Below are 57,671 nucleotides of genomic sequence, written 5' to 3'. Positions count from 1 at the left end.
AAAGTGATAGTCAGATACGATAAATACATCAGGTCCGTTATCATGCTTTAAAGACTGTGTCAGATTGTATATATACTGACTATTAGGTAGTATTTGAAGATTTACTTTTGTAAACGGGTTTAGCTGTTCGAAACGTTTGATGATTTTCCGTATAATTTCTATCTCATATGAATTAGAAAACCAACCTAGAGTAATCGTCTGTTTTTGCGTATCGTTTGGAATTGTTACTCTATTTCCTTTTCCAGGAATTTTCTCGATTAAGCCTTCCTCAACAAGCTCTGCCAATGCCTTTCTTATGGAAACTCTACTTAATTCATACACTTTACTTAATGTATTTTCGGGAAGTATGAATTCACCTGGCTTAATCTTTCCTGAGATAATTTCATCTTTTAATTCATGCATAAACTTATTGTAGCGATTTTCAAAAACACTTTTTCTTTTTAGCAATTCCCACAACTCCCTACTAATGATTGCCCTACTTTTAATTAGAATAGCATATTTTGCAATGAAAACTTGAAGGACTATTTTAACTCAACCATTTATCTAGAAAAGCGTAGGCGATTTGGCGAATTTCAGGAGGAAAATCATGTCCAGCGTTCCCTAGCAACGATGTAAATCGTTCCCCTTCTTCCATCCATTCATATAAGGAGTTAAGTTCAACTAATCCTTTTGCTGCAGGTTCCCAACGAGGAAATATACGATCATTTTGCCCCATCCATAGAAACAAGGGGGTTGGAGCAACTAGTGCAGCTATTTCGGTGAACTCAAACGGTACGATCCCGTCATTAATATAATCACTAATTTTAGGGATATGGCTGAACCACTCTCTCCTACCCCAGCGATGCTTCTCTGGGTCTTGTGCGAAAAGTGAGAACCCACAGCTACAAACAACAGCCTTAACTCTACTGTCGACCCCCGCTAGAAAGAAGCTATTATAACCACCTAACGAATGCCCAATGGCACCGATTTTAGTTTTATCTACGATATTTAGTTCTTCCAATAAGCTTATCCCTTGTTGATGATCCACAATCATTTTAGCAACCGCCGACCACTTTGGATGACTTTTATAAAATGCTGCTGTTTGAAATGGCTCCTCGTTCTGTAATACTCGTTCGCCTGCGGTTATGGTATCTGGAGCTAAAACCACAAATCCTCGTTTTACAAGCTCCAGTCCGTATTGTCTATTCTTCCTACCTGCAGTTGTACTTATGTCTTCTTTTCCATTTTCGCTAGTTGGATGGAGAGCAATTACTGCCCGAAACTGCTTACTTTTGGCTGAGGACAATAAATGAAGTACATCACTTTCTGTTTCTAAATTTTCTTCTACAAGTACTTTTGGGACTAAAAGGTTTGCAGGTACCCAGTCCTCGTAAACTGTTGAATAGCAAATGTTGATCAGGTAATAATCGGTATGGATTTCCCACGTGTTAATCTTCATACTCGGTTTAACTAGAGGAGGAAGGTCACCTATACAATCTAACCAATTCCGGCGTATCGTAGATCTTTTTTCATGCCATTCGTCCATATTATTTACATTATGTAATAAAGGTAGAGCTCCATCCTTCTCTAAAGCTTTTAATGTATACATTGTCTCCCCCCTAATCTTCACCAATTTGAATACTGCATAAATGACTTCCGCTACCATAGTAGATTCGACTATTTTTATGTACAACACCACTACTAGCACTCATCGGCAGGGTATGAACTACTTTCGGTTCTACACACTGTTTCACCTGGATCTCCATACTGAGCAATGTATGACTAAGGAGACAATAGAGCGTATTAGTTGGCAAATCATAAGCAAAACCATTTCGAACAATGTGGCCCCAGCTGGATAAATCCTTCCGGAAAAGTATTTGTTCGGTAGATGGGTCGCATACAAAGTAAATGCTTTGTTCCGTAAGACAATGTGTACGGTCATATTCGTCAACAAAGATTTGAGCAATTTCACGTGCGCCTTCTATTGGAACAAAACTATTTTTTACCCTCCGAGTCTCCCAATCTAATACATATAAGTGAGCTTCTTTTTCTCGTGATCCTGCTCCACCCGGTGTTTCAATACTCGTTCCACCAACGATATCACCAGATCTCAATTCACCAAGGCTAATCGTACTTTGGTTTTCCACTACTTTTTCATGTGTCAGCAGATAGTTTTCCTCTGATTCAATACGGTAGATACCTAAAGACCCACCGACCATTCCATATCCGGGAAATCCACCCCAGACAATATGTTTATGATCCTTTAAACCAATGGCGCAGCGTGGCCTATGAATACTTTCTTCCTGCAACACCAATTTGGGATTTTCACTCTTTTTAAATTTCTTTTTCATATCAAATACATATAGCTTTCCACCTGCGTATGCTGCTCCTATAAGTACATCTCCAGTGGAAGCATAGGCTGCAATATTACCCCCGCCACCTTTTTCAATAATCTCTCCGCCAAAATTAGTCGTCTTGTTCGTGGAAATATTAAATTGAAAAAATTGTAGCGGATGCATAGATGTTCCATATATATGATCATCTGGTCCAAGATAAATTGTAGATAATTTCGCTCCATCCGATGCATAGCTAAATTGTATTTTTTTTGTCTCTGCTGTTTCTCTATGAACAAGTTCAATAAATCCTTCAGACAGGCTGTATCTCTCTATATGATATCTTCCCTCTTGATACCGATGAATCCTTTGAAATGCTGTACCAGTATAAAATGAGGGCGATAGTTTTTCTACATCGATAGTTTCGAAGTCCCCATTAGAGAATTTCATCCATTGCGGAGAACTAGAAGCTCCCAAATGGCCGTATACAAATCCATCTTCACCTAAATAGATATAACCAGTTCCCTTTTCCCTTTGTTGTTCTGCTATAAGGTCTTTCTTTAGACCTTTTTCTAGATGAAAAGCAACTATATTTTTCTTTTCCGTTCCAATCCCTATATACGCCCACCCTGTATGATCCACCGCTACACTTCCCGGGTACTTTTCGGTAAAGTCCATACTGCCATAGTCCATAATCTCTTTTGAGTGAGGCGAATAAAAAAGCAAATGACAGTGAGGATACGAAGTGAAATAGATATTTCCAGATATATCCTCCGAAAAGCTAAAACCTACAATTTCTTCCCCGTTTTCAATCACCTTATAATAAATAAATTGCTCTAAAAAAGGGTCCAATACCATGAACATATTTGCAGCACCAGTATAAAATAATCCATTGCTGCTAAACGAGGAATACGGATATTCATCGTTGTTTTCGGGAAAGAAAACTTGTTTTATATAATCGTTTTCAAGATTGACAATAATAACGAACCCTTTGGCCGCAATAACAAACCGATAATCACCTTCTGCATTCATACATATTGTAGCTGTTCTTTCTTCCTCTGCTGAAACGGGAATACCATAGTCTGTAAACAGATTTTTGTGCATTGTGACCCTCCTTCCACAATAATTTATTTACTATAATAGAAAGCAACCTTTTCTATTGCGACGATCATATCTTCTATATCTTGGTCGGTATAGAATTCATTTATATTTAATCGAATGGCCGTTTCTAAAATATTCTCAGCGTTCGGACAGCTTCCTATAGAATAATCATAAGATCCAAGATCAAATGGATAATGGCTATTCATATACGCCTGTTTGTTTTGAAATAGTGGCTGTGCATATAACACCTTCGGAATATAACCAGGCTGGTTTGGAATTCCTTCTGCTGCTAAAGCTTCCGATAATTCCTCTCTTGAACAGGAAAACTGTTCCAAATTTAAGGTGAGCATATAAAACCAGTAGCTACACCAGCCTTCTTCGGTAATTTTCATCGGATTGATCCCTTTAATAGTACTGAGCCCTTGCCTTAATCTTTCCCCTAACTCGTTGCGTCTTGTACAGATCCAGTTAAGCTTTTTTAGCTGAGCAATCCCAACGGCACCCTGTAGCTCTGTCATACGATAATTCGGCGCTAAGTATTCTAAATCCTTCACCACTGCTTCTTCTTGTCTTCGATAATTTTTATCTGCAAATGCATGAGTAGTAAAATAATCTGATTCTTCACTTGAGTTTACGATCACGATTCCTCCATCACCAGTAGAAATATGCTTAAAATCATTTGTACTAAAACAACCGTAATCCCCAATTGTCCCCGTTAGTCGTCCTTTGTAAGTCGTTAAATAACTTTGAGCACAATCCTCTATAACCTTAAGGTTATATTTTTTTGCAAGTTCCATAATTGGATCCATATCGCAAGGATTACCCGCTAGATGAACAACGATTATTGCCTTCGTCTTAGCGGTAATTTTTTCTTCGATTGATTTAGCAGTTAACGTATAACTATGGGGATCCAAATCAGCAAAAATTGGAATAGCATTTTGATAGAGAATTCCTACCACTGTCCCTTGGTCTGTAATAGGACTTGTAATAACTTCATCTCCAACCGTAACACCAGCTGCTCCAAGTGCGACATGTAGTGCTGCAGTCCCAGACGAAGTAGCAACACTATATTTAACCTTATAAAGATCATTAAAATCCTGTAAAAACTGCTTTACTTTATTGCCAAAGTGATAGAATAATGTATTTTGCTCAATGGCCTCTAATAATTCTTTTGCCTCTTCTAATCCAAAGCGTTGTCCTGTGCCAAAAGCGGTCGTTTTCACCTTAGTGCCGCCATTTATTGCTAGTAGATTTTCTCCCATTTTAAGTCCCCCATATTAGGATCTTTTCATTTTAACTTCCTTACAGCTAATACCAAATCTCTTGACTATTGCATCGTCTGCATCGTTTTCGGCAACTGGAATTAGTATCACAAAATCACTCTCTTCATCCAGGGCAGTTAACTTTATAGTTCCAGAATAACTAATACCATCAATTGTTACCCTACGACGTGCGCGTTCCCAATCATTGATTTGTTTACTAGTCCAGAAGGTAAACCCCTGACCTTTAGCAGTCGTTATTAACTGAACAATGGCTTCTCTTACTTTTGGTTGGTGGTAAATATGGTATTGATGGAACAGAAAATGCGCTACTCCATTCACGCGCTTCACTCCATCTAAGAACGGCTGAATGACACTCACATCTGATAATGTATTGTGATTTAAATCCTGAGTTAAGAAACCAATTTCTAAAACGTCATATAATCTATTTTTTTCATCTGCCCAAGCAATCGGGAAATAGGGGTGACATGTGCCAAATAAAAAACCAATATTCCCTTTTTTACTTGGACCTCTCGACTGATCCACTTGTATTCCATTGTTTTCACACCAAGTGTATAACTCTCCCCAACCCTCAAAACGAGTATAGTGATTTTTATTAGATATAGTATGGTCTGTATTCGTCGCTTTTTCTACCCATGCTAATTGCGTTTGAAAAGCTTCCTCGGACCAAACTCCCTCATCCTGTTCTAGTGCATTATAATGGAGGGCAATTTCATGACCATCCTTTTTTATCTGGTCATATATCGAGGTACTGTAACCGGGCGCAATCATGCACCAGGTAGTCTGAACATTTTCCACCTTCAAAGTTTCTAAAGTGATTTGCGCTGATTCATCCACATTTAAATCACTGTCATGGGAAATCATCGCAACATGTTGTACGTCAGCTGGCCAATAATCTAAGAATGGAAGAGTTAAGCCTTTGTCTAGCACTATTTTTAAAAGATGTTCCATTATTACTTCTTTCCATAAGTCAGCATATGGATGTGGGAAATATGGCATTCCTGTCTCTGTATATGCCCTATCCAAAACCCAATCCAGTTCAAAACCGTCCTCCGCCTTTAAAATTCCCTCATCTAAATTTGCCGAACCATCCGGAGCTGGTGCTCCATCCTCCACAACAGGCTTCGTTCCCTGTTGCAGCCCAACTATCGTTTGAGGAATCCCAATAGACCAGCGTTCAATTGTTCCAGAACCATATTTAATCTGTTGTAATGCCGATGCTCCTTGCCATGTTTTTGCCTCATCAGCTACGGAACCCAATTCCGTTACGTCTACATCGTTTTTCTGCGTCCAAGGCTCAGCACATAGAAAACGTAAAGGTGTCTGGTGGTTTAAGAAGGCAGATAAATCCGCATATCCCTTTTGAGGCACAAACATATTGGAAAAACCTAATTTGCTTTGAATAGCGTTCAATCCACCGTAGGAAATCACTGTCCCTCCAGCGTTTGCATATGCTAATATTTTGGTGCTCGCCTCTTCACTATCACTTGAATGACTGACGATTAGTACATCAAATGAATCATACTCATCCATCACTTTTACTTTTTTATACGGAAGCCTTAGATGATCAAGAATTTCAAATAAATAGCTTCCAAAAATATTCTGTCCTTCTAACCAATTTAACTCCGCCTCTTTGTCATCAAAAAGAATTCCAATTTTCGCTACTTTCATGTTCTCAGCACCTCTATGAAGTAGTTTAGATACATGTATTTTACATGTATCTAAACTGTTTTCTTAAATCATATTATAGTTTCATATAATAAGCAACGAATTGTTTGAAATTTTAAATAATATAACCGAAATCATTATTACTATTTCAATAATAAAACCGAACAATTATATTATTTGTCATTCAATTATCGGTTTATATTATGTGGATTTTGTTGATTGAAGCGCAAGGCGACGACTCCAGTGGGAACAGCAAATGTTTTCTGCACCGAAAGTGAAGCGACAGGTGCACGAGCTGACAGCCCCGCAAGAACGTTTAAGAGGGACAAAGGCTAAGCCCGCCACCACGCGATCGCAACGCCTTCGTAACCAACATCCTGTTGGCCCGAGGAGATTGAAGCCGTGCCCACGGAAAGCGTCCGCCTGGAGTGGAAATCAACTTGTTCGGATTTCACAACTCAGTTCTCTTTTATGAAATTGATTCAATAAAAACAATAATAGTGAACTGTTTTATTTTTAAAGTATTTTACTTATTGTTTCCACCCTTATTATTGATCCAGATGGACACCGTATTACTTTGAACAGTTACCCCATTTAATGTAACGTTCACTGTAATATTTGCTCTTCCACTTTTTTGTGCCGTCAAAACTCCATTGTTTATAGAAACCATCTTTGAATTACTAACTGTATATTCAATAGTACTTCCTGCTAGCTCATAGGTGCTTCTATTATTCTCTAAAATAGCTTTAAGATGAAGCTGCGTAGTGTCTCCAACTGTAAGACGTTGTTCATCAACTGACAGCTCAGCACTCTTAATAGTTTGAAGCAAACTACTATCCTCGTATTTATATAAGTTGATACCTTTTGATAAATAGAAGGCTCCGTAATCATCTTGGGCTAAATGTTCTACACCACTTGCAAGGAATTCATGCTCGTTACTAGCTACATCAAACTTGAAAAACTTATTACCAATTATCCCGTAAATGTTCCCATCAGTCCCAATTTCAAGAGAAGCATTCCTCCAGCTACTTGACGCTTTAGGGTCTATTTCCTTGCTATGAATTACGTTATTTGTAGCAGGGTCAAATGCAAACAATGTACCATCTGACATCCCCCAAATGTTTCCGTCTGGGCCAGGTACAAGTGCAGTTAATGCTCTTTTCCCTGTTACTGGGACCATTTCAAAGGATTTTTCTTGTTTCTCAATATCCCATACAAATAATTTAGCTTCCGTTGTTGTAGGTGTAGAACCTTGCCCTCCAGCTACAGTAGTTCCGCCGTATACCTTTCCATTTGCATAGGCTAAAGAAACAATACTTTGGTCTTTCATTAAATTCCAATAAATTTCCGGCTCATTTTCTGTTCCTGGTTCATATATTGTAAATGCGCCACCTAAATTCCCGTTTTTCGGTACTGTTCCTATGAACAACTTGTTATAATCATCCACTCCAAGCATCGCGAATGGTCTATCTTGCTGTGTATAACCTGGGATGCTATCATTTTTTTCCAAGCTGAATAATAGATCAGGATTTAAATTATTTGAATCCGTTCGATTCCATGCTTTAAATGGATCATATTCATACATTTTGGCATTAGGATAAATTCCTAAATACATTTTATTGTTTAAATTAGCTATTCCCTCACTTTGCCCAATACCATCAAATCGAATATTTTCATGTGAAGTAGGGATAAATGCACTCATATTACCAGGTAGATAACCGGTACTATATATTTTCCCATCTGGTCCTTTCGCTAATTCATGAATTAAAACAGACTCAGAAGGTAAATCTAAATTTGTTAACGTAAGGTTTCCATTTACTAAGTTATATTTGTAAAGCTGACCACCATTACCAGAAAGACCTACAAGTGTATAGCCTGGAAATTCTTCCTCATTTAATTGGATGAATTTATAACTAATAGCGCTTCCTTTTAGATCTACATTTAGTGATTGGAAGGTATTCGTATCCAAGTTATACTCATGTAATATTCCCATATGAGTATAGTAAATTTTATTGGCAACAGGAGATTTTTCCGATATCCCTCTTGATGATTCAGGAATATCATATGTCTTCTCACCTGTATCACCGTTCGTAGCCTCTACCAAATTTCCAGTTTTCGTATCATAAATAAACATTTCATATTTCGATTCTTTTTGTGCAAATAATTTTCCGTCTATAAAATTCATGTCATAGACAGAAATAATATCCGAATATTGTGCAGGAAGCACATTTCTCTTTTCACCAGAAGTAATATCATACTCTATTAAATGTGCTTGACTACCAACACCAGCATAGACTTTTTGATTTTCTTCATCTAATGCAACACTTCTAACCCATGACTGTCCTTCAGCCATCCTACCGAAATCCGTAAACTTTTCAGTGGCAGGATCATATTCATAAACACTTCCTGATCCATAGGTACCTCCATAAATTTTTCCATCACTTGCTGTAGCAAATGGATAAAGCACAGCATCTGTATCTTTAACCGGATGCCCAAGATTGATTAATTCATCGGTTTGAGGTAAATAACGATAAAGAAAACCCTTATTATATGCACCCAAATAAACAGAACCATCTGAAGCAACCTTTATACCCCACGCCCCAGACGTATCCTCTAACGTATAGCTTTTTATTAACTTTTCAGTAGCAACATCCACAATAGCAAATTTAGAAGGGATGCCCGCCACAACTGTGTACAAAACATCATTTCCCTGAGAGTCTTTCCCAATATCCCCCAACATGACGGTTGTCTTCGTAACTTGTATCCCTAAATCCTCGGCAACTTCTTCAATTGGGTTTATAGGCTTTACCTCCATTAAACTAGCATCATCAAAATAGAAGGTTCCTATATTTGCTTTACCTGAATAAAACAATATAGCTGTCGATGCTGCTGTTTCAGGCGCAATAGCCGTGATACTTATATCTGACCATGAAGTTGCTCCACTTAATGACTTATTAAAACCAGTAATATATACACCCTCCTGGTCAAAAAAACGGATGTATATTTCTCCAGATCCATTCGAACCCGTTTTGATTTTTGCAGAAGCGGTATATTCTCTACCAGGTGTAACGGGAACTGTATCACTTATTAAACCAAGGTTTTCATTTTTACTTGTATCTTTAATTTCTAAACTTTTCGTACCCGTATAAAATTCACTTTCTACAGTCGTAATGCTGGAAGTGCCAAAGTTCTGTGTCCAACCTGGTATTCCCCCACCGCCTGTAGAATCCTCAAAGCCGGGATTCTGTATAACCAAACCTTCCGCTGAAACTGAATGCATACTAGGAAATGAGAGGGTCACTATTAAAACCAAACTTAATAGAAAAACAAAATTTAAAAAAATCTTCATTTTCTTCCTCCTTGAATAGTAGATTGAAGAGCTCTTTCCGATAGATTATACAAACCTCCTCCATTACAGTTAGTTTCTATACATGTATATAACATGTATTTAATAACAAATGTAAATTAAATAGACAGAAAAATCAACCTATTTTTTAATTCATCGTATTTTTATATGTAATTCATCAACTTATACAAGATTTTTGTCGGAAAAAATAGAAATTACCAATTTTTTATATTTTTTTATAGAATAAAAGTCCTCTGAATTTATTTATCTGCTATAATTATTTATAGATAGATATAATGTAAAATAAAGTAAAAAAGTTAGTTGCTATCAAATATGGAATTGAAAGGAAGATTTTATGAAGAAAAAAACATGGATTATTGCTATTATTTCTTTTTTTGTTGTAGCTGGAGGGGCATCTGCCTTTTTTCTACTAGACAAATCACCTAAAGAACAATATTTTTATTCGGAGGTTAAGACTATTCAACATATCCAAAAACTTGTCGAAACACGCTATGAAAATGAGACTGAATGGGCAAAATTTGGAACAACTAAAGTTCTCGATAGCACATATGATTTTTCAGGTGAATATCAAGGTGATACTAATCCCGAAATAGAACAAGTAGTCAATAACTCTAATGTTGCATTACGAATAGCAAGTGATCCAAATAAGCAAGAGGTAGAGGCGGAGATCAATGCAACGATTCTTGGGGTGGATGTTGACCCTATTAAAGGCTATATCACATCGGAAGAAATCATTTTAGGTCTTCCTTTTTATGATCAATTACTTCAATTGAAGGATAAAGATTACGGAAACTTAATGCGTGCAATAGATCCTAGTTATACAGGTAGCGAAAAGCTTGGCTTAGAGAATTTCCTTGGGAAAAATAATATTTTATCTGAAGAAAATATTGAATATTTAAAAGAAGAATACATGATGTATTTATATGAATCATTGCCAGAAGAGTCATTTACCACTTCGGATGAAAAAATTGATGTAAACGGGAAATCTATTAATGCAGAAAAAATTTCCATGACACTTACAGAAGCTGAAGTGAAGAAAATTTTAACTGATGTACTTCAAAAAGCTAAGAAAGATCCAAAATTTAAAAAAATTGTGGCGGATTACTTGGAAAGCTCGTTTGAACAGTTTACTGCCGTTGGTACTCCAGACACAACATTTGAATTTGATGAAGTAATGGATGACTTAATAAGCTCAGTAGACGAAATTGACCTACCTGATGGTATAAAATCTACTATCTGGCATGATGCCGATTTAATCGTGAAAAGAGATATCAAAATGGAAATTGCCGACTTAGGTAAATTAGAAATTGCCGGTACACAATTACTAGAGGATTCCGCACAAAACTGGGAATATACTATTAGTATGGATAACGATACATTACACTTTACAGGTGACCTTACTACATCAAAAGATGGTACTTATAAGGATGAAATCTCATTTTTAGACAATAACAAGGTTGGCCTTGTTTATAACGGAGAAGAAAAACTATCAGGTGATGATAGAACATTCGAACGTAAATTTATATTTGAAGATGAATACCAGCCTATGGAGTTTTTATGGAATGGGAAATCAAACTACAAAAAAGACTCTATGCAAGCAGACCATGAATTTGTTATTGCAATAGATGAAAGTTCAAATGCAGTTGTAAAAGTTAGTCAAGAAAGCAAGATCATTAAAAAAGTAAATCTACCAACAGACTCTGAGAAAATGGTCAATATCGGAACGATGGATTCTAATTCACTACAACAATTGTTAACCGAAGACATTTACCCTGAAATGCAAAGCTGGGGAATGAACATCATGCAACAATTCGAACAAGAATTATATTAAATCATAAAGAAATGAGTGAATGCATCTTGATCCAACTGAAAAAGATTGCTTTCTTTACGACTCAATATGGAAAAAGTATTCAGAAGAAGTGGAAATCGCTTCTTCTGCTTTTTCTTTTTCCTATTTTTTTATTAACTTCCACACTAGGAATTGTCGCCTCTTTATTAGTTCCAACAGCTAAAGCACCTATTTCGGTTGCTTTTGTAGATGAAGATCAAACAGAAGAAACGAAAATGCTACTAGAATTTATGTCCCTTTCCATTGATAAAGAGGAAGGCATTGACATTTTTTCTATCTCTAAAGATGCTGCCAATGAACAAATAGAAAACAATAAAATAAGTGCTTATATCCTGTTTCCTGAAGGTTTCACTAAAAAGCTCTATAAAGGAAAATCTGTTTCTCTTTCGATTATAGGTAACCCCTCCAAAACAGTTGATAGCTTCATCGTAAAAGAATTAGCAGAAAGTATGACGCGTTACATCTCCTCTGCTCAAGCAAATATTTTAACTGTGTATGATTATGCTGGTAATACATATATTCCTGAAGAGGATTTAGAAAAGCTTTTATTTGATACATTCATCGAATTTACTTTATATACATTAGGAAGCGGACAAATTCTAGATGAAGAAGAAGTTACGAACATTACAACTACCTCCCCCACTAATTATTATGTAGTAGCTGGTTGGTTTAGTGCATTTTCTATTTGGTTATTTGGCAGCTATTCATTGTTAAGGAAAGATACGCATGCTGCTATGCGAAATCGGTGGAAGCTACTTGGAGTGACCCATTGGCATACGACTGTTTCACAAATATTTGTTTCTCTGCTAGTAAGTATTGTATTTGCTACTATTTCTTTTATCCCAATTAGCAAATACTTCACAGTAGAGTTATTTATGTTAGATTATTTCCGGCTGTTCCTGTTCGTCCTTTTATATGGATTACTTCTATTAATAGGTTTAGCTCTCATAGATTTATGGATTTCATCTAACAAAGTAGTGCTGCTACTTCAATTTTTCTTTGTTTTAATATGGATCGTTTCAAGTGGAGCATTAATTCCTACGATTTATTTTCCTTTATTCATCAAGAATGCATTGCCATTTTTCTTCTCGTATGAGAGCTTCCAGTGGATTGTAGAAATTGTGTTAGTTGGACGAAACTATGCAAGCTTTACATCGTTAGCAACTCAGGTCTTAGTGGGTCTATTCCTTCTGTGGATCTCAACCCGGTGGAAGGATAGGTGGAAATGATGAAAGCTATTCTAGGAATACAAATGATGCGAATGCATAAAGAATGGAAGGTTTTACTAACATGGCTCTTGCTACCACTCCTTTTAACTGTATTAACGTTCAGTACGTTAAATAAATTAGGGGATGAATCCAAGGTTCCAATTGGTTTAGTAATAGAGGAAAACACTACTCTTTCAGATAATCTAGTTAAAAGAATTATGGATACAGATTACCTACTGGTAAACATACTAGACCTTCCAGAAGCTACAGATCTATTAGAAAAACATGAGCTCGATAGTGTATTTGTCATTAAGGATGGATACGAGGAAGATATTCTAAATAATCGTCGGTCTCAGTTACTAGAGGCATATTCATCAAATAGATCCTTTGCTTACTTTGCTGTTGTAGAAACGATTAGCTCCTACGTTCAGGAAGAAGCAACTCGTACGAAAGCGGCTACAGAAATAAAAAATTTATACGAAAAGTATGGCTCCCGTGAAGAATGGGACCGAGAAGAAATTTTCAAAACGAGTAAAGAAAAACAGGAAAAAAAACAGCTAATTTCGACAAGCTTTTCGTTCCAATGGACACCAACAGAAACAGGAAGTGAAAGCACCTCGCTTCTATCTGTTTGGGGTATTTGGGCTTTCTTCCAAATCATCGCTACATTATTTCTGTTTGATTGGGTCGTAAAAGCAAATAGCAAATTAATAAAAGTACGTTGGACCTTTACGAAAATATCATTAAATAGTTATATTTACTGGAATTTATTGTTCTATACGGTTTTACTATTTGTAATGGATGTAGTTACTATATATGTTCTCCACATATTAGATTTAGCATCTCCAAGTGCTCGGCTGTTCATTGCACTACTTGGCTTTAGAGTAACGATAAATATTTTAGCTGCTCTACTCGCTAAAAATTTCACTAATAGTTTCTTCTATTATATTTGTGCCATTGCAATCTCTCTTATCCTAACGATATGTGGGGGTGCATTTATCCCGATTGATTCTATTATTAGTAGATGGCCATGGGTAGAGTCTTTCAGTCCTGTTTATTCATTGTTACATGGTGAAATCGCTTATGGATTTTTAGCTGCCATTATTGTTATTTCAATAGTTAAAGGAGGTAGTCAGCGTGCTGCAAGTAAGTTCCCTGCAAAAAAGCTATCATAAAAATAAAATATTAAACGATGTAAATCTTCTAGTAAACCCAGGTGAGGTTGTGGGCTTAGTCGGAGAAAATGGAGCTGGTAAATCTACACTGCTAGAAATTTTAGCAACGGTACTACCTCAATCCAACGGCAGTATTGAATTAGAAAGTAAATCATATTCAAAAGATATTAAAAGCATCCGTAAGCTAATAGGATATGTCCCTCAGGAAATCTCCTTATGGGAGGAATTCACTGTGGGAGAAAACTTTTTGTTCTTCGAAAAGCTGTCATGGAAAAGAAGGTCACTAGAAGAATGCAAGCAGCTTTGTCTCGATATGCAACTAAACAAATGGGATGAACCTGTGGATTCCTTATCCGGTGGAATGAAAAGAAAACTAAATCTAGCAATCAGTCTTATTCACGATCCCATATTAATCCTACTAGACGAACCAACTGTAGGAATAGATATGAAATCCAAAGAAGAAATAGGAAATTACTTAGTAAATTTAGCAAAACATGAAGGAAAAATGATCATTTATACGTCTCATGATATGAACGAAATTACCTCTTTTTGTGACCGCATATATTGTTTAGGAAAAGATCCGTTTTACGCTGATTTACTTAAGTCTAGAGGCATAGCTGTTGAGAAACTGGAATAGATAAATGTTAGAGGGGGTTATGTATGAACATGAACAGCAGATGGGACAATAAAAAATGGACAGTAATAGGTGACAGCAATACGGAGCTCAACTGGGCGGGACAAAAAAAGTACCACGGCTATATAGCGGAAAAGTTCGGATTCAAAGTGCAAAATCTCGGGAAAAGTGGCTCTGGGTGGTTCAATACATGGAAAGAGGGCTTTGAAGCATTTTACTTAAGGTTAGATGAAATTGATAAAGATACAGATTTAATCACCTTCCTAGGGGGAGGTAACGACTATGCCGAAACCGAGAAACCCTTTATACTTGGTTCCTTTGGTGACACCAATCCTGTAGCAACGTTTTACGGGGCTTTAGACTACACAATTAGCACAACCATTAATATGTTCCCCAATGCTACGATTGCAACATTTACTCAATTTAGACGAGACGTAGGACAACCAACTAATGCTAAGCTCGAAGCCATGGTAAAAGCAGAGCTTGAGGTTACAGCAAAATATGGAATTCCTTGTTTGGACCTTTATCATCAGGCTAACCAATATCCTTGGTTAACTTGGTACAAAGAGCGTTATATGACAGATGGGATTCATCTTAATGATGCTGGTCATGAAAAACTAGCGCATAAAATGCTCCCTTTTATTGAAGCGCTATGATTGACTTTGTTTAGATTATATAAAGGCATCCTATATTGGATGCCTTTTTTATAAAGTCATTGCTGCACAGTTTGTCCCACCCACTAGATATACTTCAAGCATTTGAAAAGGGCGGCAGGTTGATCTATTCTTTTTTTGTATTGTCCATTAAGACTTTCAATTGAGCTGATAACTCATCGATGAACTCGCTTTCTTTAATTGTTTTATTTTCGTTTCCTAATGTATAACCATATTCTAATACTTTTTTAAATTCTTCATTTAATTCTGTCGTAATCACGAAACTTCCTCCTACTATCTTTCAGTATGTAATTTTTTATATTGTAATACAAAATTTGTTGATAACAGGCAATGTTACTAAGATTTAATAAACTAGTAATAAAATTCTCTGTAATGATATATTCTGTTTCATACACGACAACTCCTCCTTCTTCCACCACATAAAAGAGTGTCAAAATGGTGAATTCCACATAAGTCAGTCTATTTACCACATAAACGCCACTAACCAGCACATAACTCTCTTGATCTAACACATAAAATAGCCTATCTACAACATACCCTTTGCTAAACACCACATAACCCCCACTCATCTATCCCAACAAAAAAACCACCACTGCTCCAATAAGCAGTGGTGGTTTCAACAAACAAATATTATTTAATAGAATACTTACCAAATCCGTCTGTACCTTCACCAACATATTTGATGCGGCCATCAGCAGGGATTACTTTTTCTGCTTGTTTAGAGGATTCGAATACGATTGTTGAGTTTGCCGGAAGTGCTGCGAATTTCCAGTTACCGTCAGCAGATGGATCGATTGTTTTCTCTGCAAGAATGTAGTCGATAATTGTTTGACGGTTTTCATCTGGATAGATTTCAATCGCTGTCGCATTACGTACTCCTGGGAATGTTCCATTCGCACGGTAGTTATTTGTTGCTACGATGAATTCTTGTTTTAAATCGATTGGTTTACCCTCGTATTGGAGGTTCGTAATACGGGATGAACCTTCATTTACTAGATTTCCGTCTGCATCGTATTTCGCTGGTTTTGTAACATCTATTTCGTAAGTTACTCCGTCGATTACGTCATAGTTATATGAGCGGAAATCTGTATTGATAAGCTGTTGCTCGCCAGTTTTCGTTCCAACGATTTGGTTGAATTGACCTGCAGACATTTCTAACCATTCTTTTACATCTGCTCCAGTAACTTTAACGATTGCTACTGTGTTGTCATATAAATATAAATCCGCTACGTTTTTAATAGCTAGCTCGCCTTTTGGTACATATGTGTAATACTCAGGATCGCTTCTTGTTCCAGCTTTAAATGGTGCACCTGCAGAAAGGACTGGTAATTTTTCATTTGCTGTACCTTTTAGTTTTGCTTTTACGTACTCAGTTTGAGCATTTGTTACGATTTGGATAGATGGATCATCTTGTACTTGTGAGAAGTAGCTATGAATATCCGCTGTTGTTGTTCCAACTGCTTGGCGTACGTATTTAATCGTTCCTTCATGTGCTTGTTTTACTGCATCGACAATGGTTTTATCCACATCCGTAGCATCTTTCGCAATTGTGCGAACCTCCGCTTTAGATTGTTTTACTTCCCATTCGTTCCCTTTTTTTACTAAATCTAAATCGATTACACCTAAGTGGCTACCAAATTTACCTGGCATAACAACCGGAACACCGTTAATCGTACCGTTTTCCACGTCTACATTCGTTAACGACTCATCCACTTTTCCAGGGAATACTTGGTGTGCATGACCAGTAACAATCGCATCTACGCCTTTAACCTTTGTTAGCAAATACGTAACATCTTCTTCGCCAACCTCATGCTTCATATCGCCAAGTCCCGAGTGGGAAAGCACTACAATCACATCTGCTCCAGCTTTCTTCATTTCTGGTACAATAGCCTCCACAGCTTGTACGGAATCGTCTACCTTCACTTTTCCTTCTAAATGAGACTTGTCCCACTTCAGAATTTGCGGTGGAACAATACCGGTTACACCAACTTTGATAGTAGATTTCTTCCCTTTGGAATCAACTACTTCTTTTTCAATCAAAACGTATGGATCATAAACTAATTTACCAGTTGCTCCATCACGAACATTCGCATTCACATACGGGAAATTCGCATCATCTGTAACTTCATCCAAATAATCTAAACCATAGTTAAATTCATGGTTTCCGAATGTAGCACCATCATATTTTAGCAATTCCATTGCTGTCACTGAAGGATGTTCTTCACCGTCTTCTAACTTGTCCACTGATTGCTTATAAGAACCAAGTGGTGTACCTTGTATCGCATCACCATTGTCAAATAGTAAAGTATTACTATTTTCTGAACGTGCATTTTTGATTAGTGTAGCAGTTTTTGCAAGACCTAAGCTATTAGACTCTGTATCTTTGTAATAGTCATAGTTCACGATATTCGTATGAATGTCCGAGGTACCTAAGATTCTTAGAGAAACAGTTGAACTTGAATTTTTATATTCCTTCAAAAAGCGTTTTAGAATATTATTCATCTCATGTTTGCTAACAATATTTGAAGGTTTTAAGGTTTTATCTGGGTATCCATTTAAGAAACCTAATCCAACTGCCTTCGCAATTTCGTTACGATTAGATACACGGATTTTATTTTTATCTGTAAATTTGTTTAGTAGACTCTCTGAGTAAGTTTTATCCGTCTCAATAGCTCTTGTCGCAATAATAAATGCATGCTCACGAGAAAGTTTTTCATCAGGAGCAAAAACAGTAGCTGACTTCCCAGTAATAAGTTTTAACTCAAGAGCTTTCTCAATATAAGGCTTTAATGATTCTGGAACATCATTAAACTTCACAGATTTACCAGTACCTAATTCAACACCCATTGCATCGATCATCGTTTTTACATACTCACCACGAGTGACATCTGGACTTTTTGCCGCAGAAGCATGGTCAACATTAGCATATCCCCCAACTGCAAGCGACAAAGCTAGCGCCGAAGCTGAAACCTTTTTCCACATAAACTTATTTCCTTCTTTCTCTTCTTGGAATATTAAACCAATATAATTGTAGCAAAAACAAAAGTAAATAGTGTAACAAATTTGTAAATTTTGAAAACTGTTAATGCGTTAATAGGGAAAAGTGCTTGTAAAATAGGGTTAAGTCGGGGGACTTATGTGGTTGTTGGAGGAGTTTATGTGGTAGTTAGATAGAATTATGTGGTGGTTAGGTAGATTTATGTGGCGGCTAGCGGAGTTTATGACATAAAAAAAACCGACTTCCCTCGGAAGAAAGTCGGTTCAACAATTTTAGCTATTTTACAATGTATGGTGAAGCGATATACCCATTCACACTTTTGCCGTTTGCTACTGTTTGGACAGGATACCAAACAAACTGATTAGTGGAGCTTTTGTTTTCATCAAATACTGGTGAACCTATGATTGTCACTACAGCACCTTTACTAGTCGCTGTAAGTGGAGACTGAGTACTTGCTGATTTGCGAAGACCTGATCCATTATATTTTACTTTGTCTCCCTTTCCATATCCTTCAGTAGTTGGTGTACTTGAAGTTAACGGAAACGACTTTTTATTAAATATGATGGAGTTATTTGTTTCCTCTCCATAAGTGAAATCCTCTTTGTTAAAGTCTAGCAGGTCAATATTAGTTTCTAGTAATCCATTATTCTCAAGTGCTTGGTATACTCGCTCTTGGTATGCTTTCGTATTTCTTTCGCCAGTTGCTTGGTATACCGGGCTATTCACGGCTTTTGTTCCATTGTAGGCCATTATAGCAAAATACCAACTCTCTAAGTCTTCTGGGCTAGCATTCTCGATTTTTGGTAAATCACTTCTCTTATAATTTTTTCCAAGTATATCGATTGCAGTCTCAATATTATACGCTAAATCATATTTTATACGTTCCAAGTCGTATCCTGCTGTATTCGTGATTTGCATCAATCCAATACCGCCGTCACTACTAATAATTGGCTCACCATTTGATAGGAAATGAACCCATCCGTTACTTTCTACGGAAGCCACTGCCTTTACGATCTCCGCTGGAATTGGCACGTCAGCATTTCTAGCTGAAGTTGTTAGCAAGCAGTTCATCGTTTGACGATCTGGGTTTGATTTGGAATCTGGATCGTACCCACATGCATCCACTGTCAAACGTAAATCATCATTCAACGCTCGTGCCAAAAATCCAGCAAAATGTGCACGAGTTACGGAATCGTTCGGTTTAAAATCTCCATTAGCATATCCACTAACAACCCCAAATGCAGTTGCCTTTCGAATATCCGAATATGCGGATGAATTTAGAGGAACATCCGCAAAAGGAAGTGCCTCACCCTTCATCTTAAATGCTCGTGCTATAAAACTCGCCATTTGACCTCTTGTTACAAAATTATTTGGTTTAAAAGTCCCGTCAGGATAACCATTAATAATTCCCGCATCAGCTGCAGATTGAATAGCACCAGATGCATGGTGATCAGCACCTACATCTGTAAAAATAGTTTTTTTGCTAGTTAAATCCAAGTCCATAGCCCGAGCCACCATTAATGCTGCTTGGCTTCTCGTAACAAAATTACTCGGCTTATAATGATCGGCATCCACACCATTCACAATTCCCTCGCCATGTAAATAATTGATATGCTCATAGAATGGATGACTTGTCTTAACATCCTGAAACCCCGCTGCTTGAGCAATAGATGAAAAGCTTAACCCAAATGCCAATAAAAAACTTAAACTCAACATTAATTTCTTCATTTACTTCCCCTCCTTATCTCTTAGTCTACAAGAAAACTCCTATTATTAACAACGTACAACCTAAAAGGTTACAAAAGACAACCACATGCTCCCAAAAAATAGGCTAGTAGATATACAAATTCTTTGTATCTACTAGCTTATTATTGTTTATTTTGTTTTAAATCGCATCAAGTATCTGTTTCCGTTCTTGATTTGAATGTCTAATAGATATTCTGTGTTCGCTTGATAGTTTTTCGTTGGAGATACAATGATTTTTTTATTTTTTAAATCTGGTGTGAGTTGAATGGGGATTTCATAGTTTTCTGTATATAGTTTAACAGCAACTGTTGAGTCGTCAGAGAATACTTGGTTGAACAAAATGGTCCATGTTTTATCTAAAGGGACATTGATATGTTCGGGTAAATTAATATAATTGCTTGAACTAAATGCGCTAGTAATAAGTGAATGTTTATTAAAGTTGGAGACGTTGAGGATACCTTCTCCAAATAGCGGATCCCAGTTTACTGCACCTTTATCGTCAACATACGTTTTTAACATTTTTTCTAATTCTTCTATCGATCTAGTAGGATCATCCAGAAGAAGCATAGCTGCTACACCACTTACGTAAGGTGCTGCCATGGATGTGCCATGTAAGGCTGCATACTTTTCTCCAGGGATACTTGAAAGTATTCCGACACCAGGTGCTGATATGTCGATGGACCCGCCGGTGTTACTAAAGACAGCTATTTTATCGGATTGGTCAGTTGCTGAAACGACCAGCACTTTTTTTTCTGAGGCGGGATAATAATTTGCTGTATCATCACTTTTATTTCCAGATGATACGACCACCAGTACATCGTTAGAAAGTGCGTAGTCAATTGCCGCTGCTAAATGCTCGGAATATTCATTCCCTTGAAAGCTCATGTTCACAAGGGATGCACCATTATCTACTGCGTAATGGATACTTTTAGCAATATTGGAATCATAGCCATTACCAGTTTCATTTAGCGCCCGAATTGGCATAATTTTGACGTTGGCTGTAGTTGATTCGGCTATTATTCCAGCTATATGCGTCCCATGAAAATGCTCATCCATTGGATCTGTGTCATTATCTACAAAATCATAACCTGCTACCATTCTCTCCTTCAAGAAGGAGTGGGTATAATCTACACCTGTATCGATAACTGCAACAATCACTTCTCCAGCGTTCGTAGCAAACTGCGATTTTATCCAGTCTGTTCCAACCCGCATTGCCCCCCACGGTTTGGTATACTCCGCTGTTTGGACCATACCAATTGTGCGAATATAATCTGGCTGTAACACGTTCACCTCATCTTTCGATGAAGCGGCTATCGTGAAGAATGATTTTGGCTGCACTTCATCCACAGCAATGCTCTCGATCTCTTTATTTCCTTCTTTATCGGTTACTTCTACTATTACTCTATCTGTTTCTGTTTGTTCTCCTGAACTACTAAGAGCTATACTAGGAAAAAACAGAACGATACTAAACGAACACCCTAACAACATTTTTAACAATAAACCCCTCATTTTCTCCCCACCCCATTGGCTGAACTTTTACAATCAAGTACCCATTAAGTAAATTATGTAAACCAGGAGATGTCGATTACTGTCAATAAGATAAAAAAAACCTACAAACCTTGTTGGTTTGTAGGTAATAAGGCTATCTGTTTGATGCTTCATTTGCGACAAATAAGCCAACCTTAGCATTTTCTTTCCAAATACGATCCCATCTACTTAATGGGACAGGGTTTTCACCTGCATATGGGGAAATTTCAAGTACAATACCTGGCATTCCGGTTTCTTGGATGAAGTAATCTCCAGATGCCCCAGAACCCGGAAGGTATTGCGGTGGCATAACCTTATATCCGGTAATTTGAGATAATTGATTGGCTAAGCCTTTATCTCTATTAAGCTCTGCCGTTTGTTGATAATTAAACCAGTACATAATTTGACCAGATGAATGATAGGAGATATTGGTTTTAAACGGTCGACTGGTCATAAAGTTCCCTAAAGCCTGTGCTTCCGGCTCACTGAACGCACGGGGGCCTCTATATTGCATATAAGAAGGACCTGGTCGAGAATTGTTAATTTTGGACCATCTCGAGTCAAAGTTATCATTCAAATCAACACCGCGTACATTGGACTTCCAGCGGTTAAAGTTACTACTTCCATTAATAGCAAGGACACTAGACTTGTTAGCTACCGCATTTGCTCCTAATTGGACAAGCGTAACCCCGTCAGGATTAACCATCGGCACAAACCAGATAGCTGTCTTGTCCAAAACAGATTTAACGTTGTAACCCTCGTAAGAACTACCCGCTGCATAGTGTGCACTATATGTGTCAATCATTTCGAGCAGGACATTTGTCGTCATATGCTCTCTTGCATGTACGGAACCATCAAACAATACTTCCTTTTTCCCATTTCCGATCCGGATTGCATAAATAGGACGATTCTCTACAGAGGATCCTATTTGTTTTAATTCTGTGAAACTCGGATATTTCGCTGCAATCTGCTGTAAATAAGTCGTCATTTCCTTATGTGTAATGACTTGTTTAGGGTTTACTATATTGCTAGTGTTTGGTGCTGGTGTTCCCTTTGAAAGAAAGCTTGCAACTACATACCCTTGCATATCACCCGCTGTTACATAAGCCCAGCCAGCTAACTCCGAATGTACTAAGACAGTCTTTCCATTCGAAAGTGCACCAACACTTGCACCACTCGTACTTGCAATATTTTTCACGACTACTCCACTTTTGGATGCTACTGTTGCAGGATAAGTAGTAGGCTTTCCTATAAAGTTAGAGGCAACATAACCAGTAATATTGCCATATTGAACGAATGACCACCCGTTTTCAGCGGAGAATTCTTCTATAATCATTTTATATTTTAGTGTTGCAAGATTCTTACTCGTTGCACTTGCAGATTCTCGAACTATAACGCCACCTATAGAACTTGCTATTTTAATAGTACCTGTAGCTTTTTTCAAATAGCTTACTGGCGCGTAACCACTTAATCCGTCCACTTGAACATGAGCCCAACCGTTCTCATCAATCGAGAATACAGTTCCATATGTGCCGTAGCTCATGTGTTGTAGCGACGCAGATCCAGTAGATGGAGCCTCTCTTAGGAGTACTCCCGATGCACTATTTACGGTATATACTTCTCGAAAAGCGGAAGCTTCAGTTACGTTAGTATAACTATTCCATATCAGGAGCATGATGAGAAATGCTCCGAGTAATTTTAGTAATTTTTCCATCGTTTCCCCCATTTCTTTATGTACTTCCTTAAGTGTACTGTCGAATACTAGCGAATAATAGTTACATTATAACTATAATTCGCTAGGTACAAGACCCTTTTTTTAATGGCTTAGTTTACTACAAAATATATTTTGAGGTACAATAAACTTTATGGGAGGTTTTGAAATGCGCAATGAGTTAACGAAATTTATAATTGTCGGCGTTTTAAATACCCTCCATTATTATGGTTGGTATTTACTATTTTCTCAGGTAATAGACTGGCACTTTTTGCCGTCCCACTGGATAGCTTTTGTCATAAGTATGATAGGATCATTTTATTTGAATTCCTATTTTACCTATAATATAAAGCCAACATGGCGAAAATTCTTTCAATTTCCTTTGACATATGTCGTCCAAATAATCATTTCGACAACCGTATTATATATACTTTCTACATATTTCGGAGTGGATGATCGAATTGGGGCCCTTATTGCTTCTGTAGTTACGATCCCATTTACGTTTTTGTTATCCAGAAAAATATTAAAAAGATGATTCAAGCTTATTCAGCCGAATCATCTTTTTTTATAGTGGAAACATATTCTTCTACAAAATACACCGGTCGTCCTTTCGTCTCATAGAAAACCTTCCCTAAATATTCTCCAATAATCCCTAATGATAAAAGCTGAATACCACCTAAAAATAGAATTACTGCCATAAGGGATGGATAACCAGGTACTGGATCACCGAATAATAATGCCCGAATAACGACGAAAATCATAAAGAAAAAGGCAACCACAGAAATTATTACACCAAATAGAGAGGAGAACCGAAGTGGCGCAATCGTAGAAGATGTAATTCCATCGATAGCCAAATTAAATAGTTTTCCATAATTCCACTTAGTTTCCCCTGCTGCACGTGGATCACGGTCAAACAGAATTTCCTTTTTGTTAAAGCCAATCCAGCTATACATTCCTTTTGTGTATCGCTGTCCTTCACGTAACTGTTGCAATGCATCAATACAACGACGATCCAATAAACGAAAATCGCCTGTGTCCCGCTGTACCGGAATATTCGAAAGAGATTCCAATATTTTATAATACCTTGAGGATGACCATTTTTTAAACCAAGATTCCCCCGCTCTACTGCGACGCTTCGCAAACACATCATCATAGCCTTGCTCCCAATACCCAATCATTTCAGGGATGAGTTCTGGAGGGTCTTGTAGGTCTGCATCAATAATGATAACCGCTTGTCCTTTAGTGTGGTCAAACCCAGCAAGCATTGCCACTTCTTTTCCGAAATTCCGTGAAAGATTCACATATGATACATCGGTTCTATGTTCCACCAATTGTTTTAACAAAAAAAGTGTATTATCCGTACTTCCATCATTGACAAATAAATACTCAAATTGATAATGCGGCAGTTCGCTTGTAACTGCATCTAAACGATTGATCAACGTATGTAGTACTTGCTCCTCATTATATGCTGGTATTAAGATTGAGATTGTTTTCATATTTATCACCTAGTGAACATTATACCGCCTGCTGGCAGTTATGGCACTTAAATTTAATTGGTATCTCACTTTAAAATAAATAATTCATTGTCATTTTAACAAAAAAACTCTGCACTAATTTTAAGTGCAGAGCATTTTTTATTGTGTAATCGGTTCCAATTTGATGGCTGCTTTTTGTGTTTTTTTCTTTGTTTTCCCCACAATATACTGTCCAAAAGGAAGTAGCGAGATAAGTTTGATAATAATGATACTAAGTAGTAAAGAAATAAAGAACAAAGCCAGAACTCTTGTACTTGTTTGTTGGAAATAATTTGCCGTAATTGGAGCTAAAAACATCTGAACTGGCCAATGTACTAGGTAAATTCCAAACGCATAGTTATTTAGCAATGTCAGTACTTTAAAACTAGGAATAGCTTGACCCCAGGCGAGCATCGCACAGGTTACTGATATAACAAATGGGAACAGATCAAATCTACGCGAATGGACTAGTGTATTTCCTGCTTCATAGGAAAGAAAAATAAACGAGAAAGCAACAGCTACGTATAATAAGGTTGCCCACCTATGCTTATATAACTTTTCAGAAATAATTGTATAATACTTTCCAACTACAAAACCAAATGCAAAATAACCAAACCAAGCGATAAACGGTAATTTCAGCATGTAGTTAAAATCTGGGAATATATCTGGATTATTATTCATCCAATTTAAGTACCACAGCATACTTAAAATACTTATTGGGATTAACCAAGCCATAGATATTTTGTATTTTGTAACAAGATGATGTAAAAAATAAAACTGAAATATTACAAGGATAAACCATCCTTCAAAGGAACCAGTCACTATATTCCGAAGGATTTTATCCACAAGATTAGTACTCGAGTATGTGTAATACGCAAATAATGCGTCTATAATTGCGAACGCAATAAATGGTAAAAAAATAAACTTAAGTCGGCTTCCCCAGAAGTTGTTAGGCAATCTGTCTGGATAACGATTTGCTAATATAATAACGGACAGAACGATGAATGTTGGAGTTGCATAGCATAGGAGAATTCGAAACAAGTGATAATACTCGATTTCTGGATACGAAACGATTGATGCCGTCTGCGTTGTACTATGTAAGAAAACAATACACAAACATGTAACAGCACGTAAAAAATTCCATTCTTTTATCATAGATGACTCCTTAAAAATAGTACTATATAAATGGTAAATTAATTAGGTGTGAAAGTCAAAGAAAGTTTGAAGTCAAAGTATTATTGGGGAATAATGATTTTATCTTAATAATAAAAACCCTTGGCTACCACATAAACTCCTATAACCAACACATAAAAATGACGGCTACCAGATAAACCTCCTCAACCAACACATAACCTCTTTTATCTACCACTTAAACTCCCATAACCAACACATAAAATGGTGGTCGTCACATAAATCCACTCAACCACATAATGGTAAACGCTATTGAACTAACGAAGAACGTAATTAAAGAAGGATTAACGCTTTATTTGTCGAACTTATTTTACTAAAGCAACGTTTTAGTAAAATTATATATTCAAACTTAGGGGCGATTAAGATGTCGGTAAAAGGTCTAAACCACTTTCTATTTTCAGTTTCTGATTTGGAAAATTCTATTGATTTCTATCAAAAAGTATTTGACGCTAAGTTGCTAGTAAAAGGTAGAAGCACTGCCTACTTTGATTTAAATGGTATGTGGCTTGCTCTTAATGTAGAGAATGACATACCCCGTGATGAAATAAGCCAGTCATACACACATATTGCTTTTTCAATTGAAGAAACAGAATTTGATGAAATTTTTGACAAACTAAAAGGATTAAATGTAAATATATTACCCAGTCGTCTAAGGGATGAAAGAGATAAGAAATCTATTTACTTTACTGATCCAGATGGTCATAAATTTGAGTTTCATACAGGTACTTTACAAGATAGGTTAGATTACTATAAACAAGACTTAAAGCATATGGAATTTTTTGATTAAAGATTATGGAGGAAATAATGAGTTACATACAAACAATACGTAAGTTAATTGGAAATGAAATGCTAATGACTGTAGGCTGTGGCATTATTATTGAACATGAGAATCAGATTTTACTACAACATCGGACAGATCAGGATATTTGGGGTATTCCAGGTGGGGTTATGGAGCCTGGAGAAACGTTTCTTGAAACTGCTGTACGTGAGACATTTGAGGAAACAGGATTAATAGTTGAACAATTACAGTTGTTTGGTCTTTATTCAGGTGAAGAAGGATTTGCAGAATATCAGAATGGAGATAAGATTTTCAGCGTCCAGATTATATTCCATTCCAGTTGTTTTTCAGGAGAGTTACTACATAAAACGGAAGAAAGTCACGAACATCGATTCTTTTCCCGTAATAACCTACCTCATTTGAACTCGCATCAAGAACGATTCATTAAGGATTGGGTAAACAAGGTAACCCTTCCAGTTGTAAAATAGTATAACGAAGTTCACTCTCCAAAAAAGTAGCTATAGCATCCCCTCCTGTCCTAAAGTAATAAATTTTTGAAACGGACATATAGGAAAATAAATAATCTAAAATGCAAGGAGGATTGATTTTTTGAGAAAGAATACTATATTTGCATAGCAAAGGCTATTGCATAAGAAAAATATAGCCTTTGCTATTCCTAAAAGAAAACTAAACATTTAGGAGTGCAAAAATGAGCTATAAAAAAGCAAAAAATATACTACCAGCTGAGTTGGTACAGTTAATACAAAAATATGTTGATGGTGAATACATTTATATTCCACGTAGAGAAGAAAATAAAAAGAGTTGGGGCTCCAGTACTGCTACAAGAAGAGAGTTGGAATTAAGAAATTCTAATATTTATTACGATCATCTATCAGGGATAGATATGGTTACATTAGGCGAAAAATATTTTTTGTCATCTAAGAGCATTCAAAGAATAATATTAATTGAAAAAAGAAAAAGGACAAATATTTGAATATAAGCCAATGTAGTTTTTACTACATTGGCTTATTTTCTTTTATGAAATAAGAATGAGGTATTACCAGTGAATGTTGGTAGGATATAATCTAATCACCACTTATGAAGCAGCTAATAGTTTTTGAATACTACTACTCATATTATTCTTTTAGAAAAATGAGGGATGGCTATACCCGATATAGAAAAATTATTCCACAATGTCACAGGTATTCTAAATCATACAAGAGATAGAGGGGAAAAAAATGAACTTTTCGAAATTATTAGGAACGTTTCCGACAGTACAAACTAAAAACATTATACTTAGAAAGTTGCAGTTGAAGGATGCTCTTAGTTTATACAACTATTATTCAAATGAAAATGTATATCGTCACCTAGATTGGAACGGACCAGGAACTTTAGAAAGAAGTTATGAAGTAATCAATGCTTGGAACAAAGGTTTTGAAGAAGGTTGGATTATTCGTTTTGCCATTGCTGACAAAGTAACAGATGAAGTTATTGGCACGATTTTCTTAAGTGAGTTTGCAGGCAAACGAGCTGAAACAGGTTATGAATTATCTGAAGAATATTGGTGTCGTGGTATTATGTCTGAAGCAATACATGAAGTATTATCAATAGGATTTAATCAGTTAGGCTTAGTAAGAATCCAGGCAATCGTCACAGATGAAAACATAGCCTCAAAGAAATTATTGACAAAATTCAACTTTAAGGAAGAAGGCTGTTTAAGACAGTTTGAATGTCATAGTGTTACGGGAGAATGTAAAGATATGATAATCTATGGTTTGCTTCAAAATGAATTTCCCGGAAAATAATTTACATTTTTTGTAATTTAAAACAAAGCAAAAGGAGAAATCAACGATGAATTTGCGCATTACTAATGAATTAAATAAAAATGATAAACAATATATTGATGATGAGCTTTATAAGTTTAACCTGAAACATTTTCCAGTAGATTTAAGAGGCAGATATGAAGAAGTCTGTTTGTATCTTAAGGACGAAAATGGGATTACACGTGGCGGAATACTCGCCGAAGTGTGCTGGAATTGGTTAGAAATTCATACCTTTATGATTAATGAGGATATTCGAAAATCGGGATTTGGAACAAAATTATTATTAGAACTTGAGAAGATCGCTATAGAAAAAAAATGCAATTTCATAAAGGTAGACACACTAAGCTTCCAAGCATTAGGTTTTTATAAAAAAAATGGATATGAAGTATATGGGTGTTTAGACAATGTAGGACGAGACTACAAGCATTATTATTTAAAAAAAGATTTATAATACAAGCATTCACCGAAAAAGAAACCATTTTGATCAATCTTAGTTCAAAATGGTTTCTTTTTGTTTGTACAAAATTTAAATAAACTTTATTTAACACTGCAATTTACCACACCACAATAAAACCAATTGCCCCATGCACAATTGGTTTCCAATACTTTTCATTATTCTACATATTCTACTCACTAATACAATTTCCTTAAACCATCACTCTTCAACTGAAGCTGTTTCGAAATTCATCATATATCGATCACCACCAGCGACTCGTATGTCGAGCAGATAGGGAGAATTTGCTTCAAAATTAGCTTTAGGTGTTACCATTAATTTATCGGTACCTCTTGTAAAGGAGACATTAATTGGGACTTCTTTTTCATCGGAGTACATAAAGACAGAGATGATTTTAGTATTTGTGAGAATACGATTAAAGTTGATGGTCCATTTTTTATCAAGTGGGACGTTTGTATATTTTGGTAGTGAGATGTAGTCAGCTGATGCCTGTTTTTGCTGGATCATAGAATACTTTTGGTAAGAGGAGACATTTACAATACCTTCTCCGTAAAGTGAATCCCAGTTTGCCGCACCTTTATCATCCGCATATTGTTTGATCAAGTCTTCGATTTCTTGAATGGTTCTAGTAGGATCATCTAATTTTAACATGGAGGCAACGGCACTAATATGGGGGGCAGCCATTGATGTGCCATCCATTAGGGCATATTTTCCTCCAGGGATGCTAGATAGAATGCTTACACCCGGTGCTGCAATGTCAATCGATGCTCCTGTATTGCTAAAATCCGTTACCTGATCATTTTCATCTGTCGCAGATACGACAATCACTCTTTGTTCAGAGGCAGGATAAAATTTTTCGGTATCCATTCCTTTATTTCCTGAGGCAACTACTATGAGAACATCATGCTGGATCGCATATTCAATGGCATTTGCCAAATATGTGCTATAGTTTTCTCCTGCTAAACTCATATTAATAATAGATGCTCCGTTATCTACTGCATAATGGATTCCTTTAGCAATGTTCGTATCGTACCCATTCCCATCTGCATCCAGAGAACGTATTGGGAGCACTTTCACATGCTCCGGCGTAGATTGTGTAATTATTCCTGCGACATGTGTTCCGTGCATATGCTTGTCCATTGCATCTCTATCATTATCTACAAAATCATATCCCTCTATCACTCTATCAGCTAGCAAAGGATGCGTATTATCTACTCCCGTATCAATAATAGCCACAATTACATCATTTTTTTTTGATATTAACTGCTCCTTCATCTGCTCAACACCAATTCGCTTTGCAGACCAAGTAGGATTCATCGCTATATTAGTATGGACAACACCAATGGAACGAATATAATCTGGTTCTAACACTTCAACCTGTTGAACATCTTCCATCTTATCTAACTCATCCCACGTTAAACTTTCAATCTCTTCTTGCCCATCCTCATTAAGGACCTCGACTATCACTCTATCCGTCCCAGATGATTTCTCGTCCATTCCATTTTGCGCATAGGAAATATCAGGTAACAAAAGAACTAGCACCAATAAAACTACCAGGTATATAACAGATTTCATCAAATACTACTCTCCAATCTTACAAGTACCTATCCATACTCGTTTCCCTATATGTATAGCAGCTTGAAAGCCTAATTATTATATATAAAATCTACAATAGTCAAAAATCAACTAGCTCTTACCTTCAATTTCCTCTTTTTCTTCTATTATTTACCTGGGATACGATTATAAAGTCCCGTCCTCAACAGTGCCTGTTTTAACGAACTAAAAGTAGAAATATTGCCAAAATCCACTCCTAATTGGATGGAAGTCTGTGCCACTTCCGGACGAATACCAGATAAAGAAGTTTTGATGCCTAGCAATTGAAGTACATCTATTAGATGAAACATTTCATTTGCTACCATTGTATCCATAACCGAAACAGCCGAAATATCTATGAAAAGTTTATCTATACCAACTTCTACACATTTATAGGGCACACTTTCCAATAATAACCTTGCCCGAGTCGTATCAATATCCCCAATAACCGGTAATACCCCAACACCATCCAAAATTGGTATAACGGGAATACTCAATTCATTTATTAAAGATTGTTGGGCATTCAATCTTTTGCTAGATAGTTCATAATATCTTGATGAGAAGCTATGAATAAGCTGATCAAATGCTGTATTAAATAAGCGACTCCATTTTAGTATATGGGTATTGAGCAATTCATCGAGGTTGTCATTTGCAAAGTACTCCACATACAGCCATATGGTTTCACGAGTTTTATGTAAAGCCTGTATTACATCATGAATCGGTGTATTATGTTCAATTCTACTTTTTGCTACTGTCTCTGCCCACAATAGAAGTTGCTCCTGAAATCCATTCTCTTCCTCCAAAAAAGCATAAGCAACAGTCCTAATAGTCAAAGCATGTTGTTCCATCAAAACTTGATCTATATCTGGATTCGGATTATCGGAATAAAAAGAGCCATTAAAACCACTTTTTGCTGCAAACCATTGACTCGTAATATTACTTGAATTTTCTATAAGGTATTCATAAAGTTCTTGATCAATCGATGCCATGTTTCCCCCTACTTTCACTGTTAACGCCTCGTACTTTCTATTATAAACGTTCCGATTGAAATGAACTACACATAAAGTTAGTAGAATAAAAAAGAACGTCATCCCTGACGTTCTAAATTTGTTTCATATTATTTAAACACCACTTAAATACCACATAATTTCTACAGGTCTCACCGTAACCTTATCAATTCATTAGAAAGCGACTTTCTGATTTCTTCCACCGAAAGTCCATTTGCCGCCAACAACTCTTCATCCGTCCCACAACCCAAAAACCTATCGGGAACTCCAATTCTATAGACTCTCTTAGGTAATTCTTCCGATAAAATTTCTGAAACGATACTTCCAAGCCCACCACGTATATAATGCTCTTCTACTGTTACTACAAGTTGAACTTTTCTAGCACCTTCTAATAACAATTCTTTGTCAAATGGCTTGAGCGTTGGAAAGTGCTGGTGGGCAATTGACACACCTTCCATTTGTTTAATAACCTCAGCTACACGGTAGGTTGTACTCCCGGTACTTACTATTAAGATGTCCGTCCCTTCCGCCAGCGTTTTACCCTTTCCAATTTCAAATTCAGCATCAGCTAAAAAAGAAGGAATCGTTTCATCCCTAGTTAACCTTAAATACATAGGTCCTGCTGTTTGATGCATAGCTTTCATAGCAGCGACCGTTTCACTCGCGTCGGCAGGGGCAATGACAGTCATATTTGGTATCGTGGTCATGATAGCTATATCATCTAAGGAGTGATGTGTTTTACCAGTGTTGCTTGTCAGCAATCCACTATAACTGCCAACTAGCTTCACATCGAAATTGGTCTGGGCAATACTGACTACAATTTGATCTAATGCTCTTTTTGTTAAAAAAGTGGCAAAGCTACATACCCAAGGCTGAAATCCGACCGAAGCTAACCCCGCTGCCACGCCCACCATATTTTGCTCTGCAATCCCCATTTGTAAAAAGGAATCGACTGTTTCTTTCTCTATAGAATCTAGACGTGTAGAGTTTCCAAGATCTCCATCCAGAGCAAGAACTCTGGAATCATCTTTTGCTATTTGCGCCAAGTGCTTTCCAAATTGGTCACGGACACTTATCAACATGCTGCTTAAACTTCCTCCCCTAGTTCGGTTAAAGCCATTATATACTCCTCATCATTAGGTGCTTTAGAGTGCCAAACATAATTATTTTCCATAAAACGAACACCCTTACCTTTTGTTGTATTTGCAATAATAGCTTTAGGGTGTCCCTCCTGTCTCCCCTTCACTTCAGTCAGCACAGCTATTAAATCCTCCATACAATGTCCATCTACTTCCCAAGTTTCAAACCCAAAACTCTCAAACTTTCTTCTCCCATAACACTCTGGGTTCAACCTTTTATCGCCATTTTTCCACCCATATTGCTGCAGACCGTTTTGATCCAAAATAACAATCAGATTATCTAACTTATATTTTTCAGCTATATTTGCCGCTTCCCAAATTTGACCCTCCTGAGACTCCCCATCTCCTATCAAACAATAAACCTGGAAATCCTTCTTCAACCTTTTCGCACCAATAGCCATTCCAACCGCTGCTGATAAACCTTGTCCTAAAGATCCTGTAGACATATCTAACGCATCTAACTTGGTCATATCCGGATGTGCCTGTAGTCGCGATTCATACTGATCGAAGGTTTTAAGCTCCTCTTCGGAAATGTATCCCCTCAGTGCTAGTGTGGCATAAAGCCCCAATGCCGTATGACCCTTTGATAACACAAATCGATCCCTATCCTCCCATTTCGGATTAGACGGATCGATAGATAATTGATGAAAAAATAAACTAACTAAAATATCCGCACATGATAGAGAACCACCAACATGACCCTGTTTTTTATAATAAGCAGTAGATAATATTCTTTTCCTCAGCACCGTAGCTGTCAGTTTTAATTGATCATTTGATTGTAGCAATAAAGCACCTCTTCCTCTTCTCATAAAATTAGGTAACCCTCTCTTATCTAGAAAGAAGGCTACCTAAAAGTTTTTAGCTAAATAGACTTGCAATGAATCCAATAATAATTCCTATTACACCAAAGTCCGAATCACCAAATGTTGTATTTGCAAAACCAAGTTCTCCTAAAACGGGTAGTAAAAATGCTGGCAAGAAGCTTATTAAAACACCATTTACAAATCCACCCGCAGCAGCACCAATTCGACCTCCTGTTGCATTACCAAATACCCCGGCACCCGCTCCTGTAAAGAAGTGAGGTACTAGACCTGGGATGATCAGTGGCAATGACAATACCCCTAACAATGCCATACTAATAAGCCCCCCGGCAAAACTGAAAAGGAAACCTATCATTACAGCTGTTGGTGCAAATGGGAAAACAATCGGTATATCTAATGCAGGTTTTGCACCAGGAACAAGCTTATCTGCAATTCCTTTAAATGCCGGCACGATTTCATTAAGAATCATACGTACACCGAGTAAAATAATACTTAAACCAGCGGCAAATGTAATACCTTGCATGATACTGAACATAATATAGTTTTGGTCTCCGGAGAAATTAGACACAACGTCTGAACCTGCTAAAACAGCTAATATGATGAAAATAGCTATCATTGTTAATGCAGTAGATATCAATGAATCCTTCAGAAATGCCCATTTCTCTGAGATTTTAATATCCTCTGTGGATTTCGATTTATTGCCAAACCATTTTCCTATTAAACCAGCAGAAATATAACCAAATGTTCCAAAGTGACCAATCGCAATGTCATCATTTCCCGTCACTTGTCTCATAAATGGCTGACCAAGTGCTGGCATCAAAACCATGAAAAAGCCTAATAGTAAAGAACCAACAATTACTAAAGTAGCGCCTTCCATGCCAGATGTTCCTAAAACGGCAGATAGCAAAGCGGCCATAAAGAATGTATGATGCCCGGTTAAAAAGATATATTTCCAAGGTGTAAAACGAGCAAATAAAATATTCGCAACGAATCCAAATCCCATAATAAGTGCTGTTTCCGTACCAAACATTTGCTGAGCAATAGCAACTACCGCTTCATTATTCGGAATGACACCTTGAATATGGAAGGCTTCTTCAATAATTCCGCCTAACGAATCTAACGAACCTACAATGACCCCCGCACCTGCACCTAAAATAAGTAAACCTATAATACTTTTAAGAGTCCCAGACATCACTTTTGTAGCAGCAGCACGTTGAGCAACAAGTCCAACCAAGACCATTAAACCAACTAACACAGCAGGAATGCTTAAAATCTCATTCATTAAGAATTCAAAAAAAGCCATACATCTATCCCCCTTATGTGTTTAGTACCGACTCCAATCCGATTCTTACTTCATTTGCATCCGCAATATTTTTTACACTAACAACCTTTGCTTTTCCTCCTTCCAATTGTTTAGCAAATTCTTCATTAGTAAAAATGATATCTGCATAGGTGCTGGAAGCTGTGGTAAAATCGGCAGTTTCTACATCCGCTGTTATGCCTTTTTCCTTTAATATTTTTTCGATTGTTATTTTCAACATCATGCTAGATCCAAAACCCATTCCGCATACTGCTAATATTTTCATGGCTTATGCTCCTCTTTTACATAAATAACTGAAAAATTTCGTCATGCTCTTTTGCATTTTTTAATTGCTCTATCGAATCTGCTTTAGAAATCACCTCCGCAATTTTTTGTAAAATGTCGATATGTGATTCATTATTTAAAGCGGCCAAGCCGATTAATACCTTAAATTCCTTGCCAGGCTCAAAGGCAACTTCTTCCTTCAAGACAACAACGCTAATTCCTTCTTGAATAACTCCATCTTCCGGACGCGCGTGAGGCATTGCTACACCAGGCGCTATTAAAATATAAGGTCCAAGCTCCTGAATATTTCTGATCATTGCATCTACATAAGTCGCTTCTACTTTTCCCGTTTTCACAAGTATTTCTCCGCATAAACGTACAGCATCTTCCCAATCTTTTGCTGTAGCATTTGGCAGTATTGCTTGTTTTTCTAGTATTCTACGATTCAGTATTTTTTCTCCTTTGTTGCTTTTTGTATTATATGCTTGTTTGAGTTTGAACATGAGAGTGGGCAATAGTTTTTTGAGTAAGTAAAATAGCCACGAAGAATGACTAGAACACTTCTCGCTGCTATTTTAAATTCCTTCAATGTAAACTAAGTATTGGTCAAAAGTAAAGTATTCCACGATTTTGTCCAACTACTGCCACATATCATCTCTCAACTAACACTTAATATGGTATCTAAAACATAAATCCTGCCAACTACCACATTAAATTCAATAACCACCACTTATCTATCAATTTTTTCAAGCACGCTAGAAATAACTATAAACAAAAAAAGCATCTGAAAATATCTTCAGACGCCACACAGTTAAAATATTTAGTTAGGAGACAATATTATTGTACACTTCAATGCCAGTGCCTAGCTTTTAAGTTACATAAACTATAGAAACGTTTAACCTTCTGGTTCCTATGTATCCTACTTATTTCGATGGTAGATACCATATATATTTAACGTGGTGTGTAGTCTTTGATGTTGTTTGAGCAACACATGCTTAGAAGCATTCACAGAAACAGAGATTCCATTTGTAAAAAGGACGACTGACTTTCCTTTGCTCACCTCTTCCACATTGAAAGGGTGACTGAATATCCATACACACTCCACATGCCTATAGGACATAGTTGGAAAAGCGCCGAAATGATTCGGTTCTATTAGTAATGGTGTCTTTACCGAATAATTCATTAATTTTTTCGTTGCCTTCAACCGTCCTTCTAGCGTGGATGCAAATCGATTACATGCATCTTCAAGTAAGTTCAATATACTCTCTTCTGAATTATAAATTCCATGGGTCGTCACGATTCGCGTCTTTACCTTATCTTTAAAAACGGACTCAAGCAGTAATGTTTGGTTATCAATCAATTCAGAATCACCTTTAATATCCTTCACAACATTTCCCCCTTTTCGTCTCCTCCCTATAAGTCTATCCTATCAAATTACCATATTACTTACTAGTTAAAATATACTAAAAATATTGAATATTTTAAAAATAATTCCTAAATACCCCTTTTTTAAAACTGATTTTTAGAATTTGGTCCTATACTACAAAAATACTTCTTTTCCTAGTAGTAGAAAGTAACTGAAAAAAATACCGAGAAGTGACAACTATCACTTTCTCGGCATATTTCCACCGGTAAATCCTATTTTTCAATACGTTTTCTCAATTTTGCAAGCATTCTTTCCCGTCTCTTTTTAATACCCGGTATTGTTATACCAACTCTAGTCGCTGCCTGCTGCAGCGAGATCCCTTCCACGAAAATCCACATCAAAAGCTCTTGCTCGTTTGGTTGCAATGATTCGATTGCTATTTCTAAATCCTCATGCAGTAAGCTTGTTACAAAGGACTGTTCCAGTAAAAAGGCCAATTTTTCATCCTCCACGGGGTCTACTTGCTCCTCCTGACGATTTTCTCTTTTTAATTCGTCAAGCATTCCCCCATATATGGATCGGTACGCATAGGGTGCAAAATCTCCTTTTTCCATATCGAACTTCACCCATGCCTTCCATAATGCAATTCTACCAGCCTGTCTATAGAGCTCGTGATTTTTATATATGCTTAGTTTTCGAATGCAGGCAGAAATCATCGGCTCAAACTGCTTCAATACATCTTCAAAATCCGTCACTGCTCGCTACGTTCCTTTTGAGTCATGCACGATTCGTCTATTCCTAGGTAGCCTAAGAATAATAAACTCATCAGGTATAAGCCAATGATTCTTTAGGTAGTAATGACGCAGCAAACTTTATGTTTTAGTGTATGGAACGATATGTATCGTGAAGTAAAATGGTTAATATTAATACAAAATTTGAAAGGTACAAGGTTCACTTTAAATTATATGTCGATTAAGCACTCCAAACATTACACAAAAAAAGTACAAATTCGATAAAGCGAATTTGTACTTTTTATTAATGTCGTACCAATGTATCTTGTTAGAGAATCTTTAAAGGACTGAATATCGTAGAATTGTTTCTGACACAGGGCAAGTTTTATGATTATTCTTTTTCATAATCATCTAATATTTTTTCCCTTACATATCTCAAATGCTTATACATTTGTTTGAACGATTCATGAGGATCTCTTTTTTTCAACGCTTCATATATTGCTAAATGATGCTCGATCGTAATAGAAGGCTCACGATAAGTGATCAAGCTATCTGTTTTTTCATGTGTGATAAGAAGGGAGTCGATCATCCCTTCGACTACAGGATTATTTGCACTTTGCGCAATAAGCCGATGAAATTCCTTATCTAATTTCCCATAATCACTATTTGGATTTTCTTGAATTCTTTCAATTGTTTCTTTTATTTTTTCAAGTTGATCATCGGATATTTTTTCAGCTGCGATTGTGACGAGTCCCAATTCTAAAGTCATTCGTGCTTCAATAACGGCAGGGATATTATTAATGGACAATGCTAGCATTGCCTTGAACGGACTGCTGCCCACTTTATCATTAACAAATGTACCACTCCGGGGTCTTCTTGTAATAATTTCCAACGTTTCCAATGACCCTAGAGCCTCACGTAATACTGGGCGGCTTACATCAAGCTGTTCCATCAATGCCATTTCAGCTGGTAGTTTATCGCCTGGCTTCAATTGTCCACTTGTTATCATAAAAATAATTTGTTCTAGCACCTGCTGTGACAAAGTACTCCTACGGATGGTGTTCATTGTATACTCCTTCATCAAATCCCACCTTTCTTTAAAAATAATTGAGATTTTCTATATGACAATTATACACTATAATCCCAAAGGAATTTCACATTACTATGTAAAAAGAGAGTGAAGTCATTGTACCACTACACTCTCCCTCTTCGTTAATCTATTTCTTCAACATTTTAACTAAATCCAGCTAAAGAAGGTAGGAATGTTGAAAACCATGGAACATACGTTACAAGCAAAAGGACAACAAAAATGGCTACATAAAATTTGAGCAGTTGTGGCATAACTTTTTCCAATTTTACGTTTGATACTTTAATACCAGCAAAAAGAATATTTCCTACAGGTGGTGTAATTGTTCCAATACAAAGATTAAACGTAAGCATGATACCGAAATGCAGAGGGGTCATTCCCAATGCTAAACACACAGGAAGTAATATTGGTGTGAAAATTAAAATTGCCGGTGTAAGATCCATAAATGTGCCGACGAACAACAATAAAATATTTATAGCTAACAAAATGATAATTGGATTATCCGAAATGCCTAATATCACGTTTGCCATCATATCTGGGATTCCAGTAAACGACATAACCCAAGCCATAATATTAGATGCCCCAATTAAAAACATAATAATAGCAGACAACTTCGCACTATCTATCAAAATAGCATATAATTCTTTTAAGCTGATCGTTTTATAAAATATAATAGATAAAAGTAAGCTATAGACAACTGCAATTGCAGAGCCTTCAGTAGCAGTAAATATACCTCCAACAATACCAAAAACGACAATAACGATTAGTAATAAACTTGGAATTGCTTCTAATGCGACCTTTAGGAATTCATTTAAGGATATTTGCTTTTTACCAACATACCCTTTCTTTTTCGCATAAAAGAATGCAACGATCATACAACTTATTCCCCATAAGACACCAGGAATTACACCCCCAAGAAAAAGAGCAGCTACAGAAGTGCCTCCACTTACCAAAGCATATGTGATTAAAGCAGTACTCGGGGGTATCAATAATCCAGTAGGAGCGGTTGCTATATTTATAGCAGCTGTAAAGTTCTCATCATAGCCTTCTTTTTTTTGAATAGGACCCATGATTGACCCCATTGCTGATACGGCAGCTGTTCCAGAACCAGATACAGATCCAAAAAGCATGTTTGCAACTACATTCGTCTGAGCAAGTGATCCCGGTATCCTGCCAGTCATAGCGGTTGCTAAGTTAATCAGCCGAACGGCTATACCACCTTTATTCATAATATTCCCTGCAAGTATGAAGAAAGGAATGGCCAATAAGGTAAATATGTTAATACCTTGAAACATTTTCAAAGCCGATGAGGGAATTGCCGCCGAAAAACCTAATACTTGTGTAATTGCTAGTATCGAGGCAACAATGAGTGCTATTCCTATTGGAATACCGATAAGTAATAGAATGACAATTGTAAAAAATATCAATAAACCTGCTGTTACTGCTACACTCATAGAATCCCCTCCTTTTTGCTTTCGGTGAATCGCTGTACTAATTGGATGATATTAATGATGTTATAGGCAACTATCAATACGCCACTTATTGGAAGCACAACATAAATCCATTCCATAGAGATATTTAACGTTGGTGACATTTGTATTGCGCCTACTCCAACAACCTGTGTACCTCCAAATAAAAAGACAATTACCGCAATAGACATGATGAGTAACTCGGTAAAAATAGATAATGCAAACAGCTTTATCCCTTTAAACTTATCCGAAAATATAGATAATTTCATATGGTCTTTTTGACCAAATACTAACGCTGTACCCAGCAAAGATACCCAAACAAAGGAATAACTCAACAAATCTTCCGACATCGTACTTGGACTACTAAATACATATCGTGTAATCACTTGATAAGTAGCAAGTAGCGTCATAAAAGACAATAAAGCGGCGCAAGCACCTGATAACACCTTATCCATTATGTTCTTTACTATTTCCATTAAATACACCTTCTTTAGTTTTGGATTTGTTGAATCTTGTCATAAAGTGGTTGCAATTCCGGGTTGGAGATTAATAATTCCTCTTTTACTGGTTTTTGCATTTCTTCGAATAATTCCTTATCCACAGTGATGAATTCTACTCCCATTTTCGTTGCTTCCTCTGTCACATCAGAAATCCGTTTATCCCATGCTTCATTTGCAACTTGACTGCTCACTTTAAATCCATCTTGGAAAATTTCTCTCTCCTCTGCTGAAAGCGAATCTAAAAAGTCTGTATTTGCAACAAGCATGTCGGTAAAAATCTGATGCTCTGTGCGAGAATAGTATTTTGCGACTTCCCCATGCTTCATATCAACAAGCGCCATCTCAGGATTCGTACCAGCGTCAATGACACGGTTCTGTAACGCTGTATACACTTCACCATAAGCCATGACAACAGCTGCCGCATCAAATCCTTGTACGAGCTTCACATTTGCTTCACTAGACTGAACACGAATCTTCAATCCTTTTAAGTCTGCTGGAGTTTCAATTTTCTTTGAAGCATAAAAATTATTTACTCCATTGGAAAACCAAGCCACACCTTGGATTCCCTTGTCAGCTGTCGAATTATAAATTATATCTGTAAATTCTTCCTCGTTCATCACTTTACGAAAGCTTGCTTCATCGTTAAATAAATAAGGTAAACCAAAAATCTTATACTCATTTGCAAAAGCTTCCAAATTACTTCCACTCGTAGCAACTAAATCGAGTGATCCCATTTGTAACAATTCGAGTGCCTCCGAATTTCCACCAATTACACCATTAGTAAAAAGTTTGATTTCGAATTTATCTCCCATTTCTTCTTCTACATATTCTTTAAATGCTTTTAAACCAAGATAAATTGCATGGTTCTCAGGTTGCACGGTTGCAACACTAATAATTCGTTTGCTATTTACCTCTCCATTAGCTGAAGCAGAACATCCAGCTAACACTATCATCAATGTAAGACCTAGTATAATTGCCGTAACTTTATTCTTCTTTTTCATTCAGCCACCTCATTCTTTATATATGAAATATACGGTTGTAAGCGCTTACTTTCATAGTTAAATATTTTTTCACAACAGGAGACTCTTGGTATAGCTAATTAGCCTTTTCCTAAGTAGAACACCAAGAGTTTTTGCCCGAAATTTATTAAACTAGCAGTTCTCCATCTTTCATAATATCTCGCCCATCAATATTACATGTAACCGTTTTAATAATCATATCTAAATGCAATGGCGAATCGACATGCCCACCAAAGTTTAAATTCTTTCCAATACCAATATGGATATTTCCAAATGACCCTTCATCTGGCGCCATATGTCCGCACAGGAAATTTTCTTTATTGAGCCCAAGTCCAAGCTCTGCAATATTATAAACGGTTGAATCGTTGAAGTCAGCTAGCATCTTACGTAATATATCTGCCTCACGTCCACCGGTTATCTCTGTAATGAAGCCATCCTTCACTGTGCATGTAATCGGTTCTTCGATCAAATTTAACAATGGGTGTGGGATACTTCCATCAAATACCAATACACCGTTTGCAGTTCCTTCAACTGGTCCTAGTGCAACTTCTGCATTCGGAGGAAATGAAGCAGATCCAGGCACGGTTGCCGTTCCATGATCCAGCACAGGTTCACGTCCTTCTATGCTACAAACCATATTAGTACCACCAGGAGCAGTAAGTGTAAATGTTTTACCTTTATAAAAAGGTGCAACTCGATTAACAACTCGTGTAACTTCATCAAAATCTGCAGTTAATCCACCTTTTTCGAACATATGAAGAGCATAATCTTGAAGTCCGATCCATCGTAGTCGGCCATTTTTACTTGTACTTAAGCGTGCTTTTGAATGATACAAGGAATAAGTAGTAGCACCAAATGCAACATCACAATTATTCAACGCAGCAGTAACAGCCTCTGTCGGTTCTGCACCATGCCCCTCAGTTGGAGGCATAACTATCATGGAAGTTTCAAAAAATTGTTTGGCATATTTATAAACAAATTCACCAATCTCTCTTTTATCATCATCCGTGATAACCAGTACTTTTTCCCCTTCTTTCAAGTGAGTGATACTCGTAAATAATTGTTTGATGCCTAATGGTAGATCGTTCATATTTTTCATCAGCCTGTCTCCTTTTGTAGTTATTTTGCGCCTTAATCATTCATCACACTTCAACAACAATTTCAACTTCTACAGGTGTTCCTTCTGGTAGTGAAGATGTTCCAAGCGAAACCCTACTATGTTTTCCTACTTCGCCAAATATCTCAATTGCTAATGCAGATACTTCATCCATCACTTTTGGTTGGTCAGTGAATTCAGGAGTACTTGCCACATAACCTTTAATATTAACAATCCTTTTCATAGAATCCAAATTACCTATCATATTTCGAACTGTAGCTAAACAATTTACAAAGGCAATTTTACCTGCATCTTGTGCCTGCTCCAACGTAACTGTATCGCCTACAATCCCTTTATATTTTAATACACCTTCTACTTTCGCTGCATTACCACTAACAAAGATTAAATTTCCAGTTCTGACGCCTGCCTCAAATATTCGCTTATTTGCTTGCGTTGGAAATTTATATCCTTTACTTTCTAATTTTTCTTCGTAATTCACTCTTACACCTCCATTGTAACGATTTCACTTTACTTAACGAACACTGTTTTAATAGCCGTGTAAAATTCTTTAGCTGCTTGACCTTGTTCACGAGAGTGAGAACTAGATTGTTTCATCCCACCAAATGGAGCTTGCAATTCAACTCCGGCACTCTCAGCGTTGATACGGACTAATCCTGCATCCATTTCATTTATAAATGAAAGCATATTACTTATTTTTGTTGTAAAAATAGACGCGCTTAATCCATATTCTGAGTCATTTGCCAATTCTAGTGCCTCTTCAATCGTATCTACTTTCATAAGTGCAAGAACTGGTCCAAAAATCTCTTCTCGAGCAAGTGTCATAGTAGATGATACGTCATCGAAAACCGTCGGCTCAACGTAATACCCATTCAAGCCTTCTTTTTCTACTTTATCTCCTCCAAAGAGGAGTGTAGCCCCTTCTGATTTTCCTTTTGCAATAGCTGAGAGTACTGTGTTCAACTGATTTTCGCTTGCGGAAGGACCCATCCATGTACCTTCTTCCATGCCATCTCCAATTGTAATGTTTGCCACTTTTTGTAGCAGCTTTTCTTTAAATTGTTCATAAACATCTTGTTGGATAATGACTCTGCTCGTAGCTGTGCATTTTTGGCCTGATGATCTCAATCCTCCACTAATCGTTGCTTCCACCGCCAAATCTAGGTCCGCATCATTCGCAACAATTACGGGATTTTTCCCTCCCATTTCAAGTTGGTATTTGATACCTCTTGAAACAGCTGTTTGTGCGAGTTGCTTGCCTACTGCGTTGGATCCTGTAAATGTAATCGCATCTATTTCAGCATGATTGGCCATTTCTGTTCCAATCAAAGAACCAGAACCTGTCACCATGTTTATAACTCCTGCTGGAATTCCTGCATCATGCAAACACGCTATCACTTTTGCACAAGTAACCGCTGTCTCGCTTGCTGGCTTAATAACAACCGTATTACCGTAAATAAGTGCTGGTGCCATCTTCCATAAAGGTATGGCTACCGGAAAGTTCCAAGGTGTAATAACGCCAACAACACCAAGAGGTACTCTAGTTGTGAACATAAGCGCCTCGCCGTCAGTAGGAGGGATTACATCGCCAATCGGTCGCATTCCTTCTCCTGCGTAATAACGTAGGATAGCTACCCCACGTGCAGTTTCTCCTTTTGCCTCTGTAAATGTCTTGCCCATTTCTTTTGTCATGGCGGTTGCAACTTCTTCTATTCGCTCTTCTAAAATAGCAGCAGCTTTAAGTAAATAATCGCCTCTTACATTTCCAGTAAGCTTGCGCCATGCTTTTTGCGCTTTTCTTGCGGAAGTAGCAGCTTGATCAAAGTCATTGGCTGAAGATAATTGGTAAAGACCAACCACTTCATCCCTATTTGCCGGATTTTTACTCTCGGCTGTTTCTCCTGTTTCGGAAGCAATCCATTCGCCATTTATATAATTCAAGTACGTTTTTTCTTTAGCTATCGTTGTCATTTAAAAGAACCTCCTATTATATAACTCTTGATGGAGCAGGATATTTTTCCAATGCATGGTCAATAATTTTCTTCAATTCTTCATAATGTTCTTTTTCAACAGTGGCAATTGGTGCCCTAACATTCGTTGTCACTGGTAGCCCAACAATTTGCATACCCGCCTTAATAAGAGAAACTGCATAACCCTTTTTCTGTTTACGAATCCGATGAATTGGCAAAATAACGTCTTCATGCAATTCATGCGCAACTTCTTTATTTCCATTTAGTAGTGCTTCGTAATACATAGCTGAAATATGTGGTATGTAGTTGGAAATTGCAGATGAATACGATGTGAAACCTAAGTTCACATAAGCAGCCATTGTCACTTCTGCTAAAGGCATTCCATTTACCCACTCCAGACGATCTCCGATTATATGTGTAAACTCAATATTATTCTCCATATTTCCAACACCATCTTTAAACCCTACAAGTTGCGGAAGTTCACATAGTTTTTTTAGTGTCTTAGAATCTAGAATACAATTATCTCTTTGGTAGACAATTGCATTTAGCGCCGTGCTTTGGATAATCGTTCTTAAATATTCGTAAATTCCATCCTGTGAAGGATCAATCAAAAATGGCGGTAAAATCAAGTAACCTTCTGCTCCTAGCTCTTCCGAAATTTTTGCTTGTTCTAAAGCATGTGAAATATTTCCTCCTACTCCTGTATAAAGAGGAACCTTCCCTTGCGTCTTTTTCACTGCAACTTCGACCATAGATTTATATTCTTCATTGCTAATTGCATGCAACTCACCTGCTCCACATGCAACGAATATAGAGCTTAATCCACCCTCTATTAAAAACTCAATATTTTTCCCTAATGCCTCTAAATCTAGCTTTCCCTCTGCATTCATTGGTGCAACCGGAAATCCTAATATCCCTTTCGGTGCCTGTCTCTTTATCGTCTTCATGCAAATTCCACCCTTCTAATAAACTTAAGAATTATAATTTTCTATAAATTTTATTGTAAGACAATTATATTGTAGTGTCAAACCCTTTTTTTGAAAAGTAAAATAATTTAAATAGACCCATTCTGATTTTGAATCAAAAATGCCACTTCTCTATTTCAAAGAAGCGGCTCTCGTGAACTTATTTTGTTGAAAGATTTCACAATAAACTATATCATCTGACCAACATGGCCGTTGTTGAGAAGCCCAACGGTTACAGATGCAAATATCTTGGCATATCCTGTTATAACGCCTTTATAACGAAAAAGAAGGGAAATGACTTTGAGTGTAAATGGGATAGCTATAAAAGGGTTCTTATTAATCATGTTTATGATTCTGATTTCGGGATGTGGAATTCAACTATTTCAAGAAGTCAACACGATGAAAATTGGACACCCAGGTGAAAATGGGATTGAAGAGATTGCTGATACATTTACGTTAGAAGATCAGGTTTCTTTCGAATTGGACAGTAATAAAGAAATTGGGACACCAATAAAAATTTTAATCATTAAGCATGATGGAGAAGTTGAGAACATTTATTCCAGCTACGATGAAGAAATTGATCCTACATGGGCTTGGGTGTATTATATTTTTGCTCCATTTGAAGAGACTGGAGATTATACAATTAAAGTGTTCAATTCCGAAAACAAGTTGTTAGGAGAAGGGGACTTTACAGTAAATTGAATAATATCCCTGTGTAAGAAACAATTTTGAATTGTTTCTTACACAGGGACACAAAAAAATGGAAAACGCCAAATAACACTCACCTCTTCATCAGGTGAGTGCTATTTAATACTTACTTATTTAATAATGTGTTGTTGTCTATTGACAGAATAGAGTAGAATTGTTTCTTACACAGGGAAGTTTTACAAAGTCCCAGCCTTAACATTTGCGCTTGTAAGCTTTGCTTCTTTTCGTTCTGATGACAATTTTAAAGTCATTAGTGTGATTGCTCCTATCACAAGTAGCCCTGCAATAATAAACATTCCAGAAGTAAATGCTACAGCACCTAAAATCATTGGTCCTACAAATCCACCCAATGCTGCGAATGAATTAACTACCGCTATTCCAACTGGAGCAGTTGAATCTGTAAAGAAGAAAGTTAAATATGCAAAGAAACATCCAGTAAATCCGTATAAGCCTGCAGATGTAATTGCGAGCATAAGAACCATCATAAAGACGCTACTAGAAAATCCACATCCGATGAACCCTAAGACAGCAATTAGGAAACAGATAAGTAAATGATTTTTATGTCCATTTGTTCTATCCGCATTCCATCCAACAAACAAGATAGCCGGAATACCAACAAGTGACGGAATCATAGCGAGCCAACCTATTTCTAAGTTTGTTGTAGCAGTTGCAGATAATGATTTAATAATGGTCGGCATCCAAAATGACAAACCATAGACTCCTGTATATGCTGCGAAGTAGAGTAGAGACAACTTCCATACTTTTGAGTCTTTTAACATTTCTAATTTAGATACTTTATTCACTTTCTTGCTTACTTGTCGCTCAGCTTCAAGCTCTCCTTCTAACCAATCTTTTTCCTCCTGAGATAACCATTTTGCATTTGCCGGACGGTTAGTCATATAAAATAAAACTATGACTCCTAAAATAAGAGCAGGAATACCTTCTAATATAAACATCCATCTCCAACCAGACATATTTAGCCACGAGATATTATCTAAAATCCATGTAGACAATGGTGCACCAATTAGACCGCCGATTGGTAAAGCTAATAATAGTACAGCAGTTGCTTTTCCTCTTTCACGATTTCTGAACCAATACGTTAAATACAAAATAATACCTGGGAAGAAACCTGCTTCAGCAACACCCAATAAAAATCGGAGAATATACAAATGAGTAGTCGTTTGTGCAAATCCAGTTAGTATTACTACAATTCCCCATGTTAGCATAATGCGAGCAATCCAGATTTTTGGACCTATTTTATGCATAATCATGTTACTTGGAACTTCAAAAAAGAAATAACCTATAAAGAAAATACCAGAAAGAAGTCCGAATACCTCAGCAGTTAACGCTAATTCTGCGTTCATTTGTAAGGCTGCATAACCAAGATTAACTCGGTCTAAATATGCAATAATATATAAGATTAAGATAAATGGTAGGATACGCATCATTGTTTTACTTACTACTCTTTTTTCAAGTGCATTAACTGTTGGATTCATTAATTTCTATCCCCTTTGTAAAGTGATTTTCGTTATTTCATTTCCCGCCATTGTTTTTAGTTCACATTTTCTAGAATAATTGCGATACCTTGACCCCCACCAATGCAAAGAGACGCTAAACCATATCGTACATTTCTTTTCTTCATTTCAACTGCTAATGAATACGTAATTCTTGTTCCGCTTGCACCAACAGGGTGACCTAAAGCAACTGCTCCACCGTTAACGTTTACTTTTTCCATATCAAGACCTAATTCTTTCACAACCGCTAACGATTGAGCAGCAAATGCCTCATTTAATTCAAATAAATCGATATCCTCTAAAGTTAAACCAGCTTTTTCTAAAGCCTTTTTACTTGCTGGAACTGGTCCAATCCCCATAATAGAAGGGTCAACCCCAGCTACCCCCCAAGAAACGATTTTAGCCAATGGCTTTAAATTATGCTCATTAACATAAGCCTCTGATGCAAGTAAAACTGCAGCTGCTCCATCATTAATCCCACTAGCATTACCTGGAGTAACTGTTCCATCTTTTTTAAACGCTGGCTTTAGTTTAGCTAGACCTTCTATTGTTGCACCATCTCGAATATATTCATCTGTATCAAAAACAACATCACCTTTTCTACCTTTGATCGTCACCGGTGCAATTTCCTCGGCAAATCGACCATTATCTCTAGCTTGTACAGCCCTTTCCTGTGATACGACTGCAAACTCATCCTGTTCTTCACGAGAAATATCATATTTTACTGCTAGATTTTCAGCTGTAATTCCCATTCCGCACCCAACATATCTATCCGTTAAAGTATCCCAAAGCATATCCTCCACTTGAGGAGCTTTGTTTGGTGATCCGAAACGAGTACCTCTCAATACATGAGGAGCTAAACTCATACTCTCCGTTCCCCCAGCCACAATTACATTCGCATCACCAAGTTCGATTGATTGTGCTCCTGATACGATAGACTGCATACTAGATCCACACAGTCGATTGAGTGTAAGTGCACTTGATGATTCTAGCATTCCGCTTTTCAGACCAATATGTCTTGCTAGATAAGCAGAATCCCCACTTGTTTGTATAATATTCCCGATAATAATTTCGTCGATATCTGAAACGGGAATTCCACTACGTTTAATAGCTTCCTTAGTTGCTACAACACCTAGATCAATATCACTTACATCCTTCAAAGAACCTCCAAAGCTTCCAAAAGCCGTTCTTGCCCCATCGATAATATACGTTGTCATCTGTCATATCCCCCTATTTTTCATTACATTCCACCAGAAACACTTAAATGCTCTCCTGTAATCCCGCTTGCTTCATTTGCCGAGAGATAAACAACCCCTGAAGCAACCTCTTCAGGTAATATAAGTCTGTTCATCGCCTGTTTTGGATACATGATTTTCGCCAGTGCTTCCTTCTCTGTTTGGCCAACCTCCATCAGATCATCTAGCTGTCTTTGAAGTAGCGGCGTGCGAACTGGCCCTGGTAAAATAGAGTTAACAGTAATATTAAAAGGCGCTCCTTCTATAGCAGTTACACTTGTTACACCAATTACGCCATGCTTAGCAGCAACGTATGCAACTTTTTCTGGGCTCGCCATCTTCCCATGAACGGAAGAAATATTAACAATTCTTCCAAACTCTTTTTCTTTCATAAATGGGAAAACATGCTTAGTCATTAAAAATACACCCGTTAACATGACACTAATTAGTAGATTCCACTTTTCTAAAGGAAACTCATCCACTGGTGCTCTATGTTGTAACCCAGCATTATTCACTAGCACTTCAATAGATCCTCTTTCATCAATAATAGATTTAATGACTGCTTGAACACTTTCTTCATCGGTCACGTCTAATGCAATCCCTTTGGCGTTTTCTCCAAATTCACTTGCTACCTTATCTGCAGCCTCTTGATTAAGATCTGCTACAAAAACAAAGTCATTCTGAGAGACAAACTTTTTGGAAATAGCATAACCCAATCCACCTGCTCCACCTGTTACAATTACCGTTCTTTGCTTACTCATGTAGTGATCCCCTCTTTTACTTTCAATTTTGAATGTGTGGTAAGTAGGTGTTTAATCAATTCAACATCTCGATTCATTACAAAACCATCTAATAATGTTACTTAATCTCTATTGGACTATTTAAATACTCCAATTTAAAACCAACCTTTTCACTCAATTTTTCTATGGAAATAGGATCAAGCATCTCTACAACTCTAGGTCCTTCCTCTGTAAATTTAAAAACTGCATAATCAGACACAAATAAATCCACTCTACGGATTCCACTAGTTTTATACGTAAGTTTGTTCACTAATTTAGAAGTTCCATCTTTAGCAAATAATGTAGCTGCTACTATTACTTTTTTAGCTCCAGTTACTAAGTCCATTGCACCACCAACACCTAAAATTGGTTGGTTTGGAACAGCCCAGTTAGCAATTTCTCCGTTAATATCTACCTGTAGAATACCTAATACTGCGACATCTACATGACCGCCTCTGATTAATGCAAACGAATCAGCACTACTAAAAAAAGAAGCACTCTTTAAATAAGTTACTGGTTCTTTTCCTGCATTGATCAAATCAATATCTAAATTTTTTTCAGTCGCAAGTGGCCCCATTCCTAGTAAGCCGTTTTCTGTTTGCAAGAAAACCTCCTTATCCTCTAAGTACTCTGAGACTAAAGTTGGGATACCTATTCCTAGATTAACTATTTGACCATCCTTTAGTTCTTCTGCAATTCTTTTAGCAATAAGATGTCTTTTATCTTGACCCAACATATTCACTCCCTACTTTGGAATACTTACTTTGAACAACATAATCCACGTATGCATGTGGTGTAACAATATATTCTGGATCTAGATCTCCAACTTCTACAATTTCATCTACTTCAGCAATGACAATTTTCCCGGCGGTAGCCATCATAGGGTTAAAGTTTCTAGCTGTCGTGTGGTATACCAAATTTCCGAGACGATCAGCTTTAGCCGCTTTAATAATTGCAACATCACCTTTAATCGCTTTCTCAAAAATATATCTTTCTCCATCAATTACTCGTTCCTCTTTACCTTCCGCTAATTCAGTTCCAACAGCAGTCTTTGTATAAAAGCCACCGATTCCAGCTCCACCACAACGAATAGCTTCCGCTAATGTACCTTGTGGTAATAATTCAATCTCCAATTCACCTTTAGACCATGCAATTACTGCTTCTCTATTAATAGAAAAGAAAGAACCAATTGCTTTTTTTATTTTTCCTTGGATAAACAGTTTATGTAAGCCCTGACCAAGGTCCCCCAAGTTATTACTCACTACTGTTAAATCTGCAATATCCGTTTCCAGTAGTTCATCAATAACAGTTAGAGCCGTACCCGATAAACCAAACCCTCCCGATAAAATCTGATCCCCACTTTTAAACAACTTTCGAATTTCATGCGATTCAATAACTTTATCCATTGTTATCCTCCTACTGTTTAGTACTTCCTCGAGTAAGCGCTTTCTTTTTTCGTTTGATTAAAATAGAATTTAAAGTATCAATAATAATAAATTAATATTCTTTAATTAGACTGTAGTCTAATATTATAATTATTGCTATTATTCTGTCAATAACGAATGGAGGAATTTTATGACTGAAATAGTGAAAAAACAGCTTAGGGGAGAAAAAACAAAGAAAAAGATTTTAGAAGTTGCATTGAAGCTCTTTGCCGAAAAAGGATTTAATAAAGTGACTGTTGACCATATAGTAAAGAAAAGTAATACTTCCAAAGGATCCTTTTATCAACATTTCAGGACAAAATCAGATGTGTTCTTAGTGCGCTTTAAGGAAGTAGATACTTTTTATTTGGAAGTATACAAATCTTTTCCAGCAGACATGGACCCAATTGAAAAACTAATCATTTTCTCACAGAAATTAATGCACTTTTTAGAGAAAGAGATGGGGAAAGACTTGATGAAGGTTATATATAGTGCCGCGTTAGAGTCGGATGAACATACATACTTTTTAGATACCAATCGTTATCTTTTTAAAATCTTGCGAAAATTATTAGAGGAAGCTATTGAAAAAGATAGAATCGACCCGGAGTATTCGATTGAAGATACGTTAACTATGGTTACGCAGACCTATATGGGAGCCATATATCATTGGGGTTTGCAAGCCACGGACAGAAGTTTAGAATCTTTTTCCATGCCTCTTATACAAACTTTACTGAAGGGGATTTCAAAATAAAAAACGTGAGGCTTCACCGCCTCATACTTATTGAAAGTATTTCATAATGAGAAATTGAATCATAAAGTTTAATTGTTGAAATCTTTATTGTTTTAGCAAGAAAAAGACTATAGTGATACTCAAAATCTGAGTATCACTATAGTCTAATATAATAATAGTGTTTATTAAAATATTAATTGATCAAGTACTTTCACTTTTCGGTATATAGGCAGATGGAGCAATTGGTTTACCTCTACTAAGTTCAATTTTATTCACAACTAGGAATGTAATAATACTCGCAACACTACCTGCGATAACCGCCATTATCCCGAAAGGGTCTTCTAATATTTGCCAAGTTACACCGACTATCGATCCGACAATTATCGAAGATAAACCTGCATTTTTGGTTACTCGATCAACTAATAAGCCTAAAATGAACGCGGCAAATGGACCTGTTGAACGAATAGTAAAAGCAAATACTAATAGTGGTATAATTTGTTGACTAAAAAGTGAAATTCCTATTGCAAACACACCGATTAGAATGATAATCAAACGAGATGCTTTTAATTCGGCTTCACTCGTAACCTTTTTCTTTGATAGGAAAGGGTGAATATCAGTCATGTAAACTGATGCTACCGCTAGTAAATTACCTGAGGCACTTGATAATGTAGCTGAAATAACCCCTGATAACAAGAGACCTGCGATAATTGGTGGTAATAGCTCTACCGAAACAGTGGCTAATGCACTATTTTCATTAATATTCGGAAAGCTAGACAATGCAATTAATCCTAAAATGGCTGGAATAAACGCATATATAGTCATTAGAACCCCGCAGAGTACAGATCCCCATACAGCCGTTTTTTCATCTTTCGCCGAATAATAACGCTGTACCGCCTCTTGTCCTGTAGAGAAGGTCATAAAATACATCAAGGTTAGACCAATAATTGTTGGCCAACCAATTTTTGTGAACCCTAACTGTTCCTTCGGTAAATTATTTAATACTGTGTCGACACCACCTGCTGCGGAAAATGCAAAAGGTACCGCGATTGCAAATCCTATAACAATTATGAAAAACTGAACAAAATCCGTTAATGTTACACTCCACATACCTCCTAAAAAAGTATAGAAGACAACAATAGTACCTGAAATAAGGATTGCCCAATTTAAACTAAAGCCCGTTAATACATGTACAATTGATGCTGTAGCAGTAATCTGTACAGCAGTTAACGCTGAAGATGCAACAACCGACAAAATACTCGAAATTAATTGGCTACTTTTACCATAACGTCGACCAATTATTTCCGGAACAGTGGTAGCCAATGCGCGACGCATAAAAGGTGCTACAAAAGAAACTAGAATAATCGCTACACCAGCTGATACAACATACCAACCTGCCGATAGTCCCCATTCTCCGTACGCTTTTGACGCAACACCCACCGAACTACCACCACCAATTTCAGTAGCGGCAAGTGTTCCTGCAAGCATAATTGGCCCTAAACGTCGTCCAGCTAAATGATAATCTTCACTACTCTTAATTTTTGTTTTTGCATAAAAACCAATCCCAATCATCACTAACATATAGACTATAATAATTCCCCATATAATGCCCATATAATGCCCCCTTCATGATGAAAGGTACCAGTTCTCATTGAAATAAATCTGAATTGTCTTAGAACCTGATACCCATCAATAAGATCATTTAATAGAGCTGACTTTTTTGTACTGTATACTTTTCTAATAGGTTCTACTACATTATTAACAAGAAGTTCATTAGTATAGATATCTATCTTCATTATTTAATTGAGAACTGATCTTGTTACTAAACAACTTTTCTTTTCATAAATGGTGTATAGATTAAGATACTTAGTAGAAAGCTAATAAAGAAAATATAATCTGGAAAGATACAACCTATTGCGAATGACAAAACTAAACTTATAACTGCAATTAAATTAAAATCCTTTTGATAAGTAAAAGCTCCTCCGTATTGATAAAAATCTTCGATATTTAATTTTCTTTTTCTTACTAAGTAATAATCAGCAATCATAATTCCGCAAATCGGTCCTAATAGTCCCGATGTAATTACTTGAAATTGTACTAAGTAATCACTGAATTTCCAAGGTAGAATCAGAATACCTATAATTCCAGAAATAATTATTCCCCATTTAAAATTTAGTTTAGGAAACATATTAATTATTATATAGGCAGGTGGCATTAAATTCGCAGCTATGTTTGTTGACCATTGGGCAAAGATAATTGTGATGAAGGCTATGATTAAAATCCAAACATTAGATTCAGCAAAAGCTGATACTAACACATCAATTGGATTCCACACACCCGTTAATACTCCTGCTATCATGCCAACCATTATGACTAAACTGCCAACAAGTACCAACCCAATTGTTTGCCCAAATAATGCCCTTTTATTTGTGTTCCAAAAGTTGGTGTTATCTTCATAGTTTTTCGATCTTTTTAGTTTTCTAGTTAAATCTGGACTGTTTAAGGCCATTGTAATCCATCCGCCTGCGACACCCATTATAGCAAAACTAAATGCAGTTGAACCGTTACCACTAATAGCAAATATATCTGTCATTGTGGCATTGTTATTTTTTAGAAGCCATATCACTGTAACACCTAAAACAATTGTTAGTGCTGGAATTGCCAAATAATCAAACTTCGCCATTGCTTTCATCCCATAAATCGCATTGAAAATTTGTACTGCCGCAAATAGAATTATCAATATAGTAAGGTTTGAATGACCCAAAAATATTTTAACTATTTCATGTAATGCGAGTGCTCCAACCCATGTTTGAAAACCGAACCAAAACAAGCATGGTATAGTTCTAATAATTCCAGGTATATGAGCGCCTTTATATCCAAAGCATGCACGCATATAAACTGTGAAAGGTAATCCATATTTCATACCTATATCTCCATTTAGCAAAAGTAAGACAGTTACAATTACATAGGCTACTATTGTAGCTTGAACAATAGAGGTTGGAGATAATCCTGGATACAATTGAGCGCCTACAGCGAATCCAGCGATACCAATTGTCATTCCTGCCCACAATAAAACAAAGTCTATTAAGTTAATATCTCTTTCCTTGTCAGTGGTTGGCATGATATCGTTATTTTTTAAATTCAATATTTGTTACTCCTTTCAATTTAGTGTAAATATCTTTTTATAAATCTTCCTTGTCCTTTTTCTCCTTTAAATTCGAAATTATCAACAATCATCTTCCCATTACTAAGCACATACTCGGGACGTCCTTTTACTTTATAACCTGAATAAGGATTGAAGTCGGTCATCATATTATGATTTGTATCTGTCATTTCCCATTCCAATGATGGATTAATTATTACTAAATCTGCATCGTATCCTAAAGATATTTTTCCTTTTGTATTCTTCAAACCGAAAATCTCAGCGGGGTTTTCACAAAGAATTCTCACTAAGTCATTAATGGTAATTCTATTTTTGCAAACACCTTCTGAATATACTAATGGCAATAACATTTCAATTCCTTGTAAGCCAGGTGATACTTCAGTAAAATTATGCTCTCCTTTAACTTTTTTATCTGAACTGTATGCACAATGATCGCTACTAACAACAGATATACTTCGATTCCTAATGCCTTCCCACAGGTAGTCGATATCATTCTCTTTTCTTAGAGGTGGTGCCATTATGAATTTGTAACCATCATCCCTTTTGTATACCTCTTCATTCAAGACTAAATAGTGCGTGCAAGTTTCTGCAAAAATTTTCATTCCACTTTTCTGAGCATTTTCAATAAGCTTTAGCCCTTCTTCAGTTGTAACGTGAACGAAATATACGCTTACATCTGTTTTTTTAGCGAAAAGAATAATTTTTGAAATTGCTTCAACCTCAGCAATAATTGGTCGACTTTTAGGATAGTTAATAACACTAGCAGTATCTGTTTCTATCAATTTATTTGTTATGGATTCACAAATAGCATCATTTTCGGCATGAACCATAAGGAGACCGTTATTTTCACTTAATATTTTCATATATTCCAGACAGTTATAATCATCAATCATGAATCCTGCATCTCGATAAGTTGTAAAAATCTTAAAAGTTGGTATACCCTCTTCTATAATAGATTGTATTTTCAACTTAGGATCACTACCACTACTAGTTTCTTTCAAATGAGCATGTAAGGAATAATCAATACATGCAAGATTCTTAGCTTCAGATTTTCTTCTAGCAATTGCACTCTCTGTATCTTCATTACCAGCTTGAATTGCAAAATCAATAATAGTTGTCGTACCACCAAAAGCAGCTGACTTAGTTCCTTCAAAAAAGTTATCTTCCGTTTTTTGTTTACCACCAAAGTGATCAACATGTGTGTGGACATCAATAATTCCTGGAATTACATATTTATTAGTGGCATCAATTACTGTCATACCCTTCTTAGTAGGCAGTTCTAATCCAATAGCTATGATTTTACCCTTATCTATTTCTATATCCCCAACATAACTACTGGAACTATTAACAATAGTTCCAGATTTAATTAAAATGCTCAATTTCACAACCTCCTATTTGTAAGGTGAAGCTTACAAGGATTTTCTCTGAGGACTTCTTTTTATAAATTCCCCTTGACCTTTAAGGCCTCTGAATTCTCCTTTTTGAAAAAGTATATTACCTCGCTGTAACACACATTCTATACGGCCTGTAACATTGACTCCTTCATATACTGAATAATCTGCTGAACTATGCAATTTATTAATACTTATTTTTTCTTCTATATTCGGGTTAAAAATTACTATGTCTGCATCAAAACCTACCTTTAAATCTCCTTTTTTTGGATAGAGGCCAAAAATTTTAGCGGGATTTGTACTTATTACATTTACAAATTGCTGAAGTGTAATCCTCTTCTTTACTACACCTTCAGAAAAAATTAAACGAAATCTTTCTTCAACACCTGGCACACCATTTGGACACATAGTAAAGTCATTCTTACCATCTTGTTTATCCGTAGAGTATAAAAAAGGACAATGATCTGTGCCAATTACATCTATGCTATTGTTTGATAATCCCTCCCACAAAGCATTTAAGTCATGTTTTTTCCGTAGTGGTGGAGACATAACGTATTTTAAGCCATCACTTTCTAAATATTTTTCATCTGTTAGTGTTAAATATTGAGGACACGTTTCTACAAATACATTGTTGTATCCATTTTGTTTAGCATAATTTAAAATATCTAACCCTTTTTTTGAGGATAGATGCACAATATACAGTGAAACATCTCCAATTACCTCAGCTAATTGAATTAATCTCCAAATTGCTTCTGCTTCACAATAATCTGGTCGGCTTTTCGCATGGAAAATAGGTTCTATTTTCTTTTCCGAGATGAACTTTTTTCTTAATGTCTCAATAATTCCATGATTTTCTGCATGAACTGTCAGCACACCACCTACTTCTTTAATTTTTTGCATAACCTGTAAAATTTCATAATCTAACAACTTAAAATCATAGGTCATGTATATCTTGAAGCTAGTAATACCTTCAGCTATGAGTTCATCTATTTCGTTCAAAATTTTATTATTAACATGTTGTATTACACTATGAAACGAATAATCTATGACGGATTTTCCAGAAGCTAAATTGTGATATTCATCTACGCGATGTTGTAAAGAACAATTCACTGGGCCAAAGGATAAATGATCAATTATAGTTGTCGTGCCTCCACAAGCTGCAGCAATGCTAGCTGTGTAATAATTGTCGACAGTACGATGAATACCAGATTGCAAATCAAAATGTGTATGTGCATCTACCCCGCCTGGAAAAACATAATTCCCCTCAGCTTGGATAATTTCTGCATCAATATCTTCTATTTCTGCCCCAATCTTTTTAATTTTCCCATCTTCGATTAATAAATCCTCTTGTACT

General features: G+C 36.5%; 52 protein-coding genes (2 of these 52 running past the window's edge). 13 read left to right on the top strand and 39 right to left on the bottom strand.

What is annotated here, in order from left to right:
* The 6 genes from KD050_RS15365 to KD050_RS15340 form a co-directional block, all read right to left on the bottom strand.
* Positions 1 to 447, bottom strand: the 5' portion of a protein-coding gene (locus KD050_RS15365; RefSeq protein WP_211893213.1) for an extracellular solute-binding protein. Its footprint begins 984 nt before the window's first position; only the first 447 of its 1,431 coding nucleotides appear in the window; it begins with the start codon at positions 445 to 447; its stop codon lies off the left edge, out of view.
* A gap of 79 nt (positions 448 to 526) precedes the next feature.
* Positions 527 to 1,588: an alpha/beta hydrolase family protein gene (locus tag KD050_RS15360; RefSeq protein ID WP_211893212.1), complete on the bottom strand. Its 1,062-nt coding sequence runs from the start codon at positions 1,586 to 1,588 to the stop codon at positions 527 to 529.
* Positions 1,589 to 1,598: 10 nt separating this feature from the next.
* The gene (locus KD050_RS15355; RefSeq protein ID WP_211893211.1) at positions 1,599 to 3,416 is read right to left on the bottom strand and encodes a ligand-binding sensor domain-containing protein; all 1,818 of its coding nucleotides are present in this window, start codon (positions 3,414 to 3,416) and stop codon (positions 1,599 to 1,601) included.
* 23 nt (positions 3,417 to 3,439) lie between these two features.
* Entirely contained in the window at positions 3,440 to 4,675 is a 1,236-nt protein-coding gene (locus tag KD050_RS15350; RefSeq protein WP_211893210.1) for a DegT/DnrJ/EryC1/StrS family aminotransferase, read from the bottom strand.
* Between the two features lie 15 nt (positions 4,676 to 4,690).
* The gene (locus KD050_RS15345) at positions 4,691 to 6,364 is read right to left on the bottom strand and encodes a polysaccharide deacetylase family protein (protein WP_211893209.1); all 1,674 of its coding nucleotides are present in this window, start codon (positions 6,362 to 6,364) and stop codon (positions 4,691 to 4,693) included.
* 523 nt (positions 6,365 to 6,887) lie between these two features.
* Positions 6,888 to 9,710, bottom strand: a complete 2,823-nt coding sequence (locus KD050_RS15340) for a carbohydrate binding domain-containing protein (protein WP_211893208.1) — start codon at positions 9,708 to 9,710, stop codon at positions 6,888 to 6,890.
* Positions 9,711 to 10,062: 352 nt separating this feature from the next.
* Here KD050_RS15340 and KD050_RS15335 point away from each other — a divergent pair, with 352 nt between their 5' ends.
* From KD050_RS15335 to KD050_RS15315, 5 genes are read left to right on the top strand one after another with little or no spacing between them, the layout of a single operon-like run.
* Positions 10,063 to 11,559 carry a DUF6583 family protein gene (locus KD050_RS15335; protein WP_211893207.1) on the top strand — a complete coding sequence of 499 codons (1,497 nt, stop codon included), beginning with the start codon at positions 10,063 to 10,065 and terminating at the stop codon, positions 11,557 to 11,559.
* A gap of 26 nt (positions 11,560 to 11,585) precedes the next feature.
* A complete protein-coding gene (locus tag KD050_RS15330; protein WP_211893206.1) occupies positions 11,586 to 12,806 on the top strand; it encodes an ABC transporter permease in 1,221 nt (406 codons plus the stop codon).
* Positions 12,806 to 13,960 carry an ABC transporter permease gene (locus tag KD050_RS15325; RefSeq protein ID WP_211893205.1) on the top strand — a complete coding sequence of 385 codons (1,155 nt, stop codon included), beginning with the start codon at positions 12,806 to 12,808 and terminating at the stop codon, positions 13,958 to 13,960. The genes KD050_RS15330 and KD050_RS15325 overlap by 1 nt, the downstream gene beginning before the upstream one ends.
* Positions 13,923 to 14,597: an ABC transporter ATP-binding protein gene (locus tag KD050_RS15320; protein WP_211893204.1), complete on the top strand. Its 675-nt coding sequence runs from the start codon at positions 13,923 to 13,925 to the stop codon at positions 14,595 to 14,597. Before KD050_RS15325 ends, KD050_RS15320 begins: the two co-directional genes overlap by 38 nt.
* Before the next feature lie 23 nt (positions 14,598 to 14,620).
* On the top strand, positions 14,621 to 15,250 hold the full coding sequence (locus tag KD050_RS15315) for an SGNH/GDSL hydrolase family protein (RefSeq protein WP_211893203.1): 630 nt from the start codon (positions 14,621 to 14,623) through the stop codon (positions 15,248 to 15,250).
* A gap of 124 nt (positions 15,251 to 15,374) precedes the next feature.
* Here KD050_RS15315 and KD050_RS15310 read toward each other — a convergent pair whose 3' ends face one another.
* From KD050_RS15310 to KD050_RS15290, 5 genes are all read right to left on the bottom strand, one after another.
* On the bottom strand, positions 15,375 to 15,527 hold the full coding sequence (locus KD050_RS15310) for a YwzD family small protein (protein WP_211893202.1): 153 nt from the start codon (positions 15,525 to 15,527) through the stop codon (positions 15,375 to 15,377).
* A 371-nt stretch (positions 15,528 to 15,898) separates the two neighbouring features.
* Entirely contained in the window at positions 15,899 to 18,250 is a 2,352-nt protein-coding gene (locus KD050_RS15305; protein ID WP_211893201.1) for a bifunctional 2',3'-cyclic-nucleotide 2'-phosphodiesterase/3'-nucleotidase, read from the bottom strand.
* A 292-nt stretch (positions 18,251 to 18,542) separates the two neighbouring features.
* Positions 18,543 to 19,994, bottom strand: a complete 1,452-nt coding sequence (locus KD050_RS15300) for an S-layer homology domain-containing protein (protein WP_211893200.1) — start codon at positions 19,992 to 19,994, stop codon at positions 18,543 to 18,545.
* Positions 19,995 to 20,141: 147 nt separating this feature from the next.
* Complete coding sequence (locus KD050_RS15295; RefSeq protein ID WP_211893199.1) at positions 20,142 to 21,521, bottom strand: S8 family peptidase; 1,380 nt, start codon at positions 21,519 to 21,521, stop codon at positions 20,142 to 20,144.
* 133 nt (positions 21,522 to 21,654) lie between these two features.
* Positions 21,655 to 23,253 (bottom strand): M14 family zinc carboxypeptidase, encoded by a 1,599-nt coding sequence (locus KD050_RS15290; protein ID WP_211893198.1) that lies wholly within the window; start codon positions 23,251 to 23,253, stop codon positions 21,655 to 21,657.
* A gap of 166 nt (positions 23,254 to 23,419) precedes the next feature.
* Here KD050_RS15290 and KD050_RS15285 point away from each other — a divergent pair, with 166 nt between their 5' ends.
* Positions 23,420 to 23,785 carry a GtrA family protein gene (locus KD050_RS15285; RefSeq protein WP_211893197.1) on the top strand — a complete coding sequence of 122 codons (366 nt, stop codon included), beginning with the start codon at positions 23,420 to 23,422 and terminating at the stop codon, positions 23,783 to 23,785.
* Between the two features lie 7 nt (positions 23,786 to 23,792).
* Here KD050_RS15285 and KD050_RS15280 read toward each other — a convergent pair whose 3' ends face one another.
* Positions 23,793 to 24,746, bottom strand: coding sequence for a glycosyltransferase family 2 protein (locus tag KD050_RS15280; RefSeq protein ID WP_211893196.1), 954 nt, complete (start codon positions 24,744 to 24,746; stop codon positions 23,793 to 23,795).
* Positions 24,747 to 24,884: 138 nt separating this feature from the next.
* Positions 24,885 to 25,919 (bottom strand): acyltransferase family protein, encoded by a 1,035-nt coding sequence (locus KD050_RS15275; RefSeq protein ID WP_211893195.1) that lies wholly within the window; start codon positions 25,917 to 25,919, stop codon positions 24,885 to 24,887.
* A gap of 400 nt (positions 25,920 to 26,319) precedes the next feature.
* On the opposite strand from KD050_RS15275, the gene fosM reads away from it, so the two are divergent.
* The 5 genes from fosM to KD050_RS15250 all read left to right on the top strand — a co-directional run bounded on the left by fosM (position 26,320) and on the right by KD050_RS15250 (position 29,007).
* Complete coding sequence (fosM, locus tag KD050_RS15270) at positions 26,320 to 26,742, top strand: FosM family fosfomycin resistance protein (protein ID WP_211893194.1); 423 nt, start codon at positions 26,320 to 26,322, stop codon at positions 26,740 to 26,742.
* 17 nt (positions 26,743 to 26,759) lie between these two features.
* Positions 26,760 to 27,221, top strand: a complete 462-nt coding sequence (locus tag KD050_RS15265; RefSeq protein WP_211893193.1) for an NUDIX hydrolase — start codon at positions 26,760 to 26,762, stop codon at positions 27,219 to 27,221.
* A gap of 221 nt (positions 27,222 to 27,442) precedes the next feature.
* Entirely contained in the window at positions 27,443 to 27,727 is a 285-nt protein-coding gene (locus tag KD050_RS15260) for a CD3324 family protein (RefSeq protein WP_211893192.1), read from the top strand.
* 244 nt (positions 27,728 to 27,971) lie between these two features.
* Positions 27,972 to 28,538, top strand: coding sequence for a GNAT family N-acetyltransferase (locus KD050_RS15255; RefSeq protein ID WP_211893191.1), 567 nt, complete (start codon positions 27,972 to 27,974; stop codon positions 28,536 to 28,538).
* A 46-nt stretch (positions 28,539 to 28,584) separates the two neighbouring features.
* The gene (locus KD050_RS15250; protein ID WP_211893190.1) at positions 28,585 to 29,007 is read left to right on the top strand and encodes a GNAT family N-acetyltransferase; all 423 of its coding nucleotides are present in this window, start codon (positions 28,585 to 28,587) and stop codon (positions 29,005 to 29,007) included.
* A 204-nt stretch (positions 29,008 to 29,211) separates the two neighbouring features.
* On the opposite strand, the gene KD050_RS15245 is transcribed toward KD050_RS15250, so the two are convergent.
* The 17 genes from KD050_RS15245 to kdgD form a co-directional block, all read right to left on the bottom strand.
* Positions 29,212 to 30,585 (bottom strand): S8 family serine peptidase, encoded by a 1,374-nt coding sequence (locus tag KD050_RS15245; protein WP_211893189.1) that lies wholly within the window; start codon positions 30,583 to 30,585, stop codon positions 29,212 to 29,214.
* 146 nt (positions 30,586 to 30,731) lie between these two features.
* Complete coding sequence (locus tag KD050_RS15240) at positions 30,732 to 31,592, bottom strand: STAS domain-containing protein (protein WP_211893188.1); 861 nt, start codon at positions 31,590 to 31,592, stop codon at positions 30,732 to 30,734.
* Between the two features lie 170 nt (positions 31,593 to 31,762).
* The gene (locus KD050_RS15235; protein WP_211893187.1) at positions 31,763 to 32,692 is read right to left on the bottom strand and encodes a transketolase family protein; all 930 of its coding nucleotides are present in this window, start codon (positions 32,690 to 32,692) and stop codon (positions 31,763 to 31,765) included.
* Between the two features lie 5 nt (positions 32,693 to 32,697).
* Positions 32,698 to 33,534 (bottom strand): transketolase, encoded by an 837-nt coding sequence (locus tag KD050_RS15230; protein WP_235753828.1) that lies wholly within the window; start codon positions 33,532 to 33,534, stop codon positions 32,698 to 32,700.
* A 73-nt stretch (positions 33,535 to 33,607) separates the two neighbouring features.
* Positions 33,608 to 34,873 (bottom strand): PTS ascorbate transporter subunit IIC, encoded by a 1,266-nt coding sequence (locus tag KD050_RS15225; RefSeq protein WP_211893185.1) that lies wholly within the window; start codon positions 34,871 to 34,873, stop codon positions 33,608 to 33,610.
* Positions 34,874 to 34,886: 13 nt separating this feature from the next.
* The gene (locus KD050_RS15220; protein ID WP_211893184.1) at positions 34,887 to 35,156 is read right to left on the bottom strand and encodes a PTS sugar transporter subunit IIB; all 270 of its coding nucleotides are present in this window, start codon (positions 35,154 to 35,156) and stop codon (positions 34,887 to 34,889) included.
* Positions 35,157 to 35,172: 16 nt separating this feature from the next.
* Positions 35,173 to 35,658 carry a PTS mannitol transporter subunit IIA gene (locus KD050_RS15215; RefSeq protein WP_211893183.1) on the bottom strand — a complete coding sequence of 162 codons (486 nt, stop codon included), beginning with the start codon at positions 35,656 to 35,658 and terminating at the stop codon, positions 35,173 to 35,175.
* 416 nt (positions 35,659 to 36,074) lie between these two features.
* Positions 36,075 to 36,542, bottom strand: coding sequence for a competence protein ComK (locus KD050_RS15210; protein ID WP_235753827.1), 468 nt, complete (start codon positions 36,540 to 36,542; stop codon positions 36,075 to 36,077).
* Between the two features lie 251 nt (positions 36,543 to 36,793).
* On the bottom strand, positions 36,794 to 37,276 hold the full coding sequence (locus KD050_RS15205) for a sigma-70 family RNA polymerase sigma factor (RefSeq protein WP_211893182.1): 483 nt from the start codon (positions 37,274 to 37,276) through the stop codon (positions 36,794 to 36,796).
* Between the two features lie 367 nt (positions 37,277 to 37,643).
* Positions 37,644 to 38,333: a FadR/GntR family transcriptional regulator gene (locus tag KD050_RS15200; RefSeq protein ID WP_211893181.1), complete on the bottom strand. Its 690-nt coding sequence runs from the start codon at positions 38,331 to 38,333 to the stop codon at positions 37,644 to 37,646.
* Positions 38,334 to 38,485: 152 nt separating this feature from the next.
* Positions 38,486 to 39,793 carry a TRAP transporter large permease gene (locus KD050_RS15195; RefSeq protein WP_211893180.1) on the bottom strand — a complete coding sequence of 436 codons (1,308 nt, stop codon included), beginning with the start codon at positions 39,791 to 39,793 and terminating at the stop codon, positions 38,486 to 38,488.
* On the bottom strand, positions 39,790 to 40,284 hold the full coding sequence (locus KD050_RS15190; RefSeq protein ID WP_211893179.1) for a TRAP transporter small permease: 495 nt from the start codon (positions 40,282 to 40,284) through the stop codon (positions 39,790 to 39,792). Before KD050_RS15190 ends, KD050_RS15195 begins: the two co-directional genes overlap by 4 nt.
* 14 nt (positions 40,285 to 40,298) lie before the next feature.
* Positions 40,299 to 41,309 carry a TRAP transporter substrate-binding protein gene (locus KD050_RS15185; RefSeq protein ID WP_211893178.1) on the bottom strand — a complete coding sequence of 337 codons (1,011 nt, stop codon included), beginning with the start codon at positions 41,307 to 41,309 and terminating at the stop codon, positions 40,299 to 40,301.
* Between the two features lie 145 nt (positions 41,310 to 41,454).
* A complete protein-coding gene (locus tag KD050_RS15180; RefSeq protein ID WP_211893177.1) occupies positions 41,455 to 42,426 on the bottom strand; it encodes an aminopeptidase in 972 nt (323 codons plus the stop codon).
* 43 nt (positions 42,427 to 42,469) lie between these two features.
* Positions 42,470 to 42,922 (bottom strand): RidA family protein, encoded by a 453-nt coding sequence (locus KD050_RS15175; RefSeq protein WP_211893176.1) that lies wholly within the window; start codon positions 42,920 to 42,922, stop codon positions 42,470 to 42,472.
* Positions 42,923 to 42,951: 29 nt separating this feature from the next.
* The gene (gene gucD, locus KD050_RS15170; RefSeq protein ID WP_211893175.1) at positions 42,952 to 44,412 is read right to left on the bottom strand and encodes an alpha-ketoglutaric semialdehyde dehydrogenase GucD; all 1,461 of its coding nucleotides are present in this window, start codon (positions 44,410 to 44,412) and stop codon (positions 42,952 to 42,954) included.
* A 16-nt stretch (positions 44,413 to 44,428) separates the two neighbouring features.
* Complete coding sequence (kdgD, locus tag KD050_RS15165; protein WP_211893174.1) at positions 44,429 to 45,358, bottom strand: 5-dehydro-4-deoxyglucarate dehydratase; 930 nt, start codon at positions 45,356 to 45,358, stop codon at positions 44,429 to 44,431.
* A gap of 318 nt (positions 45,359 to 45,676) precedes the next feature.
* Between kdgD and KD050_RS15160 the strand changes: the two genes are divergently transcribed.
* Positions 45,677 to 46,078 (top strand): hypothetical protein, encoded by a 402-nt coding sequence (locus tag KD050_RS15160; protein ID WP_211893173.1) that lies wholly within the window; start codon positions 45,677 to 45,679, stop codon positions 46,076 to 46,078.
* Positions 46,079 to 46,260: 182 nt separating this feature from the next.
* Here the strand turns inward: KD050_RS15160 and KD050_RS15155 are convergent, their stop codons facing one another.
* The 5 genes from KD050_RS15155 to KD050_RS15135 form a co-directional block, all read right to left on the bottom strand.
* Positions 46,261 to 47,580, bottom strand: a complete 1,320-nt coding sequence (locus KD050_RS15155) for an MFS transporter (RefSeq protein ID WP_211893172.1) — start codon at positions 47,578 to 47,580, stop codon at positions 46,261 to 46,263.
* A 56-nt stretch (positions 47,581 to 47,636) separates the two neighbouring features.
* Positions 47,637 to 48,815, bottom strand: a complete 1,179-nt coding sequence (locus KD050_RS15150; protein WP_211893171.1) for an acetyl-CoA C-acetyltransferase — start codon at positions 48,813 to 48,815, stop codon at positions 47,637 to 47,639.
* Positions 48,816 to 48,838: 23 nt separating this feature from the next.
* Entirely contained in the window at positions 48,839 to 49,594 is a 756-nt protein-coding gene (locus KD050_RS15145) for a 3-hydroxybutyrate dehydrogenase (protein ID WP_211893170.1), read from the bottom strand.
* A gap of 97 nt (positions 49,595 to 49,691) precedes the next feature.
* The gene (locus tag KD050_RS15140) at positions 49,692 to 50,348 is read right to left on the bottom strand and encodes a 3-oxoacid CoA-transferase subunit B (protein WP_211893169.1); all 657 of its coding nucleotides are present in this window, start codon (positions 50,346 to 50,348) and stop codon (positions 49,692 to 49,694) included.
* Positions 50,332 to 51,018 (bottom strand): CoA transferase subunit A, encoded by a 687-nt coding sequence (locus tag KD050_RS15135; RefSeq protein ID WP_211893168.1) that lies wholly within the window; start codon positions 51,016 to 51,018, stop codon positions 50,332 to 50,334. The genes KD050_RS15140 and KD050_RS15135 overlap by 17 nt, the downstream gene beginning before the upstream one ends.
* A 169-nt stretch (positions 51,019 to 51,187) precedes the next feature.
* Between KD050_RS15135 and KD050_RS15130 the strand changes: the two genes are divergently transcribed.
* Positions 51,188 to 51,787 (top strand): TetR/AcrR family transcriptional regulator, encoded by a 600-nt coding sequence (locus KD050_RS15130; RefSeq protein ID WP_211893167.1) that lies wholly within the window; start codon positions 51,188 to 51,190, stop codon positions 51,785 to 51,787.
* 180 nt (positions 51,788 to 51,967) lie between these two features.
* Here KD050_RS15130 and KD050_RS15125 read toward each other — a convergent pair whose 3' ends face one another.
* The 4 genes from KD050_RS15125 to hydA (KD050_RS15110) form a co-directional block, all read right to left on the bottom strand.
* On the bottom strand, positions 51,968 to 53,377 hold the full coding sequence (locus KD050_RS15125; protein WP_211893166.1) for a sodium:solute symporter family transporter: 1,410 nt from the start codon (positions 53,375 to 53,377) through the stop codon (positions 51,968 to 51,970).
* A 208-nt stretch (positions 53,378 to 53,585) separates the two neighbouring features.
* Positions 53,586 to 54,908: a cytosine permease gene (locus KD050_RS15120; RefSeq protein WP_211893165.1), complete on the bottom strand. Its 1,323-nt coding sequence runs from the start codon at positions 54,906 to 54,908 to the stop codon at positions 53,586 to 53,588.
* Between the two features lie 20 nt (positions 54,909 to 54,928).
* Positions 54,929 to 56,305 carry a dihydropyrimidinase gene (gene hydA / locus KD050_RS15115; protein ID WP_211893164.1) on the bottom strand — a complete coding sequence of 459 codons (1,377 nt, stop codon included), beginning with the start codon at positions 56,303 to 56,305 and terminating at the stop codon, positions 54,929 to 54,931.
* A gap of 30 nt (positions 56,306 to 56,335) precedes the next feature.
* Positions 56,336 to 57,671, bottom strand: partial view of a dihydropyrimidinase gene (gene hydA / locus KD050_RS15110; RefSeq protein WP_211893163.1) — the 3' portion only. 50 nt of this gene lie beyond the right edge of the window; the window shows 1,336 of its 1,386 coding nt (coding positions 51-1,386); its start codon lies off the right edge, out of view; it ends in the stop codon at positions 56,336 to 56,338.

Origin of the sequence: Psychrobacillus sp. INOP01 (genome assembly GCF_018140925.1) — a bacterium.
Classification (GTDB): domain Bacteria; phylum Bacillota; class Bacilli; order Bacillales_A; family Planococcaceae; genus Psychrobacillus.
This window is presented reverse-complemented; position numbering and strand designations above follow the sequence as displayed.

Excerpts from the sequence above, each read along its gene's own strand:
- KD050_RS15360 (WP_211893212.1), bottom strand. The coding sequence starts at position 1,588 with ATGTATACATTAAAAGCTTTAGAGAAGGATGGAGCTCTACCTTTATTA.
- KD050_RS15355 (WP_211893211.1), bottom strand. The coding sequence starts at position 3,416 with ATGCACAAAAATCTGTTTACAGACTATGGTATTCCCGTTTCAGCAGAG.
- KD050_RS15350 (WP_211893210.1), bottom strand. The coding sequence starts at position 4,675 with ATGGGAGAAAATCTACTAGCAATAAATGGCGGCACTAAGGTGAAAACG.
- KD050_RS15345 (WP_211893209.1), bottom strand. The coding sequence starts at position 6,364 with ATGAAAGTAGCGAAAATTGGAATTCTTTTTGATGACAAAGAGGCGGAG.
- KD050_RS15340 (WP_211893208.1), bottom strand. The coding sequence starts at position 9,710 with ATGAAGATTTTTTTAAATTTTGTTTTTCTATTAAGTTTGGTTTTAATA.
- KD050_RS15335 (WP_211893207.1), top strand. The coding sequence starts at position 10,063 with ATGAAGAAAAAAACATGGATTATTGCTATTATTTCTTTTTTTGTTGTA.
- KD050_RS15325 (WP_211893205.1), top strand. The coding sequence starts at position 12,806 with ATGAAAGCTATTCTAGGAATACAAATGATGCGAATGCATAAAGAATGG.
- KD050_RS15315 (WP_211893203.1), top strand. The coding sequence starts at position 14,621 with ATGAACATGAACAGCAGATGGGACAATAAAAAATGGACAGTAATAGGT.
- KD050_RS15305 (WP_211893201.1), bottom strand. The coding sequence starts at position 18,250 with ATGTGGAAAAAGGTTTCAGCTTCGGCGCTAGCTTTGTCGCTTGCAGTT.
- KD050_RS15300 (WP_211893200.1), bottom strand. The coding sequence starts at position 19,994 with ATGAAGAAATTAATGTTGAGTTTAAGTTTTTTATTGGCATTTGGGTTA.
- KD050_RS15295 (WP_211893199.1), bottom strand. The coding sequence starts at position 21,521 with ATGAGGGGTTTATTGTTAAAAATGTTGTTAGGGTGTTCGTTTAGTATC.
- KD050_RS15290 (WP_211893198.1), bottom strand. The coding sequence starts at position 23,253 with ATGGAAAAATTACTAAAATTACTCGGAGCATTTCTCATCATGCTCCTG.
- KD050_RS15285 (WP_211893197.1), top strand. The coding sequence starts at position 23,420 with ATGCGCAATGAGTTAACGAAATTTATAATTGTCGGCGTTTTAAATACC.
- KD050_RS15280 (WP_211893196.1), bottom strand. The coding sequence starts at position 24,746 with ATGAAAACAATCTCAATCTTAATACCAGCATATAATGAGGAGCAAGTA.
- KD050_RS15275 (WP_211893195.1), bottom strand. The coding sequence starts at position 25,919 with ATGATAAAAGAATGGAATTTTTTACGTGCTGTTACATGTTTGTGTATT.
- fosM (WP_211893194.1), top strand. The coding sequence starts at position 26,320 with ATGTCGGTAAAAGGTCTAAACCACTTTCTATTTTCAGTTTCTGATTTG.
- KD050_RS15265 (WP_211893193.1), top strand. The coding sequence starts at position 26,760 with ATGAGTTACATACAAACAATACGTAAGTTAATTGGAAATGAAATGCTA.
- KD050_RS15260 (WP_211893192.1), top strand. The coding sequence starts at position 27,443 with ATGAGCTATAAAAAAGCAAAAAATATACTACCAGCTGAGTTGGTACAG.
- KD050_RS15255 (WP_211893191.1), top strand. The coding sequence starts at position 27,972 with ATGAACTTTTCGAAATTATTAGGAACGTTTCCGACAGTACAAACTAAA.
- KD050_RS15250 (WP_211893190.1), top strand. The coding sequence starts at position 28,585 with ATGAATTTGCGCATTACTAATGAATTAAATAAAAATGATAAACAATAT.
- KD050_RS15245 (WP_211893189.1), bottom strand. The coding sequence starts at position 30,585 with ATGAAATCTGTTATATACCTGGTAGTTTTATTGGTGCTAGTTCTTTTG.
- KD050_RS15240 (WP_211893188.1), bottom strand. The coding sequence starts at position 31,592 with ATGGCATCGATTGATCAAGAACTTTATGAATACCTTATAGAAAATTCA.
- KD050_RS15235 (WP_211893187.1), bottom strand. The coding sequence starts at position 32,692 with ATGTTGATAAGTGTCCGTGACCAATTTGGAAAGCACTTGGCGCAAATA.
- KD050_RS15225 (WP_211893185.1), bottom strand. The coding sequence starts at position 34,873 with ATGGCTTTTTTTGAATTCTTAATGAATGAGATTTTAAGCATTCCTGCT.
- KD050_RS15220 (WP_211893184.1), bottom strand. The coding sequence starts at position 35,156 with ATGAAAATATTAGCAGTATGCGGAATGGGTTTTGGATCTAGCATGATG.
- KD050_RS15215 (WP_211893183.1), bottom strand. The coding sequence starts at position 35,658 with ATGTTCAAACTCAAACAAGCATATAATACAAAAAGCAACAAAGGAGAA.
- KD050_RS15200 (WP_211893181.1), bottom strand. The coding sequence starts at position 38,333 with ATGAAGGAGTATACAATGAACACCATCCGTAGGAGTACTTTGTCACAG.
- KD050_RS15195 (WP_211893180.1), bottom strand. The coding sequence starts at position 39,793 with ATGAGTGTAGCAGTAACAGCAGGTTTATTGATATTTTTTACAATTGTC.
- KD050_RS15190 (WP_211893179.1), bottom strand. The coding sequence starts at position 40,284 with ATGGAAATAGTAAAGAACATAATGGATAAGGTGTTATCAGGTGCTTGC.
- KD050_RS15185 (WP_211893178.1), bottom strand. The coding sequence starts at position 41,309 with ATGAAAAAGAAGAATAAAGTTACGGCAATTATACTAGGTCTTACATTG.
- KD050_RS15180 (WP_211893177.1), bottom strand. The coding sequence starts at position 42,426 with ATGAAAAATATGAACGATCTACCATTAGGCATCAAACAATTATTTACG.
- gucD (WP_211893175.1), bottom strand. The coding sequence starts at position 44,412 with ATGACAACGATAGCTAAAGAAAAAACGTACTTGAATTATATAAATGGC.
- kdgD (WP_211893174.1), bottom strand. The coding sequence starts at position 45,358 with ATGAAGACGATAAAGAGACAGGCACCGAAAGGGATATTAGGATTTCCG.
- KD050_RS15155 (WP_211893172.1), bottom strand. The coding sequence starts at position 47,580 with ATGAATCCAACAGTTAATGCACTTGAAAAAAGAGTAGTAAGTAAAACA.
- KD050_RS15150 (WP_211893171.1), bottom strand. The coding sequence starts at position 48,815 with ATGACAACGTATATTATCGATGGGGCAAGAACGGCTTTTGGAAGCTTT.
- KD050_RS15145 (WP_211893170.1), bottom strand. The coding sequence starts at position 49,594 with ATGAGTAAGCAAAGAACGGTAATTGTAACAGGTGGAGCAGGTGGATTG.
- KD050_RS15140 (WP_211893169.1), bottom strand. The coding sequence starts at position 50,348 with ATGTTGGGTCAAGATAAAAGACATCTTATTGCTAAAAGAATTGCAGAA.
- KD050_RS15135 (WP_211893168.1), bottom strand. The coding sequence starts at position 51,018 with ATGGATAAAGTTATTGAATCGCATGAAATTCGAAAGTTGTTTAAAAGT.
- KD050_RS15130 (WP_211893167.1), top strand. The coding sequence starts at position 51,188 with ATGACTGAAATAGTGAAAAAACAGCTTAGGGGAGAAAAAACAAAGAAA.
- KD050_RS15125 (WP_211893166.1), bottom strand. The coding sequence starts at position 53,377 with ATGGGCATTATATGGGGAATTATTATAGTCTATATGTTAGTGATGATT.